Source organism: Glutamicibacter sp. NPDC087344 (genome assembly GCF_044744225.1).
Lineage (GTDB): Bacteria > Actinomycetota > Actinomycetes > Actinomycetales > Micrococcaceae > Glutamicibacter.
In genome coordinates this window covers 189,819-245,705 of sequence record NZ_JBIUXY010000002.1, presented here as the reverse complement: position 1 = coordinate 245,705, position 55,887 = coordinate 189,819, and the positions used below count along the sequence as shown (strand labels likewise).

Annotated in this window: 53 protein-coding genes and 1 riboswitch (2 of these 54 running past the window's edge); of the genes, 19 read left to right on the top strand and 34 right to left on the bottom strand. The window is 59.4% G+C overall.

Annotated elements, in window-relative coordinates:
• From aqpZ to ACIOWL_RS04055, 4 genes are all read right to left on the bottom strand, one after another.
• On the bottom strand, positions 1 to 533 hold the 5' portion of the coding sequence (gene aqpZ / locus ACIOWL_RS04070; RefSeq protein ID WP_400381949.1) for an aquaporin Z. It extends 232 nt beyond the left edge of the window; the window shows 533 of its 765 coding nt (coding positions 1-533); the start codon lies at positions 531 to 533; its stop codon lies beyond the left edge, outside the window.
• 138 nt (positions 534 to 671) lie between these two features.
• Positions 672 to 1,988, bottom strand: a complete 1,317-nt coding sequence (locus tag ACIOWL_RS04065) for an SH3 domain-containing protein (protein ID WP_400381947.1) — start codon at positions 1,986 to 1,988, stop codon at positions 672 to 674.
• Between the two features lie 98 nt (positions 1,989 to 2,086).
• On the bottom strand, positions 2,087 to 3,145 hold the full coding sequence (locus tag ACIOWL_RS04060; RefSeq protein ID WP_400381946.1) for an FUSC family protein: 1,059 nt from the start codon (positions 3,143 to 3,145) through the stop codon (positions 2,087 to 2,089).
• Positions 3,146 to 3,266: 121 nt separating this feature from the next.
• Positions 3,267 to 4,181 carry a LysR family transcriptional regulator gene (locus ACIOWL_RS04055; protein ID WP_400381944.1) on the bottom strand — a complete coding sequence of 305 codons (915 nt, stop codon included), beginning with the start codon at positions 4,179 to 4,181 and terminating at the stop codon, positions 3,267 to 3,269.
• A 607-nt stretch (positions 4,182 to 4,788) separates the two neighbouring features.
• On the opposite strand from ACIOWL_RS04055, the gene ACIOWL_RS04050 reads away from it, so the two are divergent.
• The 8 genes from ACIOWL_RS04050 (at position 4,789) to ACIOWL_RS04015 (ending at position 12,626) form a co-directional block, all read left to right on the top strand.
• Positions 4,789 to 5,748, top strand: coding sequence for a helical backbone metal receptor (locus ACIOWL_RS04050; protein WP_400381942.1), 960 nt, complete (start codon positions 4,789 to 4,791; stop codon positions 5,746 to 5,748).
• Complete coding sequence (locus ACIOWL_RS04045; RefSeq protein WP_400381940.1) at positions 5,745 to 6,800, top strand: FecCD family ABC transporter permease; 1,056 nt, start codon at positions 5,745 to 5,747, stop codon at positions 6,798 to 6,800. Before ACIOWL_RS04050 ends, ACIOWL_RS04045 begins: the two co-directional genes overlap by 4 nt.
• On the top strand, positions 6,797 to 7,570 hold the full coding sequence (locus ACIOWL_RS04040; protein ID WP_400381938.1) for an ABC transporter ATP-binding protein: 774 nt from the start codon (positions 6,797 to 6,799) through the stop codon (positions 7,568 to 7,570). The genes ACIOWL_RS04045 and ACIOWL_RS04040 overlap by 4 nt, the downstream gene beginning before the upstream one ends.
• 47 nt (positions 7,571 to 7,617) lie before the next feature.
• On the top strand, positions 7,618 to 8,139 hold the full coding sequence (locus tag ACIOWL_RS04035) for a HugZ family protein (RefSeq protein WP_400381936.1): 522 nt from the start codon (positions 7,618 to 7,620) through the stop codon (positions 8,137 to 8,139).
• 447 nt (positions 8,140 to 8,586) lie between these two features.
• Positions 8,587 to 8,856 carry an amidohydrolase family protein gene (locus tag ACIOWL_RS04030; RefSeq protein WP_400381934.1) on the top strand — a complete coding sequence of 90 codons (270 nt, stop codon included), beginning with the start codon at positions 8,587 to 8,589 and terminating at the stop codon, positions 8,854 to 8,856.
• Positions 8,857 to 8,896: 40 nt separating this feature from the next.
• Positions 8,897 to 9,907 carry a glutaminase A gene (gene glsA, locus ACIOWL_RS04025; protein WP_400381932.1) on the top strand — a complete coding sequence of 337 codons (1,011 nt, stop codon included), beginning with the start codon at positions 8,897 to 8,899 and terminating at the stop codon, positions 9,905 to 9,907.
• Positions 9,900 to 11,519 (top strand): MFS transporter, encoded by a 1,620-nt coding sequence (locus tag ACIOWL_RS04020; protein WP_400381930.1) that lies wholly within the window; start codon positions 9,900 to 9,902, stop codon positions 11,517 to 11,519. Before glsA ends, ACIOWL_RS04020 begins: the two co-directional genes overlap by 8 nt.
• Before the next feature lie 72 nt (positions 11,520 to 11,591).
• Positions 11,592 to 12,626, top strand: a complete 1,035-nt coding sequence (locus tag ACIOWL_RS04015; protein WP_400381928.1) for a lysylphosphatidylglycerol synthase domain-containing protein — start codon at positions 11,592 to 11,594, stop codon at positions 12,624 to 12,626.
• A 133-nt stretch (positions 12,627 to 12,759) separates the two neighbouring features.
• Here ACIOWL_RS04015 and ACIOWL_RS04010 read toward each other — a convergent pair whose 3' ends face one another.
• Both ACIOWL_RS04010 and ACIOWL_RS04005 read right to left on the bottom strand, forming a co-directional pair.
• On the bottom strand, positions 12,760 to 14,868 hold the full coding sequence (locus ACIOWL_RS04010) for an ABC transporter ATP-binding protein (protein ID WP_400381926.1): 2,109 nt from the start codon (positions 14,866 to 14,868) through the stop codon (positions 12,760 to 12,762).
• Complete coding sequence (locus ACIOWL_RS04005) at positions 14,869 to 16,602, bottom strand: ABC transporter ATP-binding protein (RefSeq protein WP_400381924.1); 1,734 nt, start codon at positions 16,600 to 16,602, stop codon at positions 14,869 to 14,871.
• Between the two features lie 749 nt (positions 16,603 to 17,351).
• Between ACIOWL_RS04005 and ACIOWL_RS04000 the strand changes: the two genes are divergently transcribed.
• The gene (locus tag ACIOWL_RS04000) at positions 17,352 to 18,854 is read left to right on the top strand and encodes an AAA family ATPase (RefSeq protein WP_400381922.1); all 1,503 of its coding nucleotides are present in this window, start codon (positions 17,352 to 17,354) and stop codon (positions 18,852 to 18,854) included.
• 115 nt (positions 18,855 to 18,969) lie between these two features.
• Here the strand turns inward: ACIOWL_RS04000 and ACIOWL_RS03995 are convergent, their stop codons facing one another.
• Positions 18,970 to 19,524, bottom strand: a complete 555-nt coding sequence (locus ACIOWL_RS03995; protein ID WP_400381920.1) for a hypothetical protein — start codon at positions 19,522 to 19,524, stop codon at positions 18,970 to 18,972.
• A gap of 50 nt (positions 19,525 to 19,574) precedes the next feature.
• Positions 19,575 to 19,687, bottom strand: a riboswitch (SAM riboswitch).
• Positions 19,688 to 19,789: 102 nt separating this feature from the next.
• The gene (locus tag ACIOWL_RS03990) at positions 19,790 to 20,440 is read right to left on the bottom strand and encodes a 4a-hydroxytetrahydrobiopterin dehydratase (RefSeq protein ID WP_400381918.1); all 651 of its coding nucleotides are present in this window, start codon (positions 20,438 to 20,440) and stop codon (positions 19,790 to 19,792) included.
• A gap of 181 nt (positions 20,441 to 20,621) precedes the next feature.
• On the opposite strand from ACIOWL_RS03990, the gene ACIOWL_RS03985 reads away from it, so the two are divergent.
• The 3 genes from ACIOWL_RS03985 to ACIOWL_RS03975 are packed head-to-tail and all read left to right on the top strand — an operon-like array spanning position 20,622 to position 21,913.
• The gene (locus tag ACIOWL_RS03985; protein WP_400381916.1) at positions 20,622 to 21,158 is read left to right on the top strand and encodes a hypothetical protein; all 537 of its coding nucleotides are present in this window, start codon (positions 20,622 to 20,624) and stop codon (positions 21,156 to 21,158) included.
• A complete protein-coding gene (locus ACIOWL_RS03980) occupies positions 21,158 to 21,613 on the top strand; it encodes a DUF421 domain-containing protein (protein ID WP_400381914.1) in 456 nt (151 codons plus the stop codon). Before ACIOWL_RS03985 ends, ACIOWL_RS03980 begins: the two co-directional genes overlap by 1 nt.
• Before the next feature lie 9 nt (positions 21,614 to 21,622).
• Positions 21,623 to 21,913: a hypothetical protein gene (locus ACIOWL_RS03975; protein ID WP_400381912.1), complete on the top strand. Its 291-nt coding sequence runs from the start codon at positions 21,623 to 21,625 to the stop codon at positions 21,911 to 21,913.
• Between the two features lie 288 nt (positions 21,914 to 22,201).
• Here ACIOWL_RS03975 and ACIOWL_RS03970 read toward each other — a convergent pair whose 3' ends face one another.
• From ACIOWL_RS03970 to ACIOWL_RS03935, 8 genes are all read right to left on the bottom strand, one after another.
• Positions 22,202 to 22,525 carry a hypothetical protein gene (locus ACIOWL_RS03970; RefSeq protein WP_400381910.1) on the bottom strand — a complete coding sequence of 108 codons (324 nt, stop codon included), beginning with the start codon at positions 22,523 to 22,525 and terminating at the stop codon, positions 22,202 to 22,204.
• Positions 22,506 to 23,132: a cysteine hydrolase family protein gene (locus ACIOWL_RS03965; protein ID WP_400381908.1), complete on the bottom strand. Its 627-nt coding sequence runs from the start codon at positions 23,130 to 23,132 to the stop codon at positions 22,506 to 22,508. The genes ACIOWL_RS03970 and ACIOWL_RS03965 overlap by 20 nt, the downstream gene beginning before the upstream one ends.
• Before the next feature lie 256 nt (positions 23,133 to 23,388).
• Positions 23,389 to 23,607, bottom strand: coding sequence for a hypothetical protein (locus ACIOWL_RS03960; RefSeq protein ID WP_400381907.1), 219 nt, complete (start codon positions 23,605 to 23,607; stop codon positions 23,389 to 23,391).
• Positions 23,608 to 23,878: 271 nt separating this feature from the next.
• Complete coding sequence (locus ACIOWL_RS03955) at positions 23,879 to 24,124, bottom strand: hypothetical protein (RefSeq protein ID WP_400381905.1); 246 nt, start codon at positions 24,122 to 24,124, stop codon at positions 23,879 to 23,881.
• Between the two features lie 28 nt (positions 24,125 to 24,152).
• The gene (locus ACIOWL_RS03950; protein ID WP_400381904.1) at positions 24,153 to 24,326 is read right to left on the bottom strand and encodes a hypothetical protein; all 174 of its coding nucleotides are present in this window, start codon (positions 24,324 to 24,326) and stop codon (positions 24,153 to 24,155) included.
• A gap of 18 nt (positions 24,327 to 24,344) precedes the next feature.
• Complete coding sequence (locus ACIOWL_RS03945; RefSeq protein WP_400381902.1) at positions 24,345 to 24,611, bottom strand: Rho termination factor N-terminal domain-containing protein; 267 nt, start codon at positions 24,609 to 24,611, stop codon at positions 24,345 to 24,347.
• A gap of 187 nt (positions 24,612 to 24,798) precedes the next feature.
• On the bottom strand, positions 24,799 to 25,899 hold the full coding sequence (locus ACIOWL_RS03940) for a hypothetical protein (protein WP_400381900.1): 1,101 nt from the start codon (positions 25,897 to 25,899) through the stop codon (positions 24,799 to 24,801).
• Positions 25,892 to 26,635, bottom strand: a complete 744-nt coding sequence (locus ACIOWL_RS03935) for a Ku protein (RefSeq protein ID WP_400382394.1) — start codon at positions 26,633 to 26,635, stop codon at positions 25,892 to 25,894. Before ACIOWL_RS03935 ends, ACIOWL_RS03940 begins: the two co-directional genes overlap by 8 nt.
• A 333-nt stretch (positions 26,636 to 26,968) precedes the next feature.
• Between ACIOWL_RS03935 and ACIOWL_RS03930 the strand changes: the two genes are divergently transcribed.
• Together ACIOWL_RS03930 and ACIOWL_RS03925 are read left to right on the top strand one after the other, a co-directional pair.
• On the top strand, positions 26,969 to 29,464 hold the full coding sequence (locus ACIOWL_RS03930; protein ID WP_400381898.1) for an ATP-dependent DNA ligase: 2,496 nt from the start codon (positions 26,969 to 26,971) through the stop codon (positions 29,462 to 29,464).
• Between the two features lie 5 nt (positions 29,465 to 29,469).
• The gene (locus tag ACIOWL_RS03925; protein WP_400381897.1) at positions 29,470 to 29,727 is read left to right on the top strand and encodes a DUF4235 domain-containing protein; all 258 of its coding nucleotides are present in this window, start codon (positions 29,470 to 29,472) and stop codon (positions 29,725 to 29,727) included.
• Positions 29,728 to 29,925: 198 nt separating this feature from the next.
• Here the strand turns inward: ACIOWL_RS03925 and ACIOWL_RS03920 are convergent, their stop codons facing one another.
• The 6 genes from ACIOWL_RS03920 to ACIOWL_RS03895 form a co-directional block, all read right to left on the bottom strand.
• A complete protein-coding gene (locus ACIOWL_RS03920) occupies positions 29,926 to 30,690 on the bottom strand; it encodes a glycosyltransferase (protein WP_400381895.1) in 765 nt (254 codons plus the stop codon).
• On the bottom strand, positions 30,683 to 32,056 hold the full coding sequence (locus ACIOWL_RS03915; protein ID WP_400381894.1) for a PIG-L family deacetylase: 1,374 nt from the start codon (positions 32,054 to 32,056) through the stop codon (positions 30,683 to 30,685). Before ACIOWL_RS03915 ends, ACIOWL_RS03920 begins: the two co-directional genes overlap by 8 nt.
• Positions 32,050 to 33,105: an acyl-CoA dehydrogenase gene (locus tag ACIOWL_RS03910; protein WP_400381892.1), complete on the bottom strand. Its 1,056-nt coding sequence runs from the start codon at positions 33,103 to 33,105 to the stop codon at positions 32,050 to 32,052. The genes ACIOWL_RS03915 and ACIOWL_RS03910 overlap by 7 nt, the downstream gene beginning before the upstream one ends.
• Positions 33,106 to 33,370: 265 nt before the next feature.
• Positions 33,371 to 33,535 (bottom strand): hypothetical protein, encoded by a 165-nt coding sequence (locus ACIOWL_RS03905; protein ID WP_400381890.1) that lies wholly within the window; start codon positions 33,533 to 33,535, stop codon positions 33,371 to 33,373.
• Positions 33,536 to 33,675: 140 nt separating this feature from the next.
• Positions 33,676 to 34,152, bottom strand: a complete 477-nt coding sequence (locus ACIOWL_RS03900) for a pyridoxamine 5'-phosphate oxidase family protein (protein ID WP_400381888.1) — start codon at positions 34,150 to 34,152, stop codon at positions 33,676 to 33,678.
• 398 nt (positions 34,153 to 34,550) lie between these two features.
• Complete coding sequence (locus tag ACIOWL_RS03895) at positions 34,551 to 34,985, bottom strand: hypothetical protein (RefSeq protein ID WP_400381887.1); 435 nt, start codon at positions 34,983 to 34,985, stop codon at positions 34,551 to 34,553.
• 498 nt (positions 34,986 to 35,483) lie between these two features.
• Between ACIOWL_RS03895 and ACIOWL_RS03890 the strand changes: the two genes are divergently transcribed.
• Positions 35,484 to 36,140, top strand: coding sequence for a cyclodeaminase/cyclohydrolase family protein (locus ACIOWL_RS03890; RefSeq protein WP_400381885.1), 657 nt, complete (start codon positions 35,484 to 35,486; stop codon positions 36,138 to 36,140).
• A 149-nt stretch (positions 36,141 to 36,289) separates the two neighbouring features.
• Here ACIOWL_RS03890 and ACIOWL_RS03885 read toward each other — a convergent pair whose 3' ends face one another.
• The 4 genes from ACIOWL_RS03885 to ACIOWL_RS03870 all read right to left on the bottom strand — a co-directional run bounded on the left by ACIOWL_RS03885 (position 36,290) and on the right by ACIOWL_RS03870 (position 40,739).
• Positions 36,290 to 38,128, bottom strand: a complete 1,839-nt coding sequence (locus ACIOWL_RS03885) for a thiamine pyrophosphate-requiring protein (protein ID WP_400381883.1) — start codon at positions 38,126 to 38,128, stop codon at positions 36,290 to 36,292.
• A gap of 10 nt (positions 38,129 to 38,138) precedes the next feature.
• Positions 38,139 to 38,543 (bottom strand): hypothetical protein, encoded by a 405-nt coding sequence (locus tag ACIOWL_RS03880; RefSeq protein WP_400381881.1) that lies wholly within the window; start codon positions 38,541 to 38,543, stop codon positions 38,139 to 38,141.
• 736 nt (positions 38,544 to 39,279) lie between these two features.
• Positions 39,280 to 40,245 (bottom strand): cation diffusion facilitator family transporter, encoded by a 966-nt coding sequence (locus ACIOWL_RS03875; protein ID WP_400381879.1) that lies wholly within the window; start codon positions 40,243 to 40,245, stop codon positions 39,280 to 39,282.
• Positions 40,242 to 40,739, bottom strand: a complete 498-nt coding sequence (locus ACIOWL_RS03870) for a transporter substrate-binding domain-containing protein (RefSeq protein WP_400381877.1) — start codon at positions 40,737 to 40,739, stop codon at positions 40,242 to 40,244. Before ACIOWL_RS03870 ends, ACIOWL_RS03875 begins: the two co-directional genes overlap by 4 nt.
• A 1,658-nt stretch (positions 40,740 to 42,397) precedes the next feature.
• Between ACIOWL_RS03870 and ACIOWL_RS03865 the strand changes: the two genes are divergently transcribed.
• Both ACIOWL_RS03865 and ACIOWL_RS03860 read left to right on the top strand, forming a co-directional pair.
• Positions 42,398 to 43,315, top strand: coding sequence for an SDR family oxidoreductase (locus ACIOWL_RS03865; protein ID WP_400382392.1), 918 nt, complete (start codon positions 42,398 to 42,400; stop codon positions 43,313 to 43,315).
• 97 nt (positions 43,316 to 43,412) lie between these two features.
• Positions 43,413 to 43,622, top strand: a complete 210-nt coding sequence (locus ACIOWL_RS03860) for a DUF6480 family protein (protein WP_400381875.1) — start codon at positions 43,413 to 43,415, stop codon at positions 43,620 to 43,622.
• A 483-nt stretch (positions 43,623 to 44,105) separates the two neighbouring features.
• Here ACIOWL_RS03860 and ACIOWL_RS03855 read toward each other — a convergent pair whose 3' ends face one another.
• The 4 genes from ACIOWL_RS03855 to ACIOWL_RS03840 all read right to left on the bottom strand — a co-directional run bounded on the left by ACIOWL_RS03855 (position 44,106) and on the right by ACIOWL_RS03840 (position 50,322).
• Positions 44,106 to 44,483 carry a hypothetical protein gene (locus ACIOWL_RS03855; protein ID WP_400381873.1) on the bottom strand — a complete coding sequence of 126 codons (378 nt, stop codon included), beginning with the start codon at positions 44,481 to 44,483 and terminating at the stop codon, positions 44,106 to 44,108.
• Between the two features lie 288 nt (positions 44,484 to 44,771).
• Positions 44,772 to 45,851, bottom strand: coding sequence for a YbdK family carboxylate-amine ligase (locus ACIOWL_RS03850; RefSeq protein ID WP_400381872.1), 1,080 nt, complete (start codon positions 45,849 to 45,851; stop codon positions 44,772 to 44,774).
• A 70-nt stretch (positions 45,852 to 45,921) separates the two neighbouring features.
• Positions 45,922 to 48,018, bottom strand: coding sequence for a catalase (locus ACIOWL_RS03845; RefSeq protein WP_400381870.1), 2,097 nt, complete (start codon positions 48,016 to 48,018; stop codon positions 45,922 to 45,924).
• A 1,761-nt stretch (positions 48,019 to 49,779) separates the two neighbouring features.
• Positions 49,780 to 50,322, bottom strand: coding sequence for a Dps family protein (locus ACIOWL_RS03840; protein ID WP_400381868.1), 543 nt, complete (start codon positions 50,320 to 50,322; stop codon positions 49,780 to 49,782).
• A 436-nt stretch (positions 50,323 to 50,758) separates the two neighbouring features.
• Here ACIOWL_RS03840 and ACIOWL_RS03835 point away from each other — a divergent pair, with 436 nt between their 5' ends.
• On the top strand, positions 50,759 to 50,914 hold the full coding sequence (locus ACIOWL_RS03835; protein ID WP_400381866.1) for a hypothetical protein: 156 nt from the start codon (positions 50,759 to 50,761) through the stop codon (positions 50,912 to 50,914).
• Between the two features lie 203 nt (positions 50,915 to 51,117).
• On the opposite strand, the gene ACIOWL_RS03830 is transcribed toward ACIOWL_RS03835, so the two are convergent.
• On the bottom strand, positions 51,118 to 52,494 hold the full coding sequence (locus ACIOWL_RS03830) for an NAD-dependent succinate-semialdehyde dehydrogenase (protein ID WP_400381864.1): 1,377 nt from the start codon (positions 52,492 to 52,494) through the stop codon (positions 51,118 to 51,120).
• Between the two features lie 206 nt (positions 52,495 to 52,700).
• Here ACIOWL_RS03830 and bcp point away from each other — a divergent pair, with 206 nt between their 5' ends.
• Positions 52,701 to 53,213, top strand: coding sequence for a thioredoxin-dependent thiol peroxidase (gene bcp / locus ACIOWL_RS03825; RefSeq protein WP_400381862.1), 513 nt, complete (start codon positions 52,701 to 52,703; stop codon positions 53,211 to 53,213).
• Positions 53,214 to 53,318: 105 nt separating this feature from the next.
• Here the strand turns inward: bcp and ACIOWL_RS03820 are convergent, their stop codons facing one another.
• From ACIOWL_RS03820 to ACIOWL_RS03810, 3 genes are all read right to left on the bottom strand, one after another.
• A complete protein-coding gene (locus tag ACIOWL_RS03820) occupies positions 53,319 to 54,347 on the bottom strand; it encodes an Lrp/AsnC family transcriptional regulator (protein WP_400381860.1) in 1,029 nt (342 codons plus the stop codon).
• A 62-nt stretch (positions 54,348 to 54,409) separates the two neighbouring features.
• Entirely contained in the window at positions 54,410 to 55,657 is a 1,248-nt protein-coding gene (locus ACIOWL_RS03815) for an amidohydrolase (RefSeq protein WP_400381858.1), read from the bottom strand.
• Positions 55,658 to 55,707: 50 nt separating this feature from the next.
• Positions 55,708 to 55,887, bottom strand: partial view of a hypothetical protein gene (locus tag ACIOWL_RS03810; protein WP_400381856.1) — the final stretch only. 552 nt of this gene lie beyond the right edge of the window; the window shows 180 of its 732 coding nt (coding positions 553-732); its start codon lies off the right edge, out of view — the gene reads right to left on this strand; the stop codon is at positions 55,708 to 55,710.

Sequence of the window (55,887 nt, the reverse complement as noted above, 5' to 3'; positions counted from 1 at the left end):
GCGATTGGGGCGAAGCCCTTGGGTGCACGCTTGTCGGTGGATCCCAAGATGACATATAGGAAGATCGCGGTCAACACGATCTCAGCTACCAGAGCGGCAACCATGGTGTAACCGTCTGGGGAACGATCGCCGTAGCCGTTGCTGGCGAAACCGGACTCAACTGCATTGAAACCGTCCTTGCCGCTGGCAATCCAGTACAGCACCGCTCCCGCTGCCGAAGCCGACACGATCTGGGTGATGATGTAGGTTGGAACATCCTTCCATGCGGTGCGACCAGCGATGGCGGTGCCCACGGTGACCGCCGGATTGAAATGTCCACCGGAAATGTGTCCCACGGCGTAGGCCATGACCAAAACGGTCAGGCCGAAGGCTAAAGCAACACCGAGGAACCCAATACCCATGTTGATGGTTTCATCGGAAATAACCTTGGCCGCGAAAATCGCCGAACCACAGCCTCCGAAAACTAGAACGAATGTTCCCAAAAATTCTGCAGTGACTTTGGCGCCGGTAGTTGGCGCAGTACTATCTGACATGCCTTGTTCCACTCCTTAGAAAACCAAATGAGTTCAACGTCAGCAAAACCGTCACGCTACGTGCCGGCATGAACTGTCATCTACAAGGTAACTAACTTTGGGACCGGATTTTCGATATCACCAAAACAGACAAAATTTTTATTTGCCGACGTATTCGAAGTGCCATGCTTCCGCGTAGGGGTTTCGACTTCCGTCAGAGCGGAACTCCTCCAAATTCTTCCGGTGCACCCAGTTGTACTTCTTTGAATTGGCTTTCAGCCATTTGTAGTATTTGCCCTTGAACGAATAATGGTACGACTCGGGTACATCGATTGCCAGCCCCCACCCATGGTTCGAGGTTCCCGGTTTGGCCGCGATATAGGAGCCCAGCTCCTGATAGAAGAACTGCTGGGTCTCCAGTGTCCGGTAGGCCAGGTCGATGTCGAGGTTCTTGCCAAATTTTTTCTTGAATGCGGTGTTCAACCGCCCGAGGTCGGCTGCGGCCGGGGCCGCAATGAGCGTCTTTTCCTTGTCCCAGCTCAACGCCACGAGCATCGACTCGGACAGTTTCCCGTTGGCTTGCTTTTGCACTTGGGTGCGGGTGATTTGTGAAGAGTTGGCGGTTTTAGCGTTGGTGCTTCGCTTCAGCGCCGAAGCCTTCATCCATCCATCCGCCCCTTGGGTGTGTACGTAGTACCAGCCAGAAACGGGGCCCGCCTTCTTTTCCCAGGCCGCGTCGCGGTACACAATCGAGTTTTTGGGGATGTCGCCGATGCGTTTTTTGCCGTTGACTGAGGCGTAGAGATCTGCCCCAGCGGACTTGGTGAAGTAGCGATCGGACAGTCCGGCACGGTTGGTGGTGTATGGGCCAGCATCAATCTCGCACCCCGTGGAGCACGTGCTCACGTATTGGCCCGATACCCATCCGGTGGTGCCTTGAGTGGAAATTTTGTACCAGCCGTTGGCGGCCTTGGACGTCGCGTAGGCCGGTTGCCCCTTGCTGATCTTGCCCACCACAGAATAATTAGTGCCCGAGCCCTTGCGGATATTTAGCGTCGATTTTGGGGTGACCCACAGCTTCACACTTTTTGTTCCACTGGAGGGCGGTGACGTGGAAACCGTTTTGGTGACCTTGGCGTACTTGTTGGAAATCCAGCCGGTCTTTTTGTTGTAGGTGACTTGGTACCAGCCCTTGGCTGCTTGGGACTTGACCGCGACGGTTTTGTTTGCGGGGATCGTCAGGATCACCCGGGTGCTGGTGCTGGCACCTGCACGCATATTCAGATTATTTGTGGTTTTTACCTGTGTCACCGTCTTGGCGGCAGCAACCTGGAGATAGCCGGGTGCCGTGGCCGATACCCGTTGCGCCGGAAGCGCGGCGGCAGGTGCCGATGAGCCCCCTGCTAATGCTCCGGCCAACAGCGCACTCGCGGTTGCGGCAAGCAGGCCTCGTGCTGAACTGCTGAAAAATTTCATGGCTAGGGGGCTCCTTGATGACGGTGCGAGGATCGCTCACGGTGCGAAGCGTGAGATACCCAACGATGTTATATCTCCAGCGCACGGATAGAACACGGTCAACGGGGTTTTCGATCGAAAATCAGCGCACCGAGGATTCCGGCGAGCACCCCGAGAAGATTTCCCAACGCCCGCTCCCACAAAACTTCGGCGTTCACACTTGGGTCGGCAAGTTCCAACATCAGCATGATCAGCGGGGTGAAGAAGCTCAGCGCGAGGCCGTAGTTCCTGGTCATGTACCCCTCGGTGGGGAACATCAACAGGATGATTGCCAAGGCCAGCGCCAGGTCTGGTAGCTGCAGATAGTAGATTCCCAGCAAGACCACCAACCCCGCCACGGTGCCGGCCACGCGGTGCACTCCGCGGCTCAAGCGGCCTCGGGCGTTGCCCGCGGCAAGTGGCACAACTGAGCCGGCTATAACCCATTGCAGGTGATCGAACTGCAGGCCGATGCCCAGTGCTCCAGCCAAGAGCACAACACAGGCATAACAGGTGGCGCGGCGTAGTGCATCCGGCCAAGGAATCGGATCATGTCCAAAAGGATCTTGCGCTGTTGAGCCAAAGCGTGCGGTCTGTCCCAGGATGACACCAATCAGCGCGGTCAGCGTAAAGGCGGCAAGACCGCCTAGCGACGGTGCTTGCTCCACCGGGAGCGACGCGAGCGCACCAAAGGCAAATACCGGAAAGAAGGAACCGCCCGGTTTCAGACCGTATCGATCTGCGGTCAGCGAGCTGGCCGAGGCCCAGAAGATTCCTCCGGCCACCAAAGCCCAGCCGTCCAGTCCCCACGGTGCCAGGATAATACCGCTCACGCCAGCGCATAACATCATGGCTCCGGCCAATAACTGATCTTTGAGCCGCTGTAGCCGGTGCTGGCTGCGTCCGTACATCCCGACAACCGAGCCGAAGACCGCGTAGACCATCAAGTCCGTGTGGCCAATCAGCATGAGAATTGCGCCGGGGATGGCCAAGCCAAACCCGACGCGCAGCGCTGGACGAATCTCCGGGCTGTGCGCCAACAGAAAACGCCGCCAAGTCAAAGCCGCAAACGCAGGGCTCAGCACTCGGGCTCTCGGACTACTGGCCGGTTCATGAGGCACATTCGTCTGGTTGTTCATGCTCGCTCCTTGGTTATCACGCAGCTTCCTGCGGTAAGGAACGATTCTGCTCATTTAGAGTCGCATCAATCGTTTGATCGTGTCCAAGTATTATCTTTGATTGTTCAATCGGAAACTCTTATCATCCCTTGTCAAGATGCTTTGTTACGCTCGGATAAATGTCCGCTGTCGCAGAGAGTAATGCGCGTAATATCAGCGGCAACGGCTGATGCTCATTCATCACAAGACTAATTTGGCTCGTAATCTGGGGGTTCGTGAGGGGCGTTCGAACCAGGCCGGGAAGTTCACCTAATGGTTCAAGCCATTGCACGGGGACCACACTCGCCCAGCGTCCGGTGGACACCTGAGCCAGCAACGTCACAATGGAATCGCATTCAATACGCGGTGAAGCGTTCCGGCCATGGGTTACCAGTACTTCATCCAGCATCTGGCGTCCACGCATGGAAGAATCCAAGAGACACAGTGGAAGATCAATCACTTCCCGAACGGGCATCGGTGCCCCAGCTGATTCAAGCATGCCTTGCGCAGTAATCAAGATATGTTCTTCGCGGTACAGCGGAACTGCCAGCAACCCGCCAAGTTCGTCTGGCTCTGCGTAGATGAGCCCGGCATCAAGTTCGAAGCTGCGGATGTGGGCCAGGATCTCGGTGGATCGAAGACTGCCCTGAATATGGATTTTCGCCTTGGGATTGGCCCTGGCAAAGGCGTCGGAAAGCAGCGCAACCGTGGAGGAAGCCGCTGGCACCACACCTAACCGCAGGGTTGCCGACAGTTCGGATTGCAACGCTGCGACTTCTTGGCTCATCGCATCGCGATCAGCCAGCAGACGCTGGGCCCAGCGCAACACCACTTCACCCTCCGGGGTCAGCCCCTGAAAGGCATGCCCCCGACGTACCAAGGGAACTTGAAGTCCTGCTTCCAGCTTCCGAATCGATTCGGAAAGCGCCGGCTGCGAGATACTGCATTCCTCCGCGGCCCGCGCGAAGTGCTGTTCCCTGGCCAACGCCACAAAATATTCCAGCTGCCTTAAGATCACGATCCATTGCACCACGAGACGACATTCTTCAGCCAAGACCAGGGCGCAACGGGAACACGCGACCGGAAAACTCCTGTTCGATCGGTGAGCCGTTCAGCATCAACATCGCGCGGCGAAAACTCGTTGATGCCTGCACACATCTCCCGTTTGAAAGCACCGAATTTCTCAACTTCAGACTGGCTCAAAAATCGAGCCGGTGTATTGAACCATCCATCTCCCTAGCTGTCGCCCGTTGACCACCCCCCACCCGGACGCGGGACAGTGCGCGCTTATCAGACCCGTCACGGGACGCGCGAGGTTTTAGGGCGGCACATTACGTCACGAAGCAATGACTCTCATGACCTTGAGCGGACACGGTTCAGTCAGCAAAGCACACGCATACTGACCTAATAAGCGGAGGATATTCATACTATTTATTTTTCCTCGACAGTTGAGCATTAGTCGATAGATGCACCTAGAAGCCCGATTGACCTGTAGTTTTATTAGAAATTTCGATCCATATGCTACACGGTATCCACCCGTCGATCGAGCCTGAAAAATTAGGTTAATTCATTAATATCTGTGTAGCCTACCCTTATCGTTTTCGAGTAAATCCAAGGGAGTATCTATGCGTTTTGCTTTGCCGTGCGTTGCCATCGTTGCCGCGACAACACTTGCACTTTCAGGTTGCCAATCAAGCACCTCAGGGAGCACTTCGACTGAGGCGTCACCAACCCACGCTCCGGCGGCAAAGGATTCACTCCTGCAAAAGGCACTCGAAACAAGTCGCGCCGCGCTACCTTCCCAAGCGCCAAAACGTGTGGTCTCCATGTCTGTTGGATTGACACAAATCGCGGATGCGCTTGATGTTCCTTTAGTTGGGGTCCCCACCTCACAGAATCCCTTGCCCGAAGGCACAAAAGACTTGCCGCAAATCGGTAATTCGGTGGAACCCGACCTCGAAAAAATCGCGGAACTAGCCCCGGATCTCATACTTAGCCCTGCCTCGATTGGCGAGTCCATTGACAAGAAAATCAAACCTTTGAATTTGGAAAGTAGCAACCTTCCAACAGATTCAGTTGTTGAGCTGGAAGCAACAGCCTTGGCACTAGGCGAACTCTTTGATTCCCAGGATCAAGCGCGTGAACTCGTACGAAAGGTTGATCAGGCGCAGCAAGAGGCCTCGACCGTTGTTAGCGAAACGAATCCAAAGAAGGTTTTGATGTTGTTCGGGTCCCCCGGGGAATTGATGGTGATGGGAGAAAACACCTTTGCTGGTGAAATCGCCAATGATCTGGGCGCTACCAATGTTGCAGCATTACTTGGGCAGGAAGAGTCCTACACCCCGTTGAGCATGGAACAGGTGATCGCCCAGGATCCAGATGTCGTCCTCATTCTTGCGCACGGCGACGCGGAAGCAGTGTTGGATGGAGTGAAGAAGGAACTTGCCGAACAGCCAGCATGGGGCAAGGTGAGCGCGTCAAAGAATGACGCGATCCATGCACTGCCTTTTGAACTCTATGGAATATCTTCGATCACGGATGCGCCTGAAGCCATCTCCAACATGGCTGCAGCGTTGGGTTCATGACCCTCGAAACACAATCTCGGAATTTCAAGGCTTCCGCCGCCAACGGTGGTCTGCAAACTCGTAGCGCCAATGCAAGGCGTCTGACGATCATCCTCGGCGCCGCCGGAATCCTTGTTCTTGCCTCGCTCTTGGCGGTGGGCATTGGATCGGTGCATCTTAATCTGAGTGAGACCGTAAAAGCCCTAACAGGCCTTTCTTCGGGAGTCGAAGCCACCATCGTGTGGGATCTGCGTATCCCCCGAATTGCCTTGGCCCTGCTGATCGGCGCCAACTTGGCAGCGTCCGGAGCTCTGTTGCAAAGCGCCATGCACAACCCTTTGGCCGACCCAGGGCTAACGGGAGTGTCTTCGGGAGCATCTGTCTGCGTCTTGTTCATACTGCTGGTAGCTCCACAGCATCTGTCAATGCTTCCTGTGGCAGCAATGGTCGGAGGCTCCATTGCAACCGTGATGGTTTTCGCTTTTGCCTGGGACCGTTCCAAAGGTGTCACCCCCATTCGTGTCATCCTTGCCGGTGTTGCGGTGAATTCCGTCTTTGGCGGGATCACGGGCCTGCTGTCGTTGCTCAATAGCGACAAGCTACCGTCGGCGATGTCATGGATGAACGGATCGCTTGCCGGGAAGGGCTTGTCCGACGCGGCAACGTTGTTACCCTATTCTCTGGTCGGATGGGTTCTGCTGATTTGTTGTATTCGTCCAGCGAACGTACTGCGGCTTGGAGCGGAAACCGCGCATACCCTCGGTCAGGACCTCACCAGGACTCGTTTGTTGTTGTGTGGAACTGCGGTCTATTTGGCATCAATTTCGATTTCTACTGTTGGCATCATCGGTTTTGTGGGGCTCGTTGTTCCGCACATGGCCAAACTGATCGTGGGGAGCAATGCGCGCTTCTACTTTCCGTTGTCGTTGCTCTTCGGCGCCTTGGTGCTGCTCCTGGCTGATACGCTCGGGCGCTCCTTGGTTCCGCCATTGGAAATCCCGGCCGGGATTGTGATGGCGGTAGCTGGTGGACCCTATTTCTTGTATCTGCTGCGGAGGTCCACAGCCTCATGATTGCCCTTGAATCGCTGTCCGTAAACTACGGTTCCCAGCCCGTGCTGCAAGGAATCGACCTTGAGGTGCCCGCTGGCAAGATCACGACAATCCTGGGGCCCAACGGTTCAGGAAAATCAACGATCCTCAAGACGGTTGCCGGATTACTCACCCCCGCCAAGGGGCTGATCACCCTTCAGGGCAAGTCGCTATCAAGCTTTTCCCGCCGCGAACTGGCTCGTTCACTATGCTTAGTCAGCCAACGCCATGAGGCCCCAAGCGATCTAACCGTCGAAGAGCTTGTTGCATTTGGCCGGTATCCGCATCACCGCTGGTTCAGTACGTTGACCGCCGAGGACCGAGCGATCATCGATGATTCTTTGGAACACACCGGGCTACAGCATCTACGTTTACGACAGGTCAATCAGCTCTCTGGGGGCGAGTCGCAGAAAGCATGGATTGCCATGGCGCTGGCCCAACGCCCGAAAATCCTGTTGCTCGATGAGCCAACCACCTATCTGGATATCGCGCACCAACTTGAAGTGCTGAATCTTGTCGTGAAGATCAACCAAGAGCAAAAACTTACGGTTGTTATGGTGTTGCACGATTTGAACCACGCCAGCGCCTACAGCGATCAGCTGATCATGCTTCGCCACGGGCAGGTAGTTGGCAACGGTGCACCGTCGCAGATCCTGACCCACCAGATGCTCAACGATGTCTATCAAGTACGGGCAGAAATCACGCAGGGTGCCGACGGCGCTACGAGAATCCACCCTATTGAGCGTATTTAGTATTTTGCACACACCACCACAAATTATTTGAGTCCTGAGGAGGACATATGGCTGATTCCCTGTCGCTCGATGAACGTTCTGAGGCGTATCTGGCTTTCCGAAACAACTGCCAGACGCTAGTGCTAAGCACCTTGGATGATCAAGGTTTGCCGTTCATCTCATACGCGCCATTCGTCATCCGCGATGGAGAAATGTATGTGTACATCTCCAAAATCGCTGAACATTACTGGCATTTGAAGGCCGCCAAAAAAGTCAACGCAATGATGCTGGCTGATGAAAACACCTCACGAAACCTATTCGCCCGTGAACGAGCACGTTTTCTCTGCGATGTAGAGGTCATCGAGGACGAAACCGACTTTGAAGATGTATTCGAACAACTCAACGTACGTTTCAAAAAGAGCCTCCTGGATCTGTTGCGCACCCTCGACTTCTCGCTGTTCAGGCTCTCTCCCGCTGTAGGACGCTATGTGGTCGGCTTCGGGTTAGCCTTTGACACTGATTTGGACGCGACCGACTTCGCTGAAGTCCAGGCAGACAAACGCAAGGAAGAAATCTCACAGATGGGCTAATCGTTCTTGGTTTTTCGAATCCGTCCAGCCTGATACTGAACTCTGAAAAGTTAGGAAATCAGTAATGGGCTGGACGGAGTTTGAGCCAGACGTCTGTTCGGAGTCGAAAGCCACGATGCAACGACTGCCAATTTTCTGCCAAAGTGTTCGTTGATCATTTCTTGCGCAATGGCGAGAACAAAACCAGTTTTGCGCTCCGTGCTTCCATGCGTTCGGACCTAACCGTGGCCGAGAGACAAACAAATAGGTGAGTTCCGATGCGCTCACGAGCCCTTCCGCATTTGGTTTCTATTGCGAAGTCGCAGCGTGGCACGAACTATTGTGCACTCCCACGCTCATCATCTTGCCACTGACCGCCATGGATTATCAGGTCCCAGCATTCATTTTCCCCCTTTGGGGCTGGATTAGAAACTGATCTGCCTCACCCACTCCGGCACCTGGCGCGAAATGGATTATGCCTCGCGCTACGCAGGGATCAGCGCAGCCCAGCTACTGCATTCGGCAACCGGAATGAATGCCCGGATCCTCGGGATTGCAGAAACAACCGGTGCGTTGCGTCCAGGGCTGGCTGCGGACTTTGTGGTGTTATCTGAAAACCCGCTAGAAAATCTGCGCAGTTTCGAATATCCGGTTATGGTTTGTGCAAGAGGTCAATTGATCGAGAAGCCCTCGGTGAAACGTTTTGCCGACGTCGATCAGGTCCTCGACTCGCTCTAGGTCCTTGCAGTGCCACAGATTTCGCAGTCTAAGGAGCCACATGTTCGAAGCCGACACCCATGACGTACTCCAGCGATCATTCACCGGTGATCTACCCAGCAAAGAACGAGTGGCGCAGGCTGTCGCCGAGGCGCACGCCCGCTATGCAGGGCATACCGATGGCGCCGTGGCCGACTACATCCCCATTCTCGCCGAAGCAGATCCGAACTGGTTCGGCATCAGCCTGATTGATGTGTTCGGTGGACATTATCCCGCCGGGGACACCGAACTGAAGTTCTCCATCCAATCAATTTCCAAGGCTTTTGTTTTTGCCTTGGTCTGCGAATCCTCCGGACATGCCCAGCTGCATCAGCAGATCGGTGTGAACAACACCGGCTTGCCATTCAACTCGGTGATGGCGATGGAACTGAACAATGGCAGCCCGATGAATTCAATGGTTAACGCCGGCGCGTTGGCCACCACCGCAATGATGCCCGGTGAATCGGCCGCCGAGCAATGGGAAAACATCCGTTCCGGATTATCGGCGTTCGCCGGGCGCCAGCTCGAGTTGGACGGCCAGGTCTACCGGTCTGAGATGGCCACCAACACCCGGAACAAGGCAATCGCGCGCCTGCTTGAAAGCTACGGACGGATCACCCGCGACCCGCTGGAAATCGTAGACATCTACACCCGGCAGTGTTCACTCTCGGTGACGGCGCACGACCTGGCGGTCATGGGGGCCACGTTGGCCGATGGCGGGGTTAATCCTGTCACCGGTGAACAGGTCATCGGGGCGGAGACCGCGCGGGATACCTTGGCGCTCATGGCATCATGCGGCCTGTATGAACGCAGCGGCGAATGGCTTTTCGAAATCAGCCTGCCCGCCAAATCCGGGGTCGCCGGTGGCATGGTCGCCATTTCCCCAGGGAAAGGGGCGGTCGGTTTGTACTCCCCGCCGCTGGACTCCGCCGGAAATTCGGTGCGCAGCCAGCGTGTTTGCGCGTATCTCTCCAAGGCCCTGGGTCTTAATCTTTTCGCATCGTCCGCCCAAGTGAAAGGAAATAATGTCTAGTACAACAAGCTCCACCGAAGCTGAGCTGAAACGCTCTTGGGCACCCATGGTTGGGCTCTTTTTAGCCCAGGTGCTGATGTCATTCAACGTTGCCGCCCTGCCGATCTCCTTGGGCGGCATGGTTGAAGATTTCGGGGTTCCTCCGACCACCGTCAGTTCCACGATTGTGGTGTACGGCTTGGCCGTCGCCGCACTGGTGATGACCGGAGCAAAACTTGGGGCACGCATCGGCTGGGTCCTGATTTTCCGGGTCGTGGTGGCGTTGTTCGCCATCTCCAGTCTCATGATGATCTTCTCGCGCACCGTGGGATGGGCCATCGGCGGACAGGTGGTGGCCGGCGCCTGCGCGGCCATTATTGTTCCGGCACTGGTGGCCCTAATCGCCGAAAACTACCGGGGCGAGCAACAAGCCACGGCCGTTGGGTCCTTGGGGTCGGCTCGCGCGTTCTCCGGGGTGAGTGCATTCTTGATTGGCGGCACACTGGGTACGTTGGTCGGCTGGAGACCGGTGTTCCTAGTGACCCTGGTACTGGCGATTCTGGTGTTTGTCCTCAGTTTCAGGTTGCGGTCTGACAAAGGCAATCCCGGAATCAAGATCGACCTGGTTGCTTCGGCACTCATTGGCGCGTCGATCGTACTGCTGACGTTGGGTTTCAACAATCTCAATGCGTGGGGCATCCTCTCCGCCACGGATAACGCACCGTTCTCCCTGGGTGCGCTGTCACCGGCCCCGGTGTTTGTGGTGCTCGGCGTGGTCTTCGGTCAGCTATTTTTCATGCGCACCCGCGCGCGGATGCGTGCTGGCCGTGAACCGCTGGTGGACCTCAGCGTCCTGTCCAACCCCACCGAACGTTCAGCGGTGTATGCGATGTTCATTATCGTGGCGATGGAAGCGGCAGTGAACTTCACCGTGCCGACCTACATCCAGGTAGTCCAGGGGCGCACGCCCTTCGACACCTCGCTGGCCATGATGCCGTTCAACCTGACGGTTTTTATCACCGCGACGTTGATTGTACGTTTCTACAACCGCTTCTCCCCGCGGGCCATCGCCTTGTTCTCCTTCGCCTTGACCACTGCGGCACTGATCTGGCTCTCGTTTGTGGTGACCAACAACTGGGAAACCTTCCCGACAATCATCGGTTTGATTGTTTTCGGTATCGGCCAGGGCGCCCTGGTGACCTTGGTATTCAACGTGCTGGTCACCGCGGTGCCCAAAAAGCTCGCCGGAGATGTTGGTTCATTGCGCGGCACCACGCAGAACCTCGCCTCTGCGGTCGGCACCGCCGTCATGGGCGCGGTGCTGGTCACGGTGCTTTCAACCGGCGTCACCACGGCCGTCAACGAGCACCCGGAACTACCCGAAGAATTGGTAGCGCAGGTTTCCTTGGATAACATCAACTTCATCAGCAATGATGAGCTGGGCAAGGTGTTGGCGGAAACCACCGCGACCGATGAACAAATCAGCGCGGCCGTTGAACTGAATGAAGAACAGCGCTTGCGCACCTTGCGTTTAGGGTTCTTGATTCTTGCTGGCTTAAGCGCCGTCGCGGCGCTGCCTGCCTCCCGGCTGCCACGTTACCGTCCGGAAGAAATTCCCGACCCGTCGAAGTGAACTGAAGTCTGCGATTAACAGCCCGCTGTACTTGTGTACGGCGGGCTGTAGCCTGCGAAAGGTGACTGCCCATTGTCCTCCACAAACCCCGCACTCAAAGCGTGGCTGCGCCGCACAGTCCTTTTCGCCTTGGGAGTGGTTGTTACCATAGCCATTGTGCGCATGATGCGTTCCATGGATTGGGAATCCGTGGGCCGCGCCATGTCTCAGCTTTCGTGGTGGCATCTGTTGATTCTCCTGCTGGTGCTGCTTGCGCGTCAGGTCGCCAATGCCGCCCCGCTGGCCTACTACATTGAAGGGGTCTCGCTGTATCGCGCCACCCTCAACGATCTTTCGGCCACCATGCTCACCGCGTTCGCCCCACCGCCAAGTGATGTGGCCCTGCGGGTGAGCATGTTTTCTTCCTGGGGCATCCGCACCCCGGTGGCGATCGCCGGAACCACCATGAACGCCATGACGTTTTTTATCGTGCGGTTCTCCGCTCCCCTATTTGGTTTCATTCTGGTGCTGGCCACCGGTCACGAGCTAGGTTTCCGCTGGCTTGATGTCATCAGCCTGCTCATCGCCGCGGCCTTGATCGGTGCCGTATTGATCATGACCCGCTCCGATTCAGCGGCCAAGGCCTTGGGCGAAGGGTGCGGCAGGCTGGTGTGCCGGGTCAAACGTTCAGTGAGCCCGGCAGAGTGGGGACAAAAATGCCTGAACTTCCAACGCGAACTGTCCTCACGTTTCGCCTACGCTTTTCCGCGCTCCTTGGCGGTCTCCTACCTGATGGTCTTTTTCGACGGGCTGTTGCTGCTGCTGGCAATGCGTTTTGTCGGGTTGAGCCCGCAGACATTAAGCGTGGCAGATATTGCCGTGGCCTTCCTTTTCGCTTTTCCACTCACCGCTTTCCCCATGTCCGGGATGGGTGTGGTGGATGTGGCTATTTCCGTGGCCTGTATCGAAGTCGCCGGCACCGACGTGGTCCAAGAACCGGTGTTGGCGGCCTTGATCATCTGGCGGGTGTTCAACGTCGCCGGCCCGCTGCTCCTGGGGATCGTTGCCAGTGCCCTGTGGAAGACCACAACCCGAACCAAACCGGCGGGGCTTACCGAAGCATCCTGAGTTTTCGATTTCCGGGAGAAGAAAACCCGGTGCAGGGATTTCAACACCCGATGCCGGTCTTCTTGCATTTAAACAGATCAAGCCGTGGCCACGGAAGGGTTTTCCGTGGCCACGGCTTGCTCACTTGGCCGGATTACTCAGTGGTTTCCGGTGCAGGTGATGCCTGAGGCGCCTGTTGGACGGGCCCTGCACCGGTGACAGGAACTGCCGCGGTGTCGGGGTTGGCGTCCACGTCTTCGGCTGGGCCGGAGAACTGCGACTGGTACAGGTTGTAGTACGCACCCTTGGCGGCCAGCAGCTGCTCGTGATTTCCCTGCTCCACAATGCGGCCGGCTTCCATCACCAAGATGGTGTCGGCATCACGAATGGTGGATAAGCGGTGGGCGATCACGAAGCTGGTGCGGTCGCTGCGCAGCGCGGCCATTGCCTGCTGCACCAGCAGTTCGGTACGGGTATCCACCGAGGAGGTTGCCTCGTCGAGGATCAGCAACGAAGGGTTGGCGACAAACGCGCGGGCAATGGTGATCAACTGCTTCTCACCGGCCGACACATTGGTCCCGTCCTCATCGATGATGGTGTCGTACCCATCCGGCAGAGCACGCACAAAACGATCAACAAAGGTTGCCTTCGCAGCCTCGATCACCTCCTCATCGCTCGCGTCCAAACGCCCGTACCGGATGTTCTCCATGATGGACCCGCCAAAGAGCCATGCATCCTGAAGCACCATTCCAACCTTTGAACGCAGGTCGGCGCGGGACAGATCGGTCACGTCAATGTCATCAAGCAGGATCCGTCCCGAGTTCAACTCGTAGAATCGCATCACGAGGTTCACCAGAGTGGTTTTGCCGGCACCGGTTGGACCGACGATGGCCACGGTGTGCCCCGGATCCGCCTCGAAGGAGAGGTTCTCGATCAGCGGCTTCTCCGGGGTGTAGGAGAAGCTCACGTTTTCGAAAGCCACGTGTCCATCGGTGCGCTCGGGCAGGGTTGCCGTTGCGTCATCCGGGTCCTGCTCATCGGCATCCAGCAGCTCAAAGGTTCGTTCGGCCGAGGCCACACCGGACTGCAACATGTTCGCCACGCCGGCGATCTGGCCCAGCGGCTGGGTGAACTCGCGCGAGTACTGGATGAATGCGGTGGCATCGCCCAGGCTCATGGTGCCCGAGGCGACTCGCAGGCCGCCGACCACGGCGATACCCACGTAGGACAGGTAGGACACAAAGTTCATGACCGGCATGATCATGCCCGAAACGAACTGCGCGCCGAAGCTCGCCTTGTACAGTTCTTCGTTGCGGGCGGTGAAGCGGTCAACCATGTCGTCTTCACGGCCGAAGACCTTCATCAGCTCGTGTCCGGAGAAGGACTCTTCGATCTGGCCGTTCAGCGCACCGGTGTTTTTCCACTGCGCGGTGAACAGCTTCTGCGCCCGGGTGCCAATGATGCCGGCGGCCGCCGCGGACAGCGGCAACGCCACCAGCGCGATCAGCGCCATTTGCCAGGACACCACAAACATCATGATCACAATGCCGATGACCGTCATGATCGACTGCACCAGCTGGCTCAGTGCCTGTTGCAGCGCGTTCTGGATATTATCCACATCGTTGGTCACACGTGAGAGCAGGTCTCCACGCTGACGGGTGTCGAAGTAGTTCAACGGCAGACGGTTGAGTTTGTCCTCCACGTCTTTGCGCAGTTTGTACACCACACGCATCACCAGTCGGTTCAGCAACCAGCCCGAGGCCCAGGAGAAAACCGACGCGATGAAGTACATGGACAGGACAATCAAGATGTACTGCGAGAGCAGGGTGAAGTTGATTCCTTCACCCGGCACGAAATCGACCTTGGAAAGCATGTCGGCTTGGGTTCCCTGGCCGGAATCCCGCAGCTGTTGGATGACCAGATCCGCAGGGGTGCCCGCGGGGATGTTTTTGCCAATCATGCCGGCAAAAATCACGTCCATGGCCTTGCCGAGAATCCTCGGGGCAACTACCGACAGCACGACGTACACGGTGATCAAGGCAAAAACGATGACCATTCCGAGTTTGTATGGCGACATCAGGCCGATCAGGCGTTTGGCTGATGGCCAGAAGTGCTGGGCCTTGCGCACCGGAGCGCCGCCGCTCCAGTCGTCTGAGCCGGCGGCCGTATCGAACTCGTCAACGGCCGCCAACTCGGCGTCCATTGCGGTCATGGTGTCCGCATCGTTTGCAGGAGATTCGTTTTTACTACGTTTTTTCGCCATTTAGGCCACCTCCTCCACGCTGAGCTGGGACGTCACGATTTCTTGGTAGGTTTCCGAGGACTCAAGCAGCTCCTGGTGGGTTCCCCTAGCCACAATTTCACCGTGGTCAAGGACCAGGATCTGATCCGCCCCGGTAATGGTGGACACACGCTGGGCCACAATGATCACCGCAGCGTCCTTGGTCGGTTCCGCCAAGGCTGCACGCAACTTGGCATCGGTGTTCACGTCCAAGGCGGAGAACGAATCGTCAAAAAGATACGTTTTCGGTTTGGCCGCTAAGGCACGGGCAATACACAGTCGCTGGCGCTGACCGCCCGAGACGTTGGTACCGCCCTGTGAGACGCCGGATTCCAGCTGTCCCTCACGTTCAAGCACAAAATCTTCGGCCTGCGCCACCCGCAGCGCCTCCCACAACTCATCCTCGGTGGCGTCCTGCGCACCGAAACGAAGGTTGCTGGAGATCGTTCCGGAGAACAGGTACGGACGCTGTGGCACCGCAGAAATATTCTGTGAGATGGTCTCGCGTCCCAGCTGCTTCAACGGCACACCGCCAATAAGAATCTCGCCGTCCGTGGTGTCGTACAGGCGTGGAATCAAGTTCAGCAGCGTCGTTTTGCCTGAACCGGTGGATCCGATGATTGCGGTGGTCTCTCCGGGCTTCGCGGTAAAGGAAATATTGGACAACACCGGAGCTTCCGCCCCGGGGTAGCCGAAGCTCACGTCCCGGAATTCAACCGTGCCCGGTTCCGGAAGCTGGATGTTGTGTTCCTGAGCGTCCTGCATGCTCGGCTCGGTATCCAGAACTTCGCTGATACGATCCGCCGACACCATGGCGCGCGGCACCATCATAGCCATGAAGGTACCCATCATCACTGCCATCAGAATCTGGAGCAGGTACTGCAAGAAGGCGGTCAGCGCGCCAATTTCCACCTCACCGTTGTTCACACGGTGCCCGCCGAACCAGAGCACCGCCGCGGTGGACAGGTGAAGGATCATGGTGATCGCCGGGAACATCAGGACAAACAGGTTACCGACCTTGACACCGAGGTCTGTCAGCTTCTGGTTGGCATCGTCATAACGTTCGGTTTCATGCTGTTCCCTCACAAAGGCACGCACCACACGGATGCCGGTGATCTGCTCGCGCAGCACGCCGTTGATACCGTCAATACGAACCTGCATGTCGCGGAACAGCGGCATCAGCTTGATGACCAGCAGGCCAACAACGATGAGCACGACCGGCACCGAGACCCAGACAAGCCAAGACAGTCCCGGATCTTCACGGATGGCCATGATCACGCCGCCTACGGACATGATTGGTGCATTGATCATGAAGTTCAACGCCATCAGTGTCAGCATCTGAATCTGCTGCACGTCGTTGGTGCCACGGGTAATCAGCGTTGCCGCGCCGAATTTGTTGACGTCTTGGGCGGAGAAGGTGGAGACCTGTTCAAAGACGGCTTGGCGAATGTCTCGTCCAATGCTCATCGAGGTCTTGGCACCGTAGTACACGGCGGCCACCGCAGTGGCGACCTGGATCAGGGCAACCACCAGCATGAGTCCGCCGGTGCGCCAGATGTAGTCGATATCGCCGCTGACTACACCAACGTCGATGATCCTGGCGTTCAGGCTGGGTAGGTAGAGGGTGGCCATCGTGGTGGCCAGCTGCAGGATCACGACCGCGGTAATCCATGCCGAATAGGGTTTTGAATGTTTCAGGATGAGCTTCAGAAGCATCGGTTTGTCCTCGCTAGCATCGGGCTCTTCGACACCATGACCCTCCGGGTTAAGGGCATGACGAACTAAGAGCGATTGCCAGTCTAACCCTCGTAATCGACAAGTGAAGTCATCCTTGCGATTGATTTACGCCAACTGGTGGAATCCCGTGCATTTCAGGGAATTTTGAACTCAAAAATTTGTGGGCGATTGCAGAACCATATCCACTGAACGTAGTCCCCCATGGGGATTCCATCCGAGGTGAAACCCTCCGCTGAACGACAGACCGAGTCTCATCTCTGGGTGCAGATAGTCCCGACACGGAACGGCTACGGCGGCGAGGGCTCTCCCTGAACAAGTAAAAGTAAGGAATATCTTTACTATCACTTAGCAGATAAGTGAAAGTAAGGCTGTTTAAGACAAAACGCTCTGGAGTCTTCGAAACCCTGCACTGACATCCGTTCCCTGCTGATCTCGCAACCTATCATCAACGCCAGCTATCTGAAGAACTCCCTAGGAGTCACGGATGCGGTCGCTCAACGGGCCATTGCGAAACTCAGCGAACGAGGAGTGCTGAAAGAGACATCGGGATTGCGCAGGAACCGCGTCTGGCAGCATCAAAACATTCTTCAAATCCTTGATGACTATGCGTCCACGATTCGCTGAGACTCGGTGCACTAGTTTCCCTGACCGCTTGCATCGCTGACGAATCCGTCAAAGAACCATAAATTACCTATCGACTAGGAGTCTTTCGCTGTTAGGCTCGGTTCATGGATGCAGACCTGCGTGCCTTTATGGCTTCTTTCAACAAACTGACCACTCTGGCTGGCGAGTACCACAACACACCCGCGGGAGAATTGTTGGCCCCAGTGCTGCAAACGCACCTGGGAGTCTCGCCGACTGCGCTGCCACTGGTCACCGAGGTGTTCGGCCCGCACCGACTGGCTGATGCGAACATCATCTTGGATCGCATTGCCGGTCTTGATCCGCACGCCCGCGTTGTTGGCATTTCCAGCCCGCAACGTCACCACAGCGATCTGGCCGACCTGCTCTCTCCGGAAAACGGCATGGCCTGTGTTGGCGAACCTTCCTATACATCCTTGGCTGTGGGTCCGGACAGCCAACAACGATTCCTCTCGCTGGGCATCCACCTGATTCACTATCAATCCGCTCCGTTAGCGGTACTGATCAGGAAGGCGAATCCGGAATACGGGAGATCCGAAGCCTCGGTGGAGATCCTCTGCCCCAATGAAAACACGACGGATGCGTTTCTCAAAGAATTTCGAAACGAGCTACGCACCTCAAGCATTTTCCGGGGACACGTCATCTCCTTCAAAAGCAGCGATTATCAGGATTCAAATGCCGGTGTCACCTTCCACCGCCGCGAACCTTTCACGGCGCAGCAACTGGTTCTACCCGATGGCCTGCGGGAGCGTATTGAAGAACAAGTCCTCGGTGTGGGAGAACACCGCGACATATTAACCGCCTTGGGCGCCCACCTGAAACGTGGTGTCTTGTTGTACGGTCCTCCGGGCACCGGCAAAACACATACCGTCAGGTATTTAGCCTCGGCCGCGGCCGAACACACGGTCATCCTGCTCAATGGCAATACGTTGCCTCTGGTCTCCCAAGCCTCGGCCATGGCCCGCGCACTTCAGCCCTCGATTGTGGTGCTGGAGGACTGCGATTTGATTGCCGAGGACCGCGGTTTCGGGCATGGCCCGCAGCCGTTGCTTTTTGAGGTTCTTGATGCCATGGACGGCCTGGAAGCAGATGCAGATGTCACCTTCCTGCTCACCACCAATCGGGTTGATTCACTGGAGCAGGCACTCGTGCAACGCCCCGGCCGCATTGACCTTGCGGTCGAGATTCCGCGGCCCGAACTTGCCGGTCGAATTGCCCTGTTGGAGCTGTATGCGGCCAAGCTGAATCCACGTGCAGATGTGGTTCAAGAGGTCGCTGAGCGAACCGAGGGAACAACCGCTTCGTTTACCAAGGAACTGGTACGCCGAGCAATCCTGAATGCCGCTGTCGCAGGAGACGTTCCAAGCGATCAACACCTGCTGGGGGCGGCAGAGGAACTTATGAGCGACGCGGCAACGCTCACCCGGAATTTCCTTGGAGGAACCAGTGATCCGGAATTTGATGATTCCGGCGATGAAGAGGGCGCCTCATACTTCGGTTGGGTTCAGGGGATTGATCGTTCGCACAATATACCTAGCGGGTTCGAGAATGACCCGGATGCCCAGCACAACGATCCTGAGCGTGGATGAACCTCTGGTTTAGCCGGTTCCAATGACCGGAAAAGGTTGGCTACCCGAAGCACCGCGCTGACCGTTCCGCGGGCCCTGCCCTGAGCGCAGGGCCCGCGGAACAATCCGGATTCAGCTACTGCCCGGGGTCACCGTAGATAAACTCTCGCACCGCAGCCGACGGTGTCCCGAAGAGCATGTACCGAGGGAAATCCGCCCATTCTTCAGGTTCCAGCTGCACCACATGATCCGGATACTGGCAATCAACAAAATCTTTCAGTGTCGGTGGGCCATCGCTGTGCATCAGCCGTTTGTAGTACTTTCCGGCTCTCGGGTTGGGAGCCAGAATGCCAAGCCGGTGCAGCCGATCTTCCAGCCGGCTGGAGTCTTCAGGTCCCTTGCTACACCGCCGCGCGGACTCGGTGGCCTCCAGCACTGAGCTGCTCACGGCCCAATACAGTTCAGGGGTGAACCCCACCGCGATCCAGCGGGCAATGTAACTTCTCATATGATCCGACAAGTCATTCAACCGGCCGCTGGCGAGTCTCCGGCTGCTGAGCACCTTATGCATCGCCCGTTGCTCAAAGTCATTTCCGCCGTAAAATGGGAATTCGAGCACGACGCCTTGCCACAGGCGTTCTAGGTTCGTACCCTCTGGATTTTCAATTGAGAATTCTTCGTCCTGATTCATGATGCGCTCCTGCTGAGGGAGCCAGCCAAGCGGCATTGACGCTGGGCAGACTCACCGACTTACCCAAACTTTTGTCTAGGTCAGTTCTTCCCCTGGGGCACCCCGCTCGATGAGGAGGGTTGCCGTGCGACTAGCCAGGTACTTCTCATCGCAACTCTTGAACCTGAGATCAAGCATAAGCCAATGGCACCGACAGTTTGGGTGCCACCGGCCTACAGGCAATCAGCGGAGACTACGTTTCCCTATTGTTCAGCCAGGCTCAGCGTTACCGGTCGGCTTCGGTGCAGATGCAGAAACGGTTGCCTTGCGCGTCGGTGATGACGGTAAACGACGGGGCTTCTTGCGCGTCAGCATGTGTTCGGACATCCTGAAGATTCTTCAGTACCGGACCGCTGGCAGAATTCGGGACCCAAACGTCAAGGTGCAACCGGTTCGCATTCGGTGTTGCGGTTTTCTGGAACCAGATGGCCGGGCCGCGTCCATTCGGATCGGCCAAGCTTCCATCCTGCAGTGTGGTGTATCCAAGCCCGGCCGCCCATTGCTGCGCGATCTCTTCCGGGTTGTCGGTATCGATGGCGATCTCCACGGCGCTAATCAGGTCAACACGTGGTTTAGCGCCAAGGGACGTGGCCCGCTCCGAGATCTTGCTGGCCAGTGCAATGTCCCGGGTGGTGAGCTGCCCGCCAGCGTCATGGGAGGTCGTCGTGACAAAAACCTTGTTGTAGCGCCAGTCCACATTGGGATGGTGGTTGTCCAGCTCTGCGGCGCCGGCGATATCGCTGAACAGCTCAATCGCGGCGGCGGAGGTCTTGGTTTCGAAAACTGCGGCAATGGCGCCGGGAATCTTCCGCCAATGCGGCATCTCCTGGAGGTATCCGTTGAGTTCGTCTTGGGCGATCACATCATTTGCAGACATACGATTCTCCTTTCTCGGCCAACTTTCCCACCCGCCACGATGAAGTTCAATGAAACTGAGCAGACTTCCAGAAACTGCGTGCGGGCCCGGCGTGCTGGAAAAGGGCTGTGAACATCCTGCCGGCTAAGACAACACCCTCGTTCACGGCTAGTCTCGACCAAAATGAGCGCGAGGAGTTTTGATGGTTAATATTCACAACGCCAAGGTCTCCGATTCCACGTTGGAAGACGTCATTAACGAGGACGCCCACCGCACTCGACGCCTGATTGGCCGAGCCATCATTATCTTTGTCGCAGCCATTGTCCTAGCCGCGGCGTTCGGGGCATTCGACATCGAATCCAGCGCAGAACGCTCCCAAGACGGACTGCATGTCCAGTTGCGCCATCCGGGCGTCGCCCGGGCCGGTAATGAAATCGAGCTGGAAATACTAGTCGAATCCGATACCCCGCTGACCGAGACCTTCACACTGCGCCTGACCGACGACTACCTGCTGTTCTTCGAGGACCTCGCGGTGTTCCCCGACCCAGAGTCGCAAAGTGCCGATGAGACCGGGGCGGTGGAATTCGAGGTGGCCGCCCAGCCGGACGCCACGCGCATGCTGGTGCGGGTCACGGGCAGGGCTTCGGACCGGTGGGATTTGCGCACCAGCGGAAACCTCCGGGTCGAGGTCGGAGCTTCAACCGTCGATGTCCCGTTTACCACTTGGAGGGTCCCCTAATGGAAATTGTCATTCGCGCCGCCGTAGCCTTCGTGATCCTGTGGCTGGTGACCCGCGCCGCGGGACGCTCCACCTTGGGTGAACTGAGCTCATTCGAGTTGATCTTGTTCGTCGTGCTCGGCGATCTGGTGCAGCAGGGCATCACCATGGAAGACCGTTCGCTGACCGGCAGCCTGTTGGCAGCACTCACCATGGTGCTTCTGGCGGTTGTCCTATCTTTCGCGAACATGCGCTGGCCGAAGGTAGGCAAGCTCACCTTGGGGCGCCCCATCGTGCTGGTGCGTGATGGAGTCATCGACCGGCGGGCACTGAGCGGGGAACGCATCGGCCTGGATGAGCTGAGCATGCTCGCACGCCAGGCGGGGATCGAAGAATACAGTTCGATCCGGCTGGCCATCTTGGAGTCCAATGGCAAGGTCTCCTTTTTCACCCACGAAGCAGGGGCAAAACCGTGAGGTTGGCAAATGAAAGCAAACTGGAGAAAGGGGATTTCCGGCCCGCTGCTGCACCCGTTCATCCTCGGCGACATTCTGGGCGCCGGAGTTTATGCACTGGTGGCCCTGGTGGCGGTGCTGGGGCGTGCATGGCTCCAACGCCGCACCCCGTGGGTTGCGATCCTCGGCACGACGCTGATCGCGATGTCGTTAACCCTGATCGGCGATTTGGCGACGCTGGCCAAGACCGTGGTGTGCTATAGCTTTTCGTGTTCACCAGCACCAATTTGGCAGTCTTGGTGCTGCGCCTGGACAAGATAGGACACAAACACTTCCGGGCTCCGGTCCTGATTCCATACCTCGCCGTGCGGCCTGCGTTGCGCTGCTCATCGTGCAGGACAAAAACATCTGGTTGCGGTCGCTGATCCTGCTGGCCTTCGGATGCATCGCGTATCCGGCTACCCGGTGGTTCACGAAGACACACGATCACCGCCTCGCCTGGCGGCGCCGGTCGCCACCGGGGTTTTCGCCGCGCAGGCAACAAAAATTGCCAAGGCCCTCGGCCATGCTGGCGCTTGCCGGACCTTGGCCTTTTTGCGTCGGCCGCGGCTAGGGTGCATCCGGGCTCTGCCGGTTGTCCGGGAGGTTGACCTGACGCTCGTCGTCGATCCCGGAATCCGCGGTTTCGTCTTCCTCGTCAATGCCGCGGTCCTCGTCGAGGGGCTCTGGCCGAAGGGCCTGGGGATCTAGTCCCAACGGATCGGCATCGTTCACGTGCAAGACGCGGTCCGGGCCGCGCAACGGATCCTCGGCGTCCAGGGTCTGCGGGGCGTCGGACGAACCCGCGGCAGGCTGGCTGTCCCGGCCGTCCATTGGTTCGTCCGCGTCGTTGTCGCCTCGCACGTCGTCGAATTCAGAATTGTTCAAGCTCATGGTTTGTTCCTTTCTCGGTGCCGGTCTTCGGGTCTGCGCCAAGCCGGGCAATCAGCTCCTGCGTGGTGTGAATCCGCTGGCGATAGTGCTCTTCGAGGAACTTCAAGGTCGCCTCCTCAAAGTGCGGGTCGGCGGAGGCCAAGGCATCCCTGGCAAGGAATACCGGCAGATTGGCGCTGAACGCGTCGGTGGCGGTAGCCGCAATGCACGTTTCAGACGACACCCCAGCCAAGATCACCGAGGAGACCCCCAACTGCGACAGCAGTCCCTGCAGCTGCGTGTTCCAGAACGCGCTATCGCGCCGTTTGACAAGTTCAATGCTCCCCTCCAGCTCCAGTTCGCCCAGGGTCCGGGCTTTCCAGGTGCCCTCGAAGAGGTAACCCTGGTTATCCTCGAGCATTTTCAAGGTCCAGGTGGATTTGTCATTTTTGTGCACGGTGCGCACCTCGATAATCGGCAAGCCGGCCCCGCGCGCCGCGGCGCAAAGCCGGTTGCACGCGGACACCAACCCGGCGCGCTGCCGTGCCAATTCCTCGACCTGGAAGAATCCCTCTTGCATATCAACAAGGAGCAGGGCCGGGTTGCGCAACGATCCGGTGAGATCCATGGGTCAGCTGTGTTCCGAGCAGTGCTGGCAGCAGTACGGGGCGTCTGCCGCGTAGACGGGATGACCCAAGATCATGCAATCGCAGTGCGAGCACCGCTCGGCGAGATCGTGGATGGCGCATTCAAAGCTGTCGTAGTGTCCGTGGCGGTCGTCGAATCCGAGCCTGAGAGGCCGTGCCGTCGGTGCTCCACAGGTATTGCAATTGTGCATTGTTCTGTTGTCCTCCGCTAGGTTCGGGCCAGGCCGTGGATTCCTGCTAGTCCTTGTCGTATTGGTCGTCGGAGGAGTTTTCCAGCTCCGGATCGCTGCCCTGGATGGGGTCCAGCTCCGGCTCTTTCGCCATTTCCTTCCCAAGCCCTAGGTCTTCCGGCGTTTCGCCGGCTGGCCAATTGTTCTCAACGACGTCCTTGTCCGGGTCCTTGATCCGCTCGGCGGCATGGCTGATGGCCTCTTTGGCCTTGTCCAGAAAACCCATGATGCTGCTCCCTTCACTTGCCGCCGCCGGTTGGCAACGGTCTTGGTTCTACCGATTATCGTTGCTGGCGGGAGCGAGTACAGGATTAATCAGATCCTGGCAGGTTCCCTCCGGCCGGGCCTTCGAGATCTCTTCGACTGCTGGCGGACACCCGGCGCCGGCGTGCTGGTCTCGGCAAATCCGGGCTCCCCGACAACTTCCAGGGCCGCGGAAACCGGCCGCCTCCCGCGGGGACGCGGACGGTTTTCGGGCCATGCCCGCGGGTGCAAGGTCAGCGCCCGTTGGCGTCTGTCCCGCCCTTGCGGTGGTCCAGGCTGCTGGGTCCCTTCACCACACGGTACAGGCCGTAAAGGAAAACCAAGCCGCCCCAACCGACGACGATCCACAGCGGACCGGGCGAACTGCCGGCCTCAGAAAGGAGGGCCAGGATCGCGAAACCCGCCGCAATCAACCCGCCAATGATCATCAGCCAGAGTCCTGGCCGTCTTTTGCGTGGTTCCACCTGCTCATAAGACATGTGTGCCTCCCTTGTGGCGCCTGTTTGCTCAACCTGCGTCGAATCGTTCGTCGTCCTGAGCCCCGCTGGCCTGGCTCGACGTGTCTTCCGAGATCCGACCGCGCCGGGCCACCTGCTCGTCCCCGGCAGGCTCCAGCGGCTTGCCCTCCCGGTCCGGTTGCGTGGTGCGTGCGGTTTCGTCGCAGTTGCGTTTCCCGCTCATCTGTTTCTCCTTTCGAGACTAGGAGTTGCGCAAGGCATCGATGAGTTCGGCCTTGCGCATCGTGGAACGGCCTTTGACGCCGACCGCACGGGCCTTGTCCCTCAGTTCGGCGACCGTCCAGTCTTCATAGCTGCCGGCTTTTCCGCCGCGCTTGCCCACGGCGGCGCGGCCATCGCGCGCCGCCGCGTTGGCAATACGCGCCGACTTCTGTTTGGAGTTGCCTTCTTCGCGCAGCTCTTCGTACAGTTCCTCGTCCTTGATGCGGCCACTGGGTTTTTTGGCCATGAACATCCTCCGTTTCTGGCGTGGAACCCTCGGTGCGTTCCGGATAGCCTCCGGCTGTTACGCCCACGCTAGCGATGATCGGCGGGCACGGAAAGGATCGGTACAAGGCTTTGCGGGAAAACCCAGACTTCGGGCCTGGCACCGGGCGGCGCACACCGGATGGCGAGCTTGGGTGTTTGCCGGCGGCCTAGAGATCATCCTCGTTATCCAGGCTCAGGTTGCGCCGTTCGTATTCGCGTTGGCTGAAGGTCGCGCGCTGCACCGAATGCACATCGTCGAAACTGGAGCCGATGGCGCCGCCCAGGGTACCCAGCGAGGCAGCGAGCCACGCCAGATTCAGGTAGGCAGCCAACGACACCTCGTGGCCCAGCTGGGTGCCGAGGAATTCCTGGTCGATCACCACCACGGCCGCCACCAGCAGGGCCAGAAACAACAATACATACATGGCAGCCGCGGCCAATCCGACTGTCAGAACCGTGGCCACGTTGTAGATGAGCATACGCTCCTTGCGCCGATGCCCGCGGGGTTTCTCCCACAGCCGGTTGTGGAAAAGCAGCCAGAGCGAGAGCAAAACGATGCTGGCCAGCGTGATGAACGCGAGCCTGGCGCTGCTCAGGTAGTCAGCCATCGACCAGATGCTGGTGTAGAACACTCCGAAGGCACCGGTGGCGGCCGCACCGGCCATCGCGGAGGACAATTGCGGAACGAGGCGCCAGGGACGGTTGATACGGATCATCCCCAGCGTGAGCACCACCCGACCGCGGAATCCTTCAATGCTCTCGATGCGCGAGGTACCGTCCTCATCCGCGCGCAGGCTTCCGCGCACACTCAGCGCCTTTCCCAAGGATGATGGCGGTGCATCCGGCATGTTACCCGTGGCCAGCTCGCCAAGGACCTCGTCCAGCGCCCGGGCGACGGTCCGCGCGCTTACCAGACCGAGGCTGGGCAGGCTCAAGGTTGCCGAACCCTGTGCCGGGTTGAGCGTCGAGCGGACCGGACGTCCATGTTCGTAGTGCGGAGCATCGGTGAGATAGATGATGTAGTCCCACGTGTATTTCTGCCGAAGCCGCCCGATATTGTCGTCCAGGATCACGCTGCCCGACTCGTTCAGCGGCAAGCTCAGCGGATCGATCATGATCTGCCAATTGAAATCCCGCTCCCCGTCGCTGTTGAGTTTCTCCTCGAGCCTCCGGTGCACCTTATCGGCAAGCCCCTGGGCGATTCCCGGGTCGGCGATCAGACCGACCACCTTGGAGGGCCGGTTGTGTCCGTCCCCGCGCTCAGCCATGTGCTGTCCCCCTTGACCTCTGTGTCGTTGTGCCTTTCTGCCTCACGGTAGGCAGTCGGGTGCACCCGTCCAACCGGCGTCCAGCTTGCTTGCAGGTTCCCGGCTCGATCACCCCTGGAACTCCCTGCCATCCGTGGCTCCGAGGTTCCCGGCACATGCCACTGCATCTCCTCTTGAAGACTGGACGAGTGTGTGGCAGGTTCGGGTTCGCAAGCACCGGCGCCCGGCGAGGAACGAAAAACAGCGGGCTCAGGCAGGACCCGGTTCGAGAACACACCGCGCAGGTTGATACCGGCTGGGCACGTCCAGGCACGCCGGTGATGTCCTGAAATACCAAACCATGGGCATTGTGGAGCAGGTTGGCTCCGCGGTCACCTCGGTCAGGCCCGGAGGCCGGGCAGCCATCCCGCAATTCATTGGCCCGCCTGAACGCCTGAAGCACAATGGCATTGGAGCGCACACGCAATACGGCCAGCCGGGTCTTGCACCGCCATGCGAACCGCACCACCGCCAGTGCGTCGGTCTCCCACAGGGTGCGGCGCAGCAACTCATAGGCTTTAGGGGATGCCGATTCCGGTTTCAGGCAGTAGCTCTTTTCAGGCAGCAGCGAGTCCAGCTGGTAGGCCGGAATGGACTGGAGAACTTCAATCTCCCTGCCCTTCTGCGCAGGGAGCGCTTCCAGCTCCTCGGCGCTGAGCGCCATGGTTCGCTGCCCGGCCGCGTAGGTCTTGTCGATGTCCTTGTACTAGACCTTCTTCCCGCGGCTCTCGCACCGCCGTTCATGCCTGATGCGCACGCAGTCCGCCATACGCACCTGGTGCAGGTCGACGGCGTGATCCGGGCTGACCCCAAAGTCCTTGGCCGGCACGTTCACCGCTCCGAAAGCAGTTGATCCGGCGCACAGCTCTCATGAGCCCAATGAAGCGCCCTTGCAACGGCAAAGACGGCGGCGGCATCTGCCAGCCGGTTTCAAGCTCAGCCCCTGCCAAACGCAAAGCTCCCTAGGAAAAGTGGATTCGCCAGCCGGGGAGAGGCAGAGTGATGGTCAACGCCAACGGAAGGGGTGGAGATGACGCGCAGGGAACAGGAACACACAGTTACCGTCGATGGCCACACTCTGAAGCTCAGCAACTTGGATAAGGTGCTGTACCCGGAAACGGGAACAACCAAAGCAGAAGTCATCGACTATTTGCAGCGTGTAGCGCCGGCCTTGCTGCCGCATGCGGCGTGGCGCCCAGCGACCAGAAAGCGCTGGGTCGACGGCGTCGGGGCAGCGGATCACCCCGGCAAGGTATTTTTCCGCAAGGATCTGGAAGATTCCGCCCCCAGCTGGATACCCCGAGCTGAGCTGGAACATCAAACCCATACCAATACCTATCCCCTGGCCAACGAGGCGGCAGTACTGGCATGGTTCGGCCAGGTCGACGCCTTGGAGCTGCATGTCCCCCAATGGCGTTTCGACGCAGCCTTGAAACCGCAGAATCCCGACCGGATGGTGCTGGACCTTGATCCCGGACCGGGTGCCGGGTTAGCCCAGTGCGCTGAAGTTGCCCTGCTCTGCCGCGGCATTCTCGACGGCATGGATCTCCGCTCCTATCCGGTCACTTCCGGGGCCAAAGGAATCCATCTCTATGCGGCGCTGGATGGCACTGCGACCTCCGGCCAGGTCAACGAGGTCGCCAAGCAATTGGCTGCGTCGTTGGAAGCCAAATATCCCAAGCTCGTTGTCGCACACATGAAAAAGTCGTTGCGCGAGAACAGGGTTCTTGTGGATTGGAGCCAGAACAACGCCGCAAAAACCACGGTCTGCCCCTATTCGCTGCGCGGCCGCTCCCACCCGACGGTTGCCGCCCCGCGCACATGGGAAGAAATCGAATCTTCCAAGCTGGAGCAGCTGGACTTCCATCAGGTGCTCGAGAGGCTGTCCAACGGCATCGACCCGCTCGCGGACCTTGCCCAGACTGCTCAGCAGGAGCACGACCGGCTCTCGATCTACCGCTCCAAACGCGACGCGCAGCTAACGCCGGAGCCTGTCCCGCAGCCGCAACCGGCAACCGATCCGCTACCCGCGACCAATCCCGCCGCGGAAAATCCGGTGTCCTTTGTAATCCAGGAACACCATGCCAGCCGGCTGCACTGGGATTTCAGGCTGGAACATGACGGGGTCCTGGTGTCGTGGGCTGTCCCCAAGGGGCCGCCCCTGCAAAGGGGAATACAGCGCCTGGCCGTCATGACCGAAGACCACCCGCTGGACTACGGGACTTTCGACGGAACCATCCCCAAGGGCCAGTACGGGGCTGGCGAAGTGGCCATCTGGGACTCCGGCCAGTGCGTCATTGAAAAATGGCGGGAGGACCAAGAAATTATTGTGGCGCTTTCCGGTCGGGAAGACGGAGGACTCGGCGGTAAGCCCCGGCGTTATGCGCTGATCCACGCCCGGGGCATGGGGGATGATAAGAACTGGCTCCTGCAGCTGACCAAGGAGCAGCCTTCCAGCGGTCCAACCTCGCCGGAAGCCAGCCCTGAGGCGGAGTTGTTCAGCGAAGTTCCCAAGCCCATGCTCGCCAGTTGGGGAACCCCGGAAGAAATTATCGAAGGCGATGACTGGTGCTTCGAAATGAAGTGGGACGGCTACCGAGCCATTGCCACGGTTCACAGCGGCGTCGTGAAACTGCTCAGCCGCAATGGCAACGACATGACAGCGGACTTTCCGGAGTTGCAAGAACTATCGGCGCTGGCGCCGGAAGGGTCTATCTTGGACGGTGAAATCGTCGCCCTCGATCCGGCGGCCCGGCCAAGCTTTTCGCTGCTCCAACAGCGGGTTTCGCATCGGCGCAACAACCGGCTTCGGCAGGCGCAGGCCATCAGGCTCAACTTCATGCTCTTCGATGCACTGCAGCTGCCCCGCAGCAAAGGCGGAAAGGTGCAGAACCTGATACACGAGCCGTACGTCGATCGCCGGAAATACTTGGAACACGCAATCGCTGAAGGTCATTACGTCAAGGTGCCCCAGGCGCATACCGGCCCCACCTTGGCCGCAGCGCTTAAAACCAGTCTAGAGCTGGGGTTGGAAGGGGTGCTCGCCAAGGAATGCACCGGGGATTATGAACCGGGCCGGCGCAGCGGCAGCTGGGTGAAAATCAAGCACCTGCTGGACCAGGAGGCCGTGGTCATCGGATGGACCAAAGGCCAGGGTACCCGCGCCGCTAGCGTCGGTTCACTTCTACTGGCACTGCCCGCCGGCGACGGTTTGGAGTTCATCGGGCGGGTCGGCACGGGGTTTTCGGATCTGCAGCTGAGGCAAATCCGGGAGCGGCTGGAGAAGGCCGCGCGCAAGACCCCTCCGGTCAGGCACATCCCGGCGCAGTTCCAGCGCGGTGCCCGCTGGGTGACCCCGAAATACGTGGCGGAGGTGCGATACAGCGAACTGACAAAGGACGGGAGGCTGCGGCATCCGGTCTGGCGTGGTTGGCGTGATGACAAGGACCCGGCCGAGGTGCGCTGGGAAGGCCCAAGCGCACCGGCCAAAGAGCAGTCCCAAACAAGGCACGGCAACGAAAGGTGAGAATCATGAAAATCCTGGTCAAAATCTTCGGTACGGTAGTTTCCCTGGCCGCCGGTTGGCTCGGAACCAAGCTGGTGAGCACCATTTGGAAACAGGCCACCGGCGATCTGCCGCCTACACCGGCCAATCCCGAGCAGCAGCAACAAGAAAACCTGGGAAAGGTGCTCACCTTTGCCGTGATCTCCGGCGCCGGCGCCGCGGTCATCCAGGCTGTCACCAAACGCTGGACGCGGGGACTGGAAACCAAGGTCCGCGCGCACTAGTCCTCGATACGGCTGGTGGCGTACCAGGACCGAAAACGCCACCAGCCCCAAACCAGCGACGCGCCTTCAGCCAAGGATTCAAGCTCGGTTGTTTCCCGACTCCTCGCGGCAGTTCCGGCGGCCGGGTAATGCCCAGGCGCGCCCGCCCGTTCGGGAATGTGTTGCCTGGTTCTCAGCCGCTGGATTCCCGGGGCTAACTCAGATGGTTCTGATAGCCCCCGGCGAACTGGGCGCGGCGGGATGGTCTTCGTCGGCAAGCGCAGAAAGATAATCTGCAAAACCGGAGTTCACTCGGCCCTGCAACCGTCCTGAGGTGATTGCGTGCAATCGGTCGGTAGCATCTACCCGGTACCCCGAACGCCTGATCCGTGACACGAGCTCAACATCCTCATGGGTTGCCAAGGGCCTGAAACCGCCGATCCGAAAGTAGGTCTCAGCGCTGATCCCGAGGTTCGCGCCGTGAATATGCCGGTGGCGAGGCGCCAGCGTGTAGCGTTTTCTCCAGCGCCGATAAAGCCGCGTCGGCAGCTCGGACCTGTCGGGTTCAACCGTGCCGGTTACCGCATCCGCGCCGTTTTGGTAGGCGGAGACAAATTCTCCCAGCCACTGCCCCGGAACCTTCGTGTCGGCATCGGTGCAGGCAATCCAGTATCCGGCCCCGCGGCGCGCGGCCGGCAGCCTCTTGATCCCCTGGGACACACCGAACGCGCGGCTTTCGCCAACATTGCTGAAGTACACGTTGAGCACTGAATAGCCCGGGTGCGTGTTCGCGAAGTTGTTGGCATGCCGGGCGGTTGCGTCGTTGCAGGAATCTAAGACCACCACGATGCGCACCGCGATCCCGGCGTGGGTCGACTTGAGCATCTTTCTGGAGCGTTCGACGGCGTTCAGGCAATCGAGGATGCTTCCTTGCTCGTTGTGGGCCGGGATCACCACAAGTATTCCCCTGAGTTTCCTATTCATGCAGCGCTCCGGGCTTGCGCAGGATTTCAAGCAGGAAGTCCCGTTCTTGGTGAATTACCAGACGGTCCCAACGCCGTCGGTGAGCGATCCGGTGCACTGCTTGCCCGTTCAACGGCCATCCTTCGATGGGATGAAGCCAATGGCATAACAGCAGTTCTCCGCCCGGCGCCAAGGCGGACGCGCACAGCCCCAGCATCTCTTCCAGCTCGTCGGCGGCAAAGAAGTAGCCGATCTCGCTGATGACGACCAGGTCCATGGTGCCGGGATCGACCTGCGGCCATTCGCCGGGCAGCAGGCGCTGTTCCAGCTGCACATGCTCGAATCGTGCGGTTTCCCGCTGCGCCTGCTCCAACGCGGTCCGGCTTGAGTCAATCGCCCTGAGGGAAGAACAGCGTTCAGCCAAGGCCGAGGTTTGAATTCCAATGGAGCACCCCAGCTCCAGTACCGTGCCGTAGTGTTCCCGGATGAGGGAACTGAGCAATATTCCGCGTTTTCGCGCCTCGTAGCCGCTGTCCCTGTAGTTCCACGGATCAGGTTTGTCCCGGTAGAGATCCTCGAAAACCGCGGCGCTCATGGCGGTATCTTTCTCACCCGGGCGGCTAAGCCGGAAAATTTCGCCGGGCTGCAAGAAGTGCTCCATGATCTCAGGGCCGAGTAATGCTTCATCCCCGGGCTGATCGGACAGGGGCTGTATTTGCGATCGGTGCGCGGATAACGCCTCTCGTTTGGCGTCGAAGGCCGCCGCGTCCAATTCGAGCCTGTTCCAATGCCGCCACCGGCCATCCGTGAGCGGCGAAGCCCAATGCCAGTACCAGATGGGGAACTCCAGATGGAAGAGCAGGAGTTGCTGTGCGACGTCCGCGGCAATGAGGCCGAGAACTTCGTGGTCCGCATGCGCATCGGCGCGGTAGGTGCTGGCCAGCACGCACCGCGAACCGCGCGCACGTTCGAGCAGGGCTACGCGCAGTTCCGCTCGATGCTCAGCCAGCCGGCCGTCGGGCAGTCCCAGCCGGGTCACCGTGATCCCGGTGCTGCTTTCACGGTGGCGCTGAAGCCGTTGCACGGCTTGGGCAACTTCGCTTGCGCGCACTTCGGCCAGTTGCTCGGCGGAGCATGTCCTCGAGTTCGGATGGGAGGATTCCCCGTCGGTGCACAGGACGATCTCCACCGCGATGTTGCGGCGCAGTGCTTCGTGCACCAATCCGCCGGCGCCAAGCGTTTCGTCGTCGGGGTGGGCCGCCAGAACCACCAGCCGGTGCGCGGATTCGAACACCCGGTCTAACGGCAGGGGTTCTAATGCCTCGATTCCGCAGTCACGCCAGGTTTGGGCAGTAGTCCCCTGCTGGAGATGGCTGAAAGTCACCATGGTTCATGCTCCTTGTCGAGATTCTCCAGAATCATGCGGCCCAGCGTCGCGTCATCGCGTGCCGCATGGTGCTGGCGGATGTAGATGGACAGGTCCGCAACCCGCCGGGCGTGGTTTTCATCCAAGGCGAGTGGTCCCGGTCCGGTGGCATGAGCGCTGATCCGCAGCATCCGTTCACATATCCGGGAGATTTCTCCCCTGATTTGAGTGGCTTGGCGTGGCCCAAGCAGCTGTCGATCCGCAAGTTCCGCGGCCTGCTCAAGCATGGACGCGCCAGAGGCGAGCAACCGGTCGGCCTCTCCCAGCCAAGCAAGAGCCAATTGATCCGGTTCGCGTGTTCGCGCCGCGCCCAGCAAGTGCCGAAACAGCCCGACAGCTCCCCCGAACCAGCAGGCCGCTACGCCAACTCCCCCAACCGCGAATCCAGGCCGTCGCAAATACCAGCCTGCGTCCCCCACCGGTTGCGCAGGGGTTTCTTCGCAGCGAAGCGCGCCGCTGGGAACTTCTTGCAAGCCCCTGCTTGCCCAGCGGCTGTCCACGACCTCAGTTTCCGAGCCGCCAAGCGCGATCATGAATAATCGCCGCCCCTGCGAAGTGCGTGCGCTGATCAAGGCATGAGTCAGTTGATCGGCCAGGGAACACCATGGTTTGCTCCCCGTCAAGGTCCACTGGCCTGAGACTTCACTGGCTTCAAGCCGGTGGCCGGCTCCCTCGGCGGCGAAAACGCCCCACGTGGCTGTTGGGGGTCTGGGGATGGATGCCTGTTGCAAAATCGCGACGGCGTCGAAGTGCGGTTCCAGCGTGCGCGCGGCGACGAGGTCAAGCGCGGCGACCGAGGCGAAAAACTCCCATAGCTGCCGGGTCGATCCATTGCCCGGGACCGGCAGCGCTCCGTTCAGGTGCTTTAGCACGTGAAGGACGGGCGCGGCAGAGCCTTGGCATTCGGCGGCTGCTTGCAGAAGCTGCTTCCCCGCTTCCCGCCACTGGGTGTCTTTTTCTGCGCTGGCGGCAAACCCGCCGTTCGAGAATACAACTCGCGCCGGTTCCACGATTACTCCTCTCCGCCGTTGTCGCTCAGTGTAGGTCAGGGGCGTGGTGCCTGTGGTCAACCTGACAATTTCCGCAGAACAAACCTCCGGAAGCCGGTTTTTGAAATCCTTGCCGCAGTCTTGCGCCGACCTATCGGATCAAGGAAGTGCATTGCGGGCTTCTTCGTTGAGATATCGGCCCAATCGTTGGCCCGGCTTCGGCAGGGTTAGGCAGGCGGGTAATCAATCTTTCTGCTCTCACCGGCCTTACTGGAAGCGTCGGGAATCAGTTGTCGATGCGCCGGTCACCGCAAAGCTGCTGAGGCAGCGTGAGGTAGCGCGCCTCAGGCTTCGTGCCCTTGCTGGGCCTCAGCGCGTCGCCGGGGCGAGCGCTCAAGGTCTTCACCTGCGTGTTCGGCAGTGCGTTGACCTGAACCGCGGAAAAGTCCATGCCCGGCCGGTTGCGTCTTGGTCCTGAACGCCTGCAGGCGGACACCGGTGAATGTGAAGATTCGTTCGCTGCTTGCAGTGGGTGGACGGGGCCGTGTTTTATTCACGGCCCCGAGTCCAAGCAGAGGAGGACACAAAAAACTAGAAGTCAACCACCCCTGAATCACCGGGGCGAGCTTGCTCTCCTGTCAGTTTTTGTTTCACCCAGCTGGCGACTAAGCTGACAGGCCCTCCCGGATTCTCCCAGTACTCGGCAGATTCCGAACTCACCTGCAGCAACACGATGCCAGGCGATGTCGCCCCGCCTTGGGCGAATACTTCCACCGAGGGGTTCCACAGTTCTTCTTTCTTGCCGGCATCCCGCACCACTTGCGCTGTTCCACGCACCGAAACCCAACTCGTGGTGCTGGAGAAGGAGATATTGATATTCTCATCCTTTGCGATTTCCTGGGCGATCCCAGACTCGGCCGCAATGAAGAACCAGAGATCTCCGTCGTCGGTGACCCGCACCGCCGTCAACGGCCGGCTGAGCAGGTCCTGCCCTGACCGGGTGGTCAGCATTCCTACCTTGATGTGTTCGATGGTCTTGACGACTTTCGCTACGTCGCTGGTGCTCATGTTTCCCTCCAAAAGTAGTGGTGGTTCCTGTTTTGGTTGTTTCATCGGGTCGGACATCGGTGGCAAGCCGGGATTTGGTTGCCCTGCGCCGGCGCCAAGAGCTCTTGGGAGGATCTTCGTCACCGAGTTGCCGCTTCCGGCTGCGCAGGTACAAGGCCGACTACAAGGCCGACCCCGCGTGAAGCCGCTCCCCTGCAAGAATTCGTGATGAACCCGCCGGAGCCACGGCCTGCCGCCATTTCTTCAAGACCGCTAATTCGACGCCCTGCTCAACGCCTGAGCTGGCCGCTCGGATTGTTTCCGACGGCAAATTTCCTGGCGGCTTGGCAACTGCGCGACCGATTACTGGCCTTGGCTCGGCTGCCAAGCGCTGGGAAACTTACCGCGCGGAATTTTTGTCACTTGCCGAAAGGTTGAGCGTAGCTCTTTGTTTCGGAAGACCAGCGGAAAACGGGGACCGGGTGCGTGACTGTGCTGAATTCCCAGTACTTTGATCGAATAGTCACCAGACCGTGCAGCTCAGCACGCTGGAAGAGAACCGAAATCGTTGTCGAGTCCAATTCGCACCCCACAGTTTGCAGGGCCGAGTTGGGCATGGCGACGTAAAGGAATTTCAGCTCATCCGTTTGGGGATCAAGCATGGTGACCAAAACCGGGCGCCCATGCATGCTCACCAGTCCCATCACGTCATTAACGGATTCCGTCGGGGCCGTCATCACGATTGGCATGCCTTGCACCCATCCGAACGCGGACAGGTGCTTGCGGCCCTCGCGAGACACGAGAAGCTCCGAGACTCGTTCGGCTGTTTTCGTCCTGACTATACGTCCTGGCATCTGGGTTACCTCCACCTTGTTCATGACCGACCGGGGGATCCCGATCTTCTTGGAACATCATTCAGTTTCGGCATGAGGCTTTTAGCGCCACCAGACCTAGTGTATTTACGTCACATAAAGAGTTCTAGCTTAATCGGACCCGGTTGTCTCGGAACATGTAGAAAAGTTCAGTTTAGCAAGATGCAAACTCAGTAAATTCCTTGTCAGATTCATCTTTATAGAGAATTTTGTTTAACTTGGATGGTTAAAAATGGCCTAGTCAATTAATTGAATATGGTTTCATTTCGATAGGTCGCGCCTCAGGCCTCAACAGTTCTACCCATGTCAAGGGATCACGGGATACTCCGAGATCTTGTGCAGGCCTGGTCACGTTATTTTCGCCGAACGCGCTATCCCCTCGCGGATCGTCTGCACCCGATGCTCCGACGGGCGCGGGGGCGAATGCCAGCGACCGCTCAGGGTGCCGCGGGTGCGGTGGTTTACGCGCATACTGATGGCATGAATGAACCAGAGCCCGTATCCACGGAACAGCTGACCGTCGCGCAGTGGGTGGCGAAACTGTCACAGGCCACGGGTTTACCCGGAGGGGGCGCGGGGAGCGCAGTGATGCTTTCCGTGGCTGCAGGACTGATCTGCATGGTGGCGGGCTACAGCGAAGACGCCGATGCCAGCGGTGAAGCGATGCGCATCAAACGCCGCGGGCAAATTCTGCGCACCGAGTCCCTTCGGCTGGCAGATGAGGATGCGTCCTGCTCCGAATCATTCGGCCAAGCATTCCACACCCCGAGCGGTCCTGCTCGCTCGATGAGGATTTGTGCCGCGGCGCTCAACGCCGCCCGGTCCTCTGCCGACATAGGCCGGCATGCCGCTGCGGGGCTCAACGACCTCCACTGGTTAAGCGAGCATGGAAATCCGGCCCTGATCGCTGACCTTGCCGTCTTGCTGGGAGCTCTACGGGCATCGATATCCGGATCTCGCGCCAATATCTACTTCGACCTGTCAACCATGCAGGCACACCGGGATTCCGAGCGGCCCGCCGAGGAACCAGCGGACTTGTACGGCACCATCGAGCGGTTGGACCGCGCCCTGGTACGGATTGACCAGTTATCAGCACAGCTGGACACCCGGATCAGGAACCTGCTGCCAGATAGTTGACCATCATGGCGGAGATCCACATGCTTATCAGGCGCAAACCACGGATCGGCTATGGGTTTTGGGCACGGACCGAGGGATTTGGAATCTCCCGCGCCGGCCTGTTGCCTGCCACTGAGCTCCCAGCGGGATTCGGCAATCGGGCGGCGCACTCAGTCGGCGCGCATTCCCGACTCCATGTCCGCATAGGCCTCCAGCAATTCCAGCGCCCGCGTGTTGCCTTCCTGTTTCAGGCCTGCACGCATTTTCTCCAACACGGTCTCATCCGCCAGCGGCAGCAACAACGGGACATCCGGATCCGTATGGATCTCCAGAACTACCGGCCGGTCAGCCCCCAGCGCGCGGGCCCAGGCCCCAGCCAACTCGGATCGGTCCTTCACGATCCGGCCCTCCAACCCGAGCATTCGGGCATAGTCGGCAAAGGGGAAGCGTGGAAGCCTCTGGCTGGCGGCAAAACGCGGGTCACCTTCAGTTTCTCGCTGCTCCCAGCTGACCTCGGCTAGGTCCTGGTTCGCGAAAACGCAGACCACCAGGCGCGGATCGTCCCAGTCGCGCCACCGATCCGCAATTGTAATCAGCTCAGCGTTGCCGGCCATCTGCATCCCGCCGTCCCCGCTGAGCACCACTACCGGGCTGAGCGGATCCAGTAGTTTTGCGGCCAAGCCATAGGGCACCCCGCATCCCATGCTGGCCAAGGTGCTGCACAGGTGTGCCGGTACACCCGGCGGCAAACACAGTTGCCGCGCGTACCAATACACACAACTACCCACGTCCAAGGCCACGCGTGCATGCCGCGGCAGTTGCCGGGACAGCTCGGCGACCACGGCCTCCGGATTCACGGACCTAGTTTCCAGCCGTGCTCGTTGATCACGCACCACATGCCACTGGCTGACGTGGAGGCGGACTTGTTTGCTCCATTCGGCTCGGTCCCCAGCCGGCCGGGTCACGCGTTCGGCCACGGCGGCCAAGCTAATCGAGGCTTCACCGACCAGGGGCACCTCAATCGGATAACGGTTGCCCACCCGGGCCGCGGAAATGTCAATCTGCACGGCCCGCGCTTGGCCCGGTGCCGGATAGAACTCGGTCCAGGGATCGTTTGATCCTACGATCAGCAACGCATCGCACTCGCGCAACACCGCCGCACTGGCCGTGGTGCCCAGGTGTCCCATGACCCCGGCGACGTAGGGCAGCCTCTCATCCACGTACGGTTTGCCCAGCAGGCTGGTGACAACCGCCGCGTCGAGCAGTTCGGCGAGCGCCCGGACCTCTGCCGTGGCCTGCCTTGCGCCCTGTCCCACCAGCATGACCACCCGTTGCGACGCATCCAGCAGCTCGGCCGCCTGCTGAAGCATCGCTTCAGCAGGCACCGTCACCGGTGCCTGCCATTCGCTTGAGGTGGGGATCTGGGCATGTTTCTGCTCAGGCACTTGTTCCGGCTCCTGTTGCAGGTCGTGCGGAACGATGATGACAGCCGGCGCCGAATAGGCCAAGGCGCTGCGCACCGCACGGTCCAGTACCGGCACCAGTTGCTCGGCCGTGGCGACTTCCTCGCGGTAACAGGTTACGTCGGCGAACAGCGCCTCGAGATCCACTTCCTGCTGGTAGTCGCTGCCCAAGGCCGGACGATTCTGCTGACCTACAATTGCCAGCACCGGCACGGAATCCAGCTTGGCGTCATACAGCGCGTTGAGCACATGGATGGCACCGGGCCCCTGCGTGGCAACCACCACGCCTAGGTCCACCCCGTGGTGCGGCTGGCCCCCGAGTGCGTCGTCTGCCTGGTCCAAGGCAAGCTGTCCCAGAGCGTATTTGCTCTGCGCCACCGCCATAAAACCCGCAGATTCCTCATGACGAGCTTGCACAAAAGGCATCCCGGCCCGGCGCACCGCCCCGAGGAAGGTGTTGATTCCATCCCCGCTGTAGCCAAAGAGGCGGCTCACACCCCATTGCTGCAATCGGCTCACCATGGTGTCCGCCACCAGCGTGGTCATAGTCGCGCTCCTACCTGTGCTCGGGCTTCGGGGGCCCGGCCGCCACGGTGGGCTGAGGCTGCATTTTTTCGCCAGCCAAGTCGTCCAGCTCGGTGTCTTCCTGTGCGGGTTCCCCGTCCCGGGGTTCGGGCAGCATCGTCTCGGGGTTCAGCTGAAACGGTTTGTCCGCGACCTGGCTCCGAGGTCCATTGTCGAATTCGGAATGATCCTGCTTCATGGCCGCCTCCAGGTCGGGGCCGATTCTCCGGGAGGGGTCGGTCTGCGCAGGTGCTTTGGCCGGCGCTTGGGCGTCAGGCAGTTGTCCCTCATCTGTGCCGGCCGGTGGTCGGGCCTGATGTGCTGGGTCCTTGCCGGTGTTCTTGGCCCGGTCCGCAGCGTGGTTGGCCTCATCTTTCGCCTTCTGAAAAATTCCCATGACGTTCTTCCTTGCCCATTGCCTTCAAGGTGGTGGTTACTGCTTTCAGCAATACCAGCGACATGTTCCGGGGTACACGGTTAATCGGCTTTTGACAGGCTCCCCGGCGCCAGCCTTGGAGGCGCTGGTACCGGGTGGATCGCCGTTCCGACGAACAGGTCAGTAGGGAAAAGAACCAGCCGACGGTCCCGGGAGAAAAGCAGTTTCTGCGCTGGCTTCCAGCTTCGAAGATGGCGCCGGGCCCGTGGCAGCGTCAGCGGTTCCCCACCATTCAGTTCCAGGCTGTTCACGGCCGCCAAGAGGCCAGCTCCTTACTCGCGCTGCCCCGCCCAAAGCGGTGGCTAGGATTCAAAGCAATCCACCAGCGGCAGGGCTGATGGCCTGCGGCGCCTGGTTGTTGGCTTCTTCGTTGCTTCCCGGGCAGCTGCAGGGAAGAAGCACTGGTCCAGGAAGCCACGGCGAAAGCTGCGCCGGTGACCTCGGAGCTTGCTGCTGTGGCCAGCAGGTCGTTGCGGACCTGGAAGAACCAGCGGCCGCGGCAGTTGAAGACGTGAAAGTCGCCGCCCGGGACGCTGCGAATCGGATCAAGTCCGAAGCGTCAAGCGGATCCGAAAATTTGCGCCATGATGCTAATGGCAGTTTCAACGAATCGAAAGATCAGCGTTAGCTGATCTACGCGTCGAAATGCCGAACCAAAGGTGTGCATGGTGCCCCTGAGCCATGCAACACGATCTATTTAGCGGGATGCATCAAAAAAATCGGGCAGTTCGGGGACCACAGTTATCACTACGTCGTACACTTTCCAATCCATGTCCTCGAGGGTCTTTCGAGCGTTCTGAATTTGCTCTACCGTCACCGTTGCCGTTTCCGGGACGATAAAGGCTTCGACATGCTGGACCTGGCCCAATTCGCGAACCCTGACGCGTCCAGCACGAACCCAGCCCAAGTGGGTCAAGCGTGCATCCATCTTGGGTATCAGGGGATGCGGATCAACTCCATTGACGCTCGTTGATCGGCGGTCGAGCAAATCCGCCGTTGCCGCTTTCGTGCTGTCCCATCCATCTTTGAGAATGCCGGCAGAGATCACCAATGCCGCAACGGAATCCAGCCACCATAGGCCCAGACCGATACCAGCGACGCCCACAACCGATGCGGCATTCGTCTGCCAATCCGCCTTGGCCATCTTGGAATCAGCAAACAGCAACTTATTGTGCAAGGGTTTGGCAACTTTGATCTTCAAATGCCCCAGGACCAGGGCCGGAGCGGCAATTACCGTCATGACACCCATCATCAGCCAGCCTTGCCAAATTGTATGGCCGAACAGATTCAGGGTTCCGATTGTTGGATGCTCAATCTTCACTAGGGCGGTCGCGGCCTCATAAGCAAGCATCGCTCCAACAACAAGTAATGCGACGCCGGCCACCAGATGTCCTGCTCCCATGGAGCGGTGGTAGCCGTAGGGGTGCTTGGGCTGCCGGGTTTTGCGAGTGAACTGCAAAGCAACGAGAAATGCCAGCTGTGGAAGGACCGAAAGGATGTCTTCCACCCACGCGGTGCGCATGGCTTGGGAGTTTCCGACAACCAAAGCCACGAGCGCGACGGTTATCACCGCGTATCCGATACTGATCCATTCCAGCTTCACAGCACGTCGCATGAGGTCCTGTTGGTGACGCGGTAGATGCGTACCCACCGATTTGTTCATGGCATCTCCTGCGTTTGATCAAGAAAGTGCTCAAGTTCGGAAAGAAATGCATTCTCTCCCGGGCGCACCAGCAAGATGATCAGATGTTCATTTCCGCGGTCATCGGTCCACGTGGTGTAGGGCCTGGTCATCCCGGCTTCTTCAGACCAAGGTGTCTTGGATGTAATGCCCCCGGCCACCATATCCAACGCTCCGTCCTCCAATTGCCCAACGAGTTGTTCTTCTCCCGCGACGGTCCACTCAATGCGGGCATGTAGCCGATCGGCGAAACTTTCGATGAGGATTATCTCCCGCCCCCGCGGCTCACCATTTTCGATCTGCACAAAGCCGGCATTGGGTGAAACACCTACCCGGAGGGTCTGGGACCGCACTGAATCCAGCGTGCCTTCTGGATCGGTCGGCATGCTCAGGCCGCAGCCAGACAGGACGCCTGCCACCCCCAACCCGGCCACGAATAACATCGCCTTAGAGCGCAGCATGTACCGCTTGAACATCGCTACTCCTTAAACCGCAGATCTCTTTTGCAGACCAAGGTACGCGCAGTGCAGGCGGCAAAGTACATAAACGAACTCGGTTTCGGCAAACTGTCAGTCAACTGGAAAATAACGTCGCCATGGCAGTCAGCCTGCTCGACAATTGGCCGGGCCTTCGCTATCGGCCCTCGCCGGAATCGCCAATGAGTCCGTCAGCGGGTGCCAAACGAACCGCGTAACAGGTCCAAGGCTTGGAATGCAGATGCTTGGCCGCACTTGGCACCGACCGGTAATTTCAAGAGCATGCATTCGGGACCCTGTCCTGAGCCTGCACGGCGGCAAGCGCGTTTCCCAGAAGTTCTTCTTCGTTCCCCGCTGTTCCGCCTCCCGTCGCAGCGGCGGCGCCGTCGGCATCGCACCACGAGGCTGCCATTGAAACCGGGGCGATGATTTATTGGCAGTGCCCCGACGCGGAGGAATTCCAGCACTGGTTACCGGCTCTGCAATTGCCACATCCCGATTCCCGTTCCGCGTTGCCTGGCCCCACTGGCGGCCTCGCTAGTACTTCCGCCACTGGACGCGAGCTCGCCGGAACGACGCGGGTATGGTAGGCAAGAATATGAGCCGGGGCGCGCAACCGCGGAGGCGAGGTTGCGTACTCGCAGTATCCCGTCTTACGAGTTAGGGGGTATTCTCGAAAGATCACTCCACGATGATCACCGAGCGCCAGCGGCGAAACCCGGGGAATCCTATTGCGGCTCAATGCATTAGGGCTTCGTGGGCGGTCACCATTATTCGGCGAGCTGCCATCAGCGGAGGAAAATATGGACACATCGAAAATACGCGTCCAGGTCGCACAACGCGTTAACGACCTGCTGCACTCTGATGCTGCACGACGGCATCTGATGACTTACGGATGGGTCGAGGGAATGCCGGTGGTTTTTGCAAGCCCCACTGAGTTAGTCGACGACGTCATGGGTCTGGTCGGCGTCCACGGTCGCGCTGTCTTGCTGGCCGTCTACAGTGAGCACACCGATGAGTTCGTACTATGGCATGTCACTATCCCCAGCCCGATCTTTAACAGAGTCCCGGCCTTGGGCGCTGCGACAACCTTGGCTGATCTCTGCGTCAGATCTGCGAAAAACAGGCTTATTGCATTTCGTGTCTCTTTCTGGACGCATAGCGCGTCAATCCACGAAATTCCCTGCTTTGTGAGCAACGACAGGAACCTCGCAGCCAACCCATCCTTGTCCAATAAACGCTAGTCCGCACGGGCGCGAGTGCTCGGGAACCTCCGAAGTCCCTGAGACAAGTTCCCCAGCTCTATCGGACCCGAGGTCTGCTCGAGTCGCGCCCTGCATATGAGCGGGGGAAGCCTCTTCCCGTGGAAGCGTAGCGCCTCTTGTCCGGACGTCTTCGCGCTTGGTCCCCTGGCCGGGCGACAGCGACCTGGAGGGTGCTGGTCGCCGATCGGTTACGGTTTGACTAGCGAAAACAAGAAATTTGTTCACCGGGATGCTGCTGCAGGGAGCGGCGGTTAGGCACCGCCGATTTTGTGTCTGTCGATTTCGTCTCGATGGTTCCTGATGAATTGGACGGAAGCCTTGAACGCCTAGAGCAATTGTCCTAGCTTGAAATATCCAACCATTGCCAAGGACGAGGCGGAAACACTGATGAATATGCCCGAATCGGATTCTGCGGAAAACCAAACCCAACTAACGGTAGACAACCCTGTCACCCGTTACCCAAAGATTTCACCGCCGAAGCAAGACCAGCCCGAACCAGGCTTGGATGCCAAGTTGGAACCGCAAGCTGACCATGGAGAAAGCTCCTACACGGGGACTGGAAGGCTCAAAGGGCGCAAAGCATTGATCACCGGTGGGGATTCAGGAATCGGAGCCGCCGTGGCAATCGCCTTCGCAAGGGAAGGCGCCGACGTTGCCATTGCCTATCTCCCTTCAGAGGAAGAAGACGCCCAAAAGATCATTGAGGACATCCGAAAGCAGGGCCGAGTCGGTGTGGCGCTGCCAGGAGACCTGCTCGAGACTAACTACAGGAATTCGTTGGCAGATGCTGCGGCGCACAAGCTTGGAGGCCTCGACATCCTGGTCAACAATGCCGGCAAGCAGATAGCCATCGAAAAACTCGAGGATCTCACCGACGAACAAGTGCTGGAGACATTCCAAGTCAATATCCTCGCGATGTACACGATCACCCGTGCCGCGCTGAAATATCTGCCTGACGGAGCAAGCATCATCAATACCACGTCGGTTCAAGCCTACGACCCGTCACCGACACTACTTGATTACGCGTCTACAAAAGCCGCCATCAACGCCTTCACCAAGGGGCTCGCGGTTCAGCTAGCGCCTAGGGGAATTCGGGTGAATGCAGTGGCACCGGGCCCCATCTGGACGCCCTTGCAAGTGTCGGATGGCCAGCCGAAGGAGAAATTGCCCAAGTTCGGGCACAATGTGCCCTTGGGCCGGGCCGGGCAACCAGCAGAATTGGCTCCAGCCTATGTTTTCTTGGCATCGGCTGAATCCAGTTATGTTGTCGGCGAGACCTTGAACGTCAATGGCGGCAAATATACGCCCTGAACGACATGCTGAAAACAGCTGATCAGCGAAATAGCTGCTCCGAGCATACAGGCACAACCAATGCCCCAATCGCTGAAGATAGAAAGGGATTCTCCAAATGAGCAAGCCCGAGAATAATCCTCTACCCGGGAACGACGATCAAGAGGCTCAGAAAGATCCTCGCGAGACGGATAAGGCAGCCGCAACGTCGAACCCGGATCCCCTCGAGCAGATCATCACCGGCCTTGAGCCCGGTGGCGGGGTTCCTCCGGGAGAGACGCCTCCGGGGGAAGGATCCATGAGCCAAGACCAAGGGCACGAAGAGTAGAGCACCGCGAGCGGCATCTAACCGCTCAAAGGAACGCCCAAAGCTGCCACCCGCAGCGTGGCTCAGCAGGATATACGAGCGCTGCGGTTCTGGATGTTGCTCAAGCAGCGCAGGGCGGTTTGAGCTAGCGGATACCGCGCACAATCTGGAACGGAAGTGCCTAGACCTCGTACATGCCGCCCTGCCATTCCATGTACACCGCCTACGGGCGGTGTTGATGAGCAGCACAAGTACAGCCCCGGGATGTCCAGCCGGTACGGGACCAGAGAAACAACGGGACGAAAAATTGCTGGGTACCGCGTAGAGATCCCTCGCCGGTGTCTCCACCGATGAGATTCGGGTTCCACCATTCCAGTTGAGCCGGGGTGGTCTCGACACGAGGCAGCATACGGTCGCGAATTCCTGGGGCGAAGCGTTCAATTTGCACATCTATCAGGCCACCAGCGCGCCCGGAGTATCAGTTGGGGACATCGGCGTAGGACCTCACAACGTATTGCCCTGTGGGGCTCGGGAACGGCCGACGGAGGATGGTTGCACCACCATGACAAATGGGCGTCGTGGTATTTCGCTTAGCCAGGCTCTTCGTTCCGCCTCGATAATCCATTCGGCATTGCCACCGACGTGCCCCGTGCCGGCGTGCGCTGCGCGTTCGTCACCCCAGTGCATCGGGGCATCCAACAGGTAGTCGAGCTTAGAGGCGGTGGTTCCAAACCGCCAGCGTTCAAGATGTCTCCTGTAGCGATCCGGCAGGGCGCCTCCGGTTGCTTCCAGGTTCTGCCTGAGTTCGAGGTCAGGCAGGGTGATCTCAGCGGCGTGCAACTGGGAACGACGGCGGATCTCGGTCTTCGGATGGATTTGCACGCTCCTATTCTGAGCTGCTTCGAGCAACGCAGAGATGATGGCCCAGATTCCACCTTGGGCGACTGTCCATCCCCAGGATTGGCCGAGCGTCTTCTCGAACCGTTGCACATGCAAAAGCTCTCCGGGTTCTTCCCGCCATCTCAAGGAGTCGATTATTTTTGACGGTCGGCACCTTCGGAAAAACACACGACGGCGATCACAGCGCGCTGGGAGGCAAAATCCTGGGGACGTCTCGCGCCCCGACGCGGCCGCCGACAAACCGACAGCATAATGTTCGGGACGGTTGTGCTACATCAGCATCTCGGCATGGGCGTTGTGCAGCACGTGGCTGATGGAACCTTCCAGAAACGCCGCCCGTTGCCGCATCGCACCGTTTCCCGTTTCCAGCAGGTTGCGCAACGAATGCACCACGAAGTCGTAATCCCCATTGCTGCGCAATTCGGTCTCGATCACGTGCAGCAGGCGGTGCACATGTTCAACGGTGGGCACCGCGTTCCCGGACAACGGGTCCAGCTGATTCCCCTCGATTCCGTGCTTGGCCGCCTGCCACAGTGCCAGGTCCAATAGCTCCGGCAGGAAGACCGGCAACGGCGCCTCTCCGGCCACCGCGGTATCTACCAGCGCCCTGGTCAGCACGGCTAGCAGCACCGCGTCATACGCGCGTAGCTGCGTATCGGCCACCCGCAGTTCAATGGTCGGATAGTTCTCCGAAAGACGTACCGCCCACCCGATATGCCCATGGTCCAGCACCGCTTCGGTGCCTAGGATCGACCCCAATCGCGACTCGTAGTCCTGCTCATCGGTGAAGCTGGGCGGGACCCCCTGAACCGACCATTTCCGGTAGTGAATGGTCCTCCAGGAGGAGAAATTGCTATCGCTCCCGCGCCAGATCGGTGAGTTGGCGCCCAATGCGCAGAGTAGCGGAAGCCATGGCCTCAGAAAATTCAGCGCCCGGACCCCTGAACGCCGGTCCAAGATCGAGACGTGGATATGCAGTCCGCAAATGTAGTGCTCCGCGGCGATACCGGACAGCCGCAACCCGATCTCCTTATAGCGCAGGGTGTCGGTGAACGACGGAGGATTCTGCGGAATCATCGGGGCCGCACCGATCCCGACCACCAATAATCCTGCCTCCGCGGCTTGCCGGGCCAGGGCGATGCGGAAACCTCTCAGCTCGGCCAGGGCTTGGTCACGGTCCTCGCAGACCGAACTGGCATACTCCAACTGGCAGGCGAGCAATTCATGCTGCACCAGCCCCTCGCTCCGGATGCCCGACAACTGCCTAAACGGTTTGAGATCCACCGCAGCCGGCAGGCAGGTCCGCTCATCGATCATAAAAAATTCCTCTTCAATGCCGAAGCTGCTCATGATGTACTTCTTTCTTGAGATGTCCCTGCGCGTACCGGGATTCCGGCCACGCCGGAGCAGCCTCCGAAGGCTAGGCGAAGCGCTCCCAGACCCGGTGGGCTGAGAGCAGCGTCGTCACCTGCTCGGGCACTTCGTCTGCCGGGACGGTGGCCACCCCGGGAACCCGGCCATCGATTCCGGCCACGGAAAGAACTTGGGCCGCGGCATCATCAAGGCAAAGGATCGCTTTGCTGTGCCGGTACATTTCCTGCACAAACATCACCACACGGGGATCAACCGACTGGCTAGCGTCCAGCGCCGCGCCTGCCTTGGCATCCAGCGGTGGATGGGCGTCGCCGGCTGGCGGCAATGACCCGCAAAGCACCACGGCATCAGCCTCGATGGAACGCGCCGTCAGGTAGGTCCGATCGATCTGGACACCGGGGGCGATCTTGCCACCGGCGGAGGAGACCAGTAGCGGCGTCAAACCGGCTTTCGTCAGCGCCGACGCAAGATCCGCCATTCCCTCCGGACTTGATTGATCAAAAATTATCGCGACCTTGCGCCCAGCTACCGGCCAGGTACCGCCGATCTGGGACAGCGCCGGGCTCAGCGGTGCGTCCGGAGTTTGTTGTTGCGGCTCTGGAAGCGCAAGCCCCAGCACGGTGGCCACAGCTTGGGCCAGGTCCAAGTCGATTTCCACCAGGCACTGCAGCTGGCGCTCGCGCACCGCGGTGTTGGTGCATTTGCCCAGTTCAAAAGAGTATGCCTGCTTCACGTGGGCTTGCTCGGTATTGCTTAAGCTGCGGTAGAACAGCCGCGCCTGGCTGAAATGGTCTGAGAAGCTGGCAGGTTCGCCCCGTTGTTTGGTGCCGGCGGGCACCGGTTGCGGGTAGTCCAGCGGCGGAAAGGTGCCTTCCTGCAGCTGGCCCATGACGGGGCATCCGCCGTCAACGGAGTTCGGTTTGTACGGAGCGATGCCTTCAGGGACGTAATGCTGGTGGAACCCGTCCCGCAGGTTGTCATTGATCGGCGAGCGCGGTGCATTGATCGGGATTTGGGCGAAGTTTGGTCCGCCCAGCCGCGTCAGTTGCGTATCCAGGTAGGAAAACAGCCGGGCCTGCAGCAGAGGGTCGTCGGTGACGTCAATGCCCGGAACAAGGTGTCCGGGGTGAAAGGCAACCTGCTCGGTTTGCGCAAAATAGTTTTCCGGGTTCCGGTTCAGGACCATCTTGCCAAGCATCTGGACCGGTGCCAGTTCTTCAGGGACGAACTTCGTCGGATCCAGAAGATCAATACCTTCAAAAACTGAGGTACCGTCGTCGTCGAAGATTTGCACACCAAGTTCCCATTCAGGGAAGTTCCCGGACTCGATTGCTTCGGCAAGGTCGCGACGGTGGTAGTCGGGATCTGCGCCCGCGGTCATTTGAGCTTCTTCCCACAACTGCGAATGCACTCCCAAGCGTGGCTTCCAATGGAATTTGATCAGCGATGCACGGCCGCCGGGGCCGATCAAGCGGAAAGTGTGTACCCCGAAACCCTCCATCATGCGCAACGACCGGGGAATTCCTCGATCGCTCATGTTCCACATGGTGTGCGCTTGCGCCGGGGTGTGCAGGGACACGAAGTCCCAAAAGGTGTCGTGGGCTGACTGCGCCTGCGGGATCTCTACGTCGGGGTGTGGTTTGACCGCGTGAATGACATCCGGGAATTTGAGGCCGTCCTGTATAAAAAACACCGGCATATTGTTGCCCACCAAGTCGAAAACGCCTTCTGAGGTATAAAACTTGGTTGCGAAGCCCCGGGTGTCGCGTGCGGTGTCCATGGATCCGCGAGAGCCGACCACCGTAGAGAACCGGACGAAAACCGGAGTTTCACGGCCCGGCTGAAGAAAGTCAGCTATGCACAGATCCGCGGCAGTGCCGTAACTGGTGAATATTCCGTGTGCGCCGGCACCACGGGCGTGAACCACCCGTTCGGGGATCCGCTCATGATCGAAGTGCATGATCTTTTCACGCAGGTGGTGATCCTGCAATAAGGTTGGCCCGCGCTCTCCGGCTTTTAACGAATGGTCGGTATCCGCGACAGGCGCCCCTTGGCTGGTGGTCATGGTTTCGGAATCTTGCCCTTGGACGGGTTCCGCCCGATGGGCATCGGGGCCGGACTGGTGTGGCAAAGGATGGTTCATAACACGCTCCTATCGGAATTATTGCGGAACCCAGCTCGTGAAAAATCCTCAAAACAGTGCTCGGCTGGCCTCCGCTGAGTCACGTTCTGCCACAGTAGGTTTTGGTTTGTATTTTTGCTACAAGGCGATAAGACTCCCAAGCTTCTCCCATATTGGGGTATTCAGAGTCGATACGCTGATGCGAGGCGCGGACCGTACGGTTTCCACAAATCGATCGCCACTTGGACCACCAGCATTCTCGCAGGGAAAAATTAGGCTCGGCCGCATACGGTTCCATCATCTGCAGCTAATACCGCGCATTCCCGGATCCCCGCACCAACTTCGTGATCGGTCAAGTCGCTGTCGCGGCGAAGGAGAATTCGAGGTTGGCAGGGCTGTTCGCAGTCATTGGCCTTGATCCGCCCCGGTGGTTTTGTTGCACTGGGCGCATATCAGCGCTGACGCGTTGCACACGCAGGGGAACACCGCGAACGGTCCAGCCCCGCGACTGGCACCGCAACGATCGCAGATGCCGCCGCGCTAGTCCTAACGAGGGCGGCGGGCAGATCGGGTCCGTAGGCTGAGCAGTCTGCGGAAGCTGAGAGGAGCTCGGAACGCGGTTGCGCGCGGGATGCAGAAGCTATCTGCAGATCGGCAACATTCCTGATGTCAGTGCGGCAAATCTCCATCGTTCTCGGCAAATGCCAGACATCGACGTTTGCTCCCACGTGTGCAGCCGGCATGCTACCGGCCAGCCTAAAATACACCTGCGGAAAACGACGTAACCCATTGGCAGGAAGTGTGGTGTGCGCGGTACAGGTGTGAAGGATTCAGTGGTTTTTCTTCCGTGGCGGCAAACCTGCAATTCAGCGTGGCTTTAAGGCACGGGCCGGGTTCCGGTTCCCGGATCTCCAACTCCCGCCGTGCCGAAATTCCAAGACCGGAAGCAACACTGGGCAAATCTCCGGAGCGGAGAAGCGGTTCAAGGCATTGCCGACCTCCTTGATCATAGGGGCGCTGATATGTTGATTCAGCCAACGATGCCGCTTCAAAGCCCCGGCTCGGACCCTCCGAGATTGCGGGCTGGCTTGCGCCTCGACCAGTTCTTCGTTGCGGGTTTTGAACCCCGCGCATAATGGGTGGCCACCCCGCCGTCCGTCGCTGTTGTACGAAAGTACGCCAAACCCTGCTCCGGCCTGCCATCGATCCGAGGTACGGGCATGGGAAATCCCTAACCAGCCAGAGCGCCGGCATCCCCGCGCGGGAATGTTGACCTGGCAGAAGATCCACGCCAAACCCGATACCTGGAATCGGTGTGGAGGCTAGCCTGCCACCGGCGGGTTCAGCCTCGCCGACAGTGCAAAGGGCACCCCATCATGTGCAACTGGCAGTTGGATTGAGGGGCTTCGAATTGAACATTAACCAGTCCATCGACATGGCACCGCATGAGAGCGGTCGACGAGCCAAAAACCCTAGGCATCGATGTTTGATTGCGAGTGCTCTGCGGATGGGGTGGATGAACCACGAGCGGGACAGGCTCTGCGTGCACGCTATCCCGAGCCGATGTAGAGCGGCGAGAAGTCAGCCGGAGGCCCGTCGCCCCGCTTGGCGCGCCGCGTAGGTTCCGAAGTTCCCCGATGTCCGGTGCATCTGGTTCTGAACGCCAGCGCTCAAACCGAGCCCTGGAAGATTTGCGTCCGGTGGCTGGGATCCTTAACACTGATGATCTGGAGTGCCTATCCCCTTCGTGGAAGGAGACAGGCACTCGGAAACACAATGCATCTAGGGTTTACGGGTTTCAGCGCTGATGAACCAGGCTTGCTGTTCGAGCTGGGCGATGTACTCGTGCAAGATATCCGCGGAGGTGGCATCGGCTTCATCAACCGTGTCGTGAACCTCGCGCATCACCCCGACCACGGTTTCCAACGCTGAAACAATCGTGTCGACTGCGTGGGTGGTGAGAATTTCACCGGTTTCCGGCTGGTCGATCGTGCTGTATTTCGCCAGTGTCCCGGCTAATCCATCCGGGGTCGCGTGCAAGGCACGCATGCGTTCTGCAATCTCGTCCGATCCTTCGCGTGCGATGTTCACAATTTCATCGAGGTTTTTGTGCAAATCCCTGAAATTCGGTCCGACAATGTTCCAGTGGGCTTGCTTGCCCACCAGCTGGAGGTCGATGAAATGGACAAGAACCCGTTGCAAGGCATCCGTAAGTTCTACGGTAGCGGTGAAGCCGCTTTCGGCGTTTTCCTGTGCGGTGGTTCGTGCCGGGGTTTTCTGTTTTTTGTCAGTCACGGTTCGTTCCACTTTCTGCTTGCCGTACATTTTGTTGCCACTACCAGCACCTGGCGGGTGCAGATAGCCGCATCTGGATCTGCAGCGTTCAATCTACCGAGTTGGCCACCTGCGTCCTTCCGCCGGCACATGGGAATCTCCCCACCCATGGGGTATTGCTCAGCGCAGCTGAAAGGCAACAAGAGAGCCAGCTAATTAATAGATTGCCGACTGCATGCTAAGCATCGTACGGGAGGAGCAGAGAGAAAAAACTTGGCGCGATTTTTGTTCAGGCAGCGTTCAGTTTCATCAACGCCGTACCGTGCGCAGTGAACTGCACACTGCCTGCGCGCCGAACCAGTCCTGTGAATTCTCGGGGCGTTCCTGCGTGCCACGGCAATTTTCCTGGCTGCGACGTAGTGTGGGGTCATCCGGGCCAGAGCGCCACGGAGAATCTAGCCACTAGCCATTGAGCGAAAGGTGTGACATGACGGAGAATTTCGAGGACCACAAGGAAACTGTCGGCCCGGATCAAACACCAGATGCGAACGGAGAAAACCACTCGGTTCCCGACCCCGACAACGACCAATCGTCACCGATACCGTTCGCGCATGACGAGGAGTCATCGGAGAAAGAGCACTAGGGCATCAACATTTTTTATCGGCTTTGAACGATGTTGAATCTAAACCGATCCAGGCCCGAGCAACACAAGGTTTGATACCTGCGTTGCTCGAGCCTGGGTCGTTTATTGATGACGTCCCCGCACCGTGGCCGATATCGCGCCCGGTCAGGGCGAAGCTCGCCCGGTAGCCGCGGCCCCGGGGCCTTCGGGGTCGGAGGTTCGGCCTATCGGTTGGAGACCTTCACCAGCTTGCGGTTGACGAACTCTTCCATCCCGTACTTGCCCAGTTCCCGGCCGATCCCCGAGCGCTTCACCCCGCCGAAGGGAAGTTCCGCGGCGGTTCCCGACGGCTCGTTGATGGCAACCATGCCTGCCTCCAGCTGGTCAGCGATCCGGTGAGCCCGGTCCAGGTCTTGGGTATGGATTGAGGCACCCAAACCGTAGTCGCTGTTGTTGGCCAAGGCGATGGCCTCTTCCTCGCCGTCAACCTTGTAGAGCACCGCAACCGGGCCGAAGAGTTCCTCGGAGAACGCCCGCATCTGCGGGGTGACATCAGCCAGGATGGTGGGTTCGAAGTACGCACCGTCTCCGGAAACCGGCTTGCCGCCAGCCAGCACCGTAGCGCCCTTGGAGATGGCGTCTTCTACCTGGGCCGCCAGACCCTGCTGGGCCGCCGCTGATGACAGCGGTCCCAGGAAGGTGTCCTTCTGCGTTGGATCGCCGGACTTGATGCCGGCGACCTGCTCGGTCAGCGCCTGGGCAAACTGGTCATAAACTTCAGCATCAACAATGAATCGTTTGGCCGCATTGCAGGCTTGTCCGGTGTTGCCGAAGCGGGCGCGCAGTCCAAGTTTTGCCGTGCGTGCAATATCCGCATCGGGAAGCACCACAAACGGATCCGAGCCGCCAAGTTCCAGCACGATCTTTTTCAGGTTGCGCCCGGCGATTTCCGCCACGGCAGAACCTGCGCGTTCGGAACCGGTCAGCGAAACACCTTGAATCCGCCGGTCCGCAATGATGTCCGCTACCTGATCATTGGTGGCAAAAATGTTCACGTACAGTCCCTGGGCCGCACCGGCTTCCTTGAAGATCCGCTCCATGGCCAGGGCGGATTCCGGGCACTGCGGAGCGTGCTTCAGCACGATGGTGTTCCCGATCATCAGGTTCGGGGCGGCAAATCGTGCAACCTGGTAATACGGGAAGTTCCACGGCATGATGCCCAGCAACGCACCCACTGATTCCTTGCGAACCACCGCCGTGCCTCCGCTGGCTACCTCCAGCTGCTCGTCTTCCAAGAACTTGGGGCCGTTCGTAGCGTAGTAGCGATAGATGGAGACAACGATCCCGATTTCTCCGAGGGACTGGCTAATGGGCTTGCCCATTTCACGGGTGATGATCGCGGCCAGTTCGGCGGCCCGCTCCTCATAGATATCCGCGACCTTGTTCAGCAACGCAACACGCTCGTCCAGCGCGGTTTTGCTCCACTGAGAATGCGCGGCATCCGCGCTCGCCAACGCCTGCTGAATCTGCTGGTCCGTGGCCGTGGGGTAGGTCGCTTCGATGACCCCGGTTGCCGGGTTGGTCACTGCGTACTGGCTCATATTGCTCCTAGCTGACGTTGGTTGCGCTCGGATGTCCAAGCGTTCTGCCTTGTCCAGCGTTTCATGTTCACCACTGAAGGGACAGCGTTTCTGGCGTTTGATCCTTCCTGTTCGCAACCGATGAAATTTGGAAGCCATAAGTGAACAGGGAAACAATCAAGGGTGTTGGGCTCTGCCCCTAGCGGGGACGCATCCGAAGTCATAGAATGAAAAGAAAATACCGCAATACGAAAGTTGGAATCGTGGCTGAATACTCCACTCCCCTCACCGTGGGCCAGCAGGCTCCGTCGTTCTCGCTTCGCAACACCGAGTCCGAGACGGTCTCCCTGGCCGACTACGCCGGCAAAAACGTCATCGTGTACTTCTACCCGAAGGCCGCAACCCCCGGGTGCACCACCGAAGCCTGCGACTTCCGCGACAACCTCAACTCGTTGCGCTCGGCCGGATACTCGGTCCTGGGAATCTCCCCGGATGAGCCCGAAGCCATCAGCCAGTTCGCAGCCGATGAGTCCTTGAACTTCCCGCTGCTTTCCGACCCGGACAATGAGGTCGCCAAGGCCTACGGCTCCTTCGGCGAGAAGAGCTTTGGCGGAAACACCTTTGTGGGCACCTTGCGCTCCACCGTTGTGGTTGATCCGACCGGCGCCATCAGCCACGTCGAGTACGGTGTGGACGCCCAAGGCCACGTATCGCGCCTGCGCGAGGAGCTGGGTGTGTAAACGCCGGCGAACACAAAACTACGTGCAAAAGAGCTGATGGCGGTGGGGACCCACCGCCATCAGCTTTGGCATTTGCAGAAACAGGCTCTCAAAATCAGCTCACGGTCATTGCCTAGGTCCGAGAACTGACACGAACCTGGTGTCCCCGGAAGCCTGCAACGCGGGTAATTTACCCTGCTGATAGGCGATGGTGCTGCGTTTGTAGATCTTGGTGAACAGGGACAGATCCACCGAATTCACACCTTTGAGCGCAGAGATCTCGCGGACCGTGGTGTAAAGCTCCGCGAGATTGCGCACGGCGCTTTGAATCTGGAGCCGTCCGGCGACATTGACCGCCCACCGGGTGCTAGGCAGGTCGGCGAGGTAACGCCCCACCCGATCAACATCACTGATGTCCACCTCAACGGTGACCAGGCCCTCTACCGGATAACCAATGTCTGCCGGGTCAAGGACCGCACGGACAAACAACACCCCGTCGTTGATCAACGACTCAATCTTGCGACTGGCGGTGGTTTTGGAGACACCCAAACCGCTGGCCATCTCTTCAATGGTCAGGCGTCCGTTATCACGCAACAGGGTAATCAGCTTTCGTTGCGAATCATCCAGCACCGCGGGAGCCGAGGAAGAGTATCCGGTGACGAAACGCGGGTCCTCGGCCGGGCTGAGCTGCTCGTACTGTTCGGTGCTCAGGATATCCGGGCGCCATCCCGAAACGGTCCGGTAGTACTCAAACACCGGATTCAGCGAGAAATCACGGACCCCTTCCACGCGGGCCAGCTGCTCATAGAGGAACTCATTAACCTGCTCTTGGGGAAGGAACACTTCCACCGCGCAGCTGCTGGACCCGGCCAGCGAGCTGATCCAGTGCGTTTGTTCACGCCCTGCCAACCAGCTCGCGACCGCATCCATCAACGCAGGCTCGACATCCACCCGCAGCATATACAGGTCGACCCGTGCCAGCGCTGTGGGGCTGGGAAAAGATTGGACCCGAAGTAGACCGGAGGCCAACATCTTATTGGCCCGACGTGACACGGTGCGTTCTTGCTGGCCCAGCACCTCCGCAATGAGCCGGTAGGGGGCCCGCCCATTGCGAATCAGCGCGGCCACGATCTGTCGGTCTAACTCATCGGTCATAGGACATATCTTTCCATGTGCGGTGGCGGTCCTTTAATCCGCCACCGCGAGTCACACCGCGTTCAGCGTCCCAGGTACTCCAGCAGGACGGCCACGGCGGCGCCGGTTCCGTTGATCACGGAGAGTTCGGCATCCGGGGCGAACTGCGGCGAGTGGTTGCCCGCAGGGCTGGCACCGTCGGCAAAATCCGCTTCGGCGAATCCGCCGAAGGCCCAGAAGACCACCGGAACACCGATTGCATCCCCGAGCCATCCGGCATCTTCCGAACCCATGCCCAGCGGCGCCGCAATGACCGCGTCCTCGCCGAATCCGGCCTTGAGAGCCTTGCTGACGCGGTCGGTGTGCTCGGCGTCGTTGAACAGCCGCGGGAAGCGGTTGATTTCCACGATGCCCGGGGCACCGATGCCGGAGGCCTGCGCCTCGGCGGCGACGATGCGCTCGATCGAACCCAAGACCTTGGTCCGGACTTCCTCATCCGGGGTACGCACGTTCAGGCTGAACTCTGCGGTTTCCGGGATGATGTTTTCCTTCAGGCCCGCGTGGAAGGTCCCAACGGTCACCACGGCCGGGGTGTTCGGAGATAATTCACGTGAAACAATGGTCTGCAGGCGCATCACCATGGAGGCCGCGGCAACAATCGGGTCCAGCGAGACCTCGGGCTGCGAACCGTGGGCCTGACGCCCACGCACCGTGATCCGCCACGAATCGGCCAGGCTTGCCATGTTGCCGGCACGCAGCGAGAACTTGCCTGCCTGCATCGGCATCACGTGCTGGGCCAAGACCACATCCGGGCGCGGGGCCTTATCCCACAGGCCATCGTCAACCATGGCCTTGGCGCCATAGGCGGTTTCTTCGCCTGGCTGGAACAGGAAGACCACGGTCCCCTGCCACGCCTCGCGCCGATCGCTCAGGTACGCGGCCGCCGCCAGGGCTGCGGTGATGTGGGTATCGTGACCGCAACCGTGCATGGTCGGTGCTTCCTTGCCGTCTGGCAGGATACCGGTCGCGGTGCTGGCATAGTCCAGGCCGGTCTCTTCGGCAATCGGCAGACCGTCGGTGTCGGCGCGGAAGCCCACTACCGGGCCTTCGCCGTTGCTCAGCAAACCGACCACACCGGTTTTTCCGGAGCGGAAATGCTCGATTCCCAGTTCATCCAGGCGGGCTTCAATCGCTTCGGCCGTGCGGTGCTCCTCGGAGGACAGTTCCGGGGATTGGTGGAAGGTCTTGTACATCTGCACGTGTTCTGCAACAAACTTCGCGCTGGCTTCAAGGCCCTGAGCAAGCTGAACGGTGTCTTGAATATCGGTCATGATCTGTCCTTTTCGAATCTTTGGAACAAAATTAGCGGGAAATCTAGTAGTTAGTGGCCGACCGACGGCGGCGCTTGCTCAGCCTGCGTGTCGTCGGTGCGCTTGCGGGCGAACCAGGCGATAACGATCACCAGCACCACGCTGATTGCGGTGGCAAAGTTGGTCAGCGCCGGGGCAAACTCCACCACGCCAAACACTACAACTGCCGCCACGGCGGCGGCGATGATCGT

What these genes read in the sequence shown, in the direction of transcription:
- ACIOWL_RS03960 (WP_400381907.1), bottom strand. Translation starts at nt 23,607, where the DNA reads ATGGGTTTTCTGGACAAGGCCAAAGAGGCCATCAGCCATGCCGCCGAG.
- ACIOWL_RS03875 (WP_400381879.1), bottom strand. Translation starts at nt 40,245, where the DNA reads ATGAACAAATCGGTGGGTACGCATCTACCGCGTCACCAACAGGACCTC.
- ACIOWL_RS03915 (WP_400381894.1), bottom strand. Translation starts at nt 32,056, where the DNA reads ATGGTGACTTTCAGCCATCTCCAGCAGGGGACTACTGCCCAAACCTGG.
- ACIOWL_RS03980 (WP_400381914.1), top strand. Translation starts at nt 21,158, where the DNA reads ATGGAAATTGTCATTCGCGCCGCCGTAGCCTTCGTGATCCTGTGGCTG.
- ACIOWL_RS03820 (WP_400381860.1), bottom strand. Translation starts at nt 54,347, where the DNA reads ATGACCGATGAGTTAGACCGACAGATCGTGGCCGCGCTGATTCGCAAT.
- ACIOWL_RS03945 (WP_400381902.1), bottom strand. Translation starts at nt 24,611, where the DNA reads ATGGCCAAAAAACCCAGTGGCCGCATCAAGGACGAGGAACTGTACGAA.
- bcp (WP_400381862.1), top strand. Translation starts at nt 52,701, where the DNA reads ATGAAAAGAAAATACCGCAATACGAAAGTTGGAATCGTGGCTGAATAC.
- ACIOWL_RS03830 (WP_400381864.1), bottom strand. Translation starts at nt 52,494, where the DNA reads ATGAGCCAGTACGCAGTGACCAACCCGGCAACCGGGGTCATCGAAGCG.
- ACIOWL_RS03835 (WP_400381866.1), top strand. Translation starts at nt 50,759, where the DNA reads ATGACGGAGAATTTCGAGGACCACAAGGAAACTGTCGGCCCGGATCAA.
- ACIOWL_RS03850 (WP_400381872.1), bottom strand. Translation starts at nt 45,851, where the DNA reads ATGAGCAGCTTCGGCATTGAAGAGGAATTTTTTATGATCGATGAGCGG.
- ACIOWL_RS04030 (WP_400381934.1), top strand. Translation starts at nt 8,587, where the DNA reads ATGGATTATGCCTCGCGCTACGCAGGGATCAGCGCAGCCCAGCTACTG.
- ACIOWL_RS03885 (WP_400381883.1), bottom strand. Translation starts at nt 38,128, where the DNA reads ATGACCACGCTGGTGGCGGACACCATGGTGAGCCGATTGCAGCAATGG.
- ACIOWL_RS04050 (WP_400381942.1), top strand. Translation starts at nt 4,789, where the DNA reads ATGCGTTTTGCTTTGCCGTGCGTTGCCATCGTTGCCGCGACAACACTT.
- ACIOWL_RS03965 (WP_400381908.1), bottom strand. Translation starts at nt 23,132, where the DNA reads ATGGATCTCACCGGATCGTTGCGCAACCCGGCCCTGCTCCTTGTTGAT.
- ACIOWL_RS03865 (WP_400382392.1), top strand. Translation starts at nt 42,398, where the DNA reads ATGCCCGAATCGGATTCTGCGGAAAACCAAACCCAACTAACGGTAGAC.
- ACIOWL_RS03840 (WP_400381868.1), bottom strand. Translation starts at nt 50,322, where the DNA reads ATGTACGGCAAGCAGAAAGTGGAACGAACCGTGACTGACAAAAAACAG.
- ACIOWL_RS04040 (WP_400381938.1), top strand. Translation starts at nt 6,797, where the DNA reads ATGATTGCCCTTGAATCGCTGTCCGTAAACTACGGTTCCCAGCCCGTG.
- ACIOWL_RS03845 (WP_400381870.1), bottom strand. Translation starts at nt 48,018, where the DNA reads ATGAACCATCCTTTGCCACACCAGTCCGGCCCCGATGCCCATCGGGCG.
- ACIOWL_RS03895 (WP_400381887.1), bottom strand. Translation starts at nt 34,985, where the DNA reads ATGCCAGGACGTATAGTCAGGACGAAAACAGCCGAACGAGTCTCGGAG.
- ACIOWL_RS03920 (WP_400381895.1), bottom strand. Translation starts at nt 30,690, where the DNA reads ATGAATAGGAAACTCAGGGGAATACTTGTGGTGATCCCGGCCCACAAC.
- ACIOWL_RS03905 (WP_400381890.1), bottom strand. Translation starts at nt 33,535, where the DNA reads ATGGACTTTTCCGCGGTTCAGGTCAACGCACTGCCGAACACGCAGGTG.
- ACIOWL_RS03995 (WP_400381920.1), bottom strand. Translation starts at nt 19,524, where the DNA reads ATGAATCAGGACGAAGAATTCTCAATTGAAAATCCAGAGGGTACGAAC.
- ACIOWL_RS04005 (WP_400381924.1), bottom strand. Translation starts at nt 16,602, where the DNA reads ATGCTTCTGAAGCTCATCCTGAAACATTCAAAACCCTATTCGGCATGG.
- ACIOWL_RS04000 (WP_400381922.1), top strand. Translation starts at nt 17,352, where the DNA reads ATGGATGCAGACCTGCGTGCCTTTATGGCTTCTTTCAACAAACTGACC.
- ACIOWL_RS03940 (WP_400381900.1), bottom strand. Translation starts at nt 25,899, where the DNA reads ATGGCTGAGCGCGGGGACGGACACAACCGGCCCTCCAAGGTGGTCGGT.
- ACIOWL_RS03975 (WP_400381912.1), top strand. Translation starts at nt 21,623, where the DNA reads ATGAAAGCAAACTGGAGAAAGGGGATTTCCGGCCCGCTGCTGCACCCG.
- ACIOWL_RS03925 (WP_400381897.1), top strand. Translation starts at nt 29,470, where the DNA reads ATGAAAATCCTGGTCAAAATCTTCGGTACGGTAGTTTCCCTGGCCGCC.
- ACIOWL_RS04020 (WP_400381930.1), top strand. Translation starts at nt 9,900, where the DNA reads ATGTCTAGTACAACAAGCTCCACCGAAGCTGAGCTGAAACGCTCTTGG.
- ACIOWL_RS03890 (WP_400381885.1), top strand. Translation starts at nt 35,484, where the DNA reads ATGAATGAACCAGAGCCCGTATCCACGGAACAGCTGACCGTCGCGCAG.
- ACIOWL_RS04060 (WP_400381946.1), bottom strand. Translation starts at nt 3,145, where the DNA reads ATGAACAACCAGACGAATGTGCCTCATGAACCGGCCAGTAGTCCGAGA.
- ACIOWL_RS04010 (WP_400381926.1), bottom strand. Translation starts at nt 14,868, where the DNA reads ATGGCGAAAAAACGTAGTAAAAACGAATCTCCTGCAAACGATGCGGAC.
- ACIOWL_RS03900 (WP_400381888.1), bottom strand. Translation starts at nt 34,152, where the DNA reads ATGAGCACCAGCGACGTAGCGAAAGTCGTCAAGACCATCGAACACATC.
- ACIOWL_RS03985 (WP_400381916.1), top strand. Translation starts at nt 20,622, where the DNA reads ATGGTTAATATTCACAACGCCAAGGTCTCCGATTCCACGTTGGAAGAC.
- ACIOWL_RS04045 (WP_400381940.1), top strand. Translation starts at nt 5,745, where the DNA reads ATGACCCTCGAAACACAATCTCGGAATTTCAAGGCTTCCGCCGCCAAC.
- ACIOWL_RS03870 (WP_400381877.1), bottom strand. Translation starts at nt 40,739, where the DNA reads ATGTTCAAGCGGTACATGCTGCGCTCTAAGGCGATGTTATTCGTGGCC.
- ACIOWL_RS04035 (WP_400381936.1), top strand. Translation starts at nt 7,618, where the DNA reads ATGGCTGATTCCCTGTCGCTCGATGAACGTTCTGAGGCGTATCTGGCT.
- ACIOWL_RS03930 (WP_400381898.1), top strand. Translation starts at nt 26,969, where the DNA reads ATGACGCGCAGGGAACAGGAACACACAGTTACCGTCGATGGCCACACT.
- ACIOWL_RS04065 (WP_400381947.1), bottom strand. Translation starts at nt 1,988, where the DNA reads ATGAAATTTTTCAGCAGTTCAGCACGAGGCCTGCTTGCCGCAACCGCG.
- ACIOWL_RS03880 (WP_400381881.1), bottom strand. Translation starts at nt 38,543, where the DNA reads ATGGGAATTTTTCAGAAGGCGAAAGATGAGGCCAACCACGCTGCGGAC.
- ACIOWL_RS03815 (WP_400381858.1), bottom strand. Translation starts at nt 55,657, where the DNA reads ATGACCGATATTCAAGACACCGTTCAGCTTGCTCAGGGCCTTGAAGCC.
- ACIOWL_RS03860 (WP_400381875.1), top strand. Translation starts at nt 43,413, where the DNA reads ATGAGCAAGCCCGAGAATAATCCTCTACCCGGGAACGACGATCAAGAG.
- ACIOWL_RS03970 (WP_400381910.1), bottom strand. Translation starts at nt 22,525, where the DNA reads ATGAGCTTGAACAATTCTGAATTCGACGACGTGCGAGGCGACAACGAC.
- ACIOWL_RS03990 (WP_400381918.1), bottom strand. Translation starts at nt 20,440, where the DNA reads ATGTCTGCAAATGATGTGATCGCCCAAGACGAACTCAACGGATACCTC.
- ACIOWL_RS03955 (WP_400381905.1), bottom strand. Translation starts at nt 24,124, where the DNA reads ATGTCTTATGAGCAGGTGGAACCACGCAAAAGACGGCCAGGACTCTGG.
- glsA (WP_400381932.1), top strand. Translation starts at nt 8,897, where the DNA reads ATGTTCGAAGCCGACACCCATGACGTACTCCAGCGATCATTCACCGGT.
- ACIOWL_RS03950 (WP_400381904.1), bottom strand. Translation starts at nt 24,326, where the DNA reads ATGAGCGGGAAACGCAACTGCGACGAAACCGCACGCACCACGCAACCG.